This window comes from Burkholderia sp. BC1 (genome assembly GCF_052683555.1).
Genome location: NZ_JBQYLP010000200.1, coordinates 1 through 43,529 on the forward strand (window position 1 = coordinate 1; position 43,529 = coordinate 43,529).

41 protein-coding genes and 1 tRNA gene are annotated in these 43,529 nt (G+C 66.7%); 23 read left to right on the forward strand and 19 right to left on the reverse strand.

The annotated features are described in order from the left end of the window. Positions 1–22: 22 nt before the first annotated feature. A complete protein-coding gene (locus ACSHSS_RS30665) occupies positions 23–1,852 on the forward strand; it encodes a glycoside hydrolase family 15 protein (protein WP_006398712.1) in 1,830 nt (609 codons plus the stop codon). Between the two features lie 209 nt (positions 1,853–2,061). Beyond that, the gene (locus ACSHSS_RS30670) at positions 2,062–3,558 is read left to right on the forward strand and encodes a polyhydroxyalkanoate depolymerase (protein ID WP_054317954.1); all 1,497 of its coding nucleotides are present in this window, start codon (positions 2,062–2,064) and stop codon (positions 3,556–3,558) included. Positions 3,559–3,643: 85 nt separating this feature from the next. On the opposite strand, the gene ACSHSS_RS30675 is transcribed toward ACSHSS_RS30670, so the two are convergent. After that, the gene (locus ACSHSS_RS30675) at positions 3,644–4,276 is read right to left on the reverse strand and encodes a TetR family transcriptional regulator (protein WP_006398710.1); all 633 of its coding nucleotides are present in this window, start codon (positions 4,274–4,276) and stop codon (positions 3,644–3,646) included. Positions 4,277–4,430: 154 nt separating this feature from the next. Here ACSHSS_RS30675 and rsxB point away from each other — a divergent pair, with 154 nt between their 5' ends. Then, a complete protein-coding gene (rsxB, locus tag ACSHSS_RS30680) occupies positions 4,431–5,393 on the forward strand; it encodes an electron transport complex subunit RsxB (RefSeq protein ID WP_445546017.1) in 963 nt (320 codons plus the stop codon). Next, entirely contained in the window at positions 5,390–6,034 is a 645-nt protein-coding gene (gene nth / locus ACSHSS_RS30685; protein WP_445546018.1) for an endonuclease III, read from the forward strand. Before rsxB ends, nth begins: the two co-directional genes overlap by 4 nt. A 51-nt stretch (positions 6,035–6,085) precedes the next feature. Here the strand turns inward: nth and ACSHSS_RS30690 are convergent, their stop codons facing one another. After that, on the reverse strand, positions 6,086–7,015 hold the full coding sequence (locus tag ACSHSS_RS30690; RefSeq protein WP_105840515.1) for a DMT family transporter: 930 nt from the start codon (positions 7,013–7,015) through the stop codon (positions 6,086–6,088). Positions 7,016–7,325: 310 nt separating this feature from the next. Here ACSHSS_RS30690 and ACSHSS_RS30695 point away from each other — a divergent pair, with 310 nt between their 5' ends. Continuing rightward, a complete protein-coding gene (locus ACSHSS_RS30695) occupies positions 7,326–7,760 on the forward strand; it encodes a DUF1841 family protein (RefSeq protein ID WP_006398706.1) in 435 nt (144 codons plus the stop codon). A 184-nt stretch (positions 7,761–7,944) separates the two neighbouring features. On the opposite strand, the gene ACSHSS_RS30700 is transcribed toward ACSHSS_RS30695, so the two are convergent. Together ACSHSS_RS30700 and ACSHSS_RS30705 are read right to left on the reverse strand one after the other, a co-directional pair. Beyond that, entirely contained in the window at positions 7,945–8,301 is a 357-nt protein-coding gene (locus ACSHSS_RS30700; protein ID WP_217263109.1) for a c-type cytochrome, read from the reverse strand. Positions 8,302–8,341: 40 nt separating this feature from the next. After that, positions 8,342–8,701, reverse strand: a complete 360-nt coding sequence (locus ACSHSS_RS30705; protein WP_006398704.1) for a c-type cytochrome — start codon at positions 8,699–8,701, stop codon at positions 8,342–8,344. Positions 8,702–8,947: 246 nt separating this feature from the next. Here ACSHSS_RS30705 and ACSHSS_RS30710 point away from each other — a divergent pair, with 246 nt between their 5' ends. The 5 genes from ACSHSS_RS30710 to ACSHSS_RS30730 all read left to right on the forward strand — a co-directional run bounded on the left by ACSHSS_RS30710 (position 8,948) and on the right by ACSHSS_RS30730 (position 14,052). Beyond that, entirely contained in the window at positions 8,948–9,790 is an 843-nt protein-coding gene (locus tag ACSHSS_RS30710; RefSeq protein WP_006398703.1) for an AAA family ATPase, read from the forward strand. A gap of 24 nt (positions 9,791–9,814) precedes the next feature. Next, complete coding sequence (locus ACSHSS_RS30715) at positions 9,815–10,990, forward strand: vWA domain-containing protein (RefSeq protein WP_006405627.1); 1,176 nt, start codon at positions 9,815–9,817, stop codon at positions 10,988–10,990. Between the two features lie 57 nt (positions 10,991–11,047). Further along, positions 11,048–12,256, forward strand: a complete 1,209-nt coding sequence (locus tag ACSHSS_RS30720; protein WP_445546019.1) for a benzoate/H(+) symporter BenE family transporter — start codon at positions 11,048–11,050, stop codon at positions 12,254–12,256. Between the two features lie 157 nt (positions 12,257–12,413). Next, positions 12,414–13,367 carry a transaldolase gene (tal, locus tag ACSHSS_RS30725; protein WP_006398700.1) on the forward strand — a complete coding sequence of 318 codons (954 nt, stop codon included), beginning with the start codon at positions 12,414–12,416 and terminating at the stop codon, positions 13,365–13,367. 235 nt (positions 13,368–13,602) lie between these two features. After that, positions 13,603–14,052: a VOC family protein gene (locus ACSHSS_RS30730; RefSeq protein ID WP_006413500.1), complete on the forward strand. Its 450-nt coding sequence runs from the start codon at positions 13,603–13,605 to the stop codon at positions 14,050–14,052. Positions 14,053–14,155: 103 nt separating this feature from the next. Here ACSHSS_RS30730 and mctP read toward each other — a convergent pair whose 3' ends face one another. From mctP to ACSHSS_RS30745, 3 genes are all read right to left on the reverse strand, one after another. Next, complete coding sequence (gene mctP / locus ACSHSS_RS30735; protein WP_006398698.1) at positions 14,156–15,706, reverse strand: monocarboxylate uptake permease MctP; 1,551 nt, start codon at positions 15,704–15,706, stop codon at positions 14,156–14,158. Continuing rightward, positions 15,703–15,936 carry a DUF3311 domain-containing protein gene (locus ACSHSS_RS30740; RefSeq protein WP_006398697.1) on the reverse strand — a complete coding sequence of 78 codons (234 nt, stop codon included), beginning with the start codon at positions 15,934–15,936 and terminating at the stop codon, positions 15,703–15,705. Before ACSHSS_RS30740 ends, mctP begins: the two co-directional genes overlap by 4 nt. Before the next feature lie 196 nt (positions 15,937–16,132). Next, entirely contained in the window at positions 16,133–17,050 is a 918-nt protein-coding gene (locus ACSHSS_RS30745) for a hypothetical protein (protein WP_059787259.1), read from the reverse strand. A 227-nt stretch (positions 17,051–17,277) separates the two neighbouring features. Between ACSHSS_RS30745 and ACSHSS_RS30750 the strand changes: the two genes are divergently transcribed. The 3 genes from ACSHSS_RS30750 to ACSHSS_RS30760 all read left to right on the forward strand — a co-directional run bounded on the left by ACSHSS_RS30750 (position 17,278) and on the right by ACSHSS_RS30760 (position 18,772). Further along, positions 17,278–17,532: a hypothetical protein gene (locus ACSHSS_RS30750; RefSeq protein ID WP_445546020.1), complete on the forward strand. Its 255-nt coding sequence runs from the start codon at positions 17,278–17,280 to the stop codon at positions 17,530–17,532. Between the two features lie 539 nt (positions 17,533–18,071). Further along, positions 18,072–18,449 carry a type II toxin-antitoxin system RelE/ParE family toxin gene (locus ACSHSS_RS30755; protein WP_445546021.1) on the forward strand — a complete coding sequence of 126 codons (378 nt, stop codon included), beginning with the start codon at positions 18,072–18,074 and terminating at the stop codon, positions 18,447–18,449. After that, complete coding sequence (locus ACSHSS_RS30760; protein WP_006405635.1) at positions 18,449–18,772, forward strand: helix-turn-helix domain-containing protein; 324 nt, start codon at positions 18,449–18,451, stop codon at positions 18,770–18,772. Before ACSHSS_RS30755 ends, ACSHSS_RS30760 begins: the two co-directional genes overlap by 1 nt. 22 nt (positions 18,773–18,794) lie before the next feature. Here the strand turns inward: ACSHSS_RS30760 and ACSHSS_RS30765 are convergent, their stop codons facing one another. The 4 genes from ACSHSS_RS30765 to ACSHSS_RS30780 all read right to left on the reverse strand — a co-directional run bounded on the left by ACSHSS_RS30765 (position 18,795) and on the right by ACSHSS_RS30780 (position 23,424). Next, entirely contained in the window at positions 18,795–19,286 is a 492-nt protein-coding gene (locus ACSHSS_RS30765; RefSeq protein WP_006398691.1) for a DNA-deoxyinosine glycosylase, read from the reverse strand. Continuing rightward, complete coding sequence (locus tag ACSHSS_RS30770) at positions 19,283–19,897, reverse strand: chorismate--pyruvate lyase family protein (protein ID WP_006398690.1); 615 nt, start codon at positions 19,895–19,897, stop codon at positions 19,283–19,285. Before ACSHSS_RS30770 ends, ACSHSS_RS30765 begins: the two co-directional genes overlap by 4 nt. A gap of 8 nt (positions 19,898–19,905) precedes the next feature. Continuing rightward, complete coding sequence (gene htpG, locus ACSHSS_RS30775; protein ID WP_059875776.1) at positions 19,906–21,804, reverse strand: molecular chaperone HtpG; 1,899 nt, start codon at positions 21,802–21,804, stop codon at positions 19,906–19,908. Positions 21,805–21,963: 159 nt separating this feature from the next. Next, positions 21,964–23,424, reverse strand: a complete 1,461-nt coding sequence (locus ACSHSS_RS30780) for an aminotransferase-like domain-containing protein (protein ID WP_105846296.1) — start codon at positions 23,422–23,424, stop codon at positions 21,964–21,966. 207 nt (positions 23,425–23,631) lie between these two features. Between ACSHSS_RS30780 and ACSHSS_RS30785 the strand changes: the two genes are divergently transcribed. The 7 genes from ACSHSS_RS30785 to ACSHSS_RS30815 all read left to right on the forward strand — a co-directional run bounded on the left by ACSHSS_RS30785 (position 23,632) and on the right by ACSHSS_RS30815 (position 31,977). Continuing rightward, positions 23,632–24,324: a VOC family protein gene (locus tag ACSHSS_RS30785; RefSeq protein WP_445546022.1), complete on the forward strand. Its 693-nt coding sequence runs from the start codon at positions 23,632–23,634 to the stop codon at positions 24,322–24,324. 52 nt (positions 24,325–24,376) lie between these two features. Beyond that, positions 24,377–25,285, forward strand: coding sequence for a DMT family transporter (locus ACSHSS_RS30790; RefSeq protein WP_445546023.1), 909 nt, complete (start codon positions 24,377–24,379; stop codon positions 25,283–25,285). Between the two features lie 152 nt (positions 25,286–25,437). Beyond that, positions 25,438–26,619, forward strand: a complete 1,182-nt coding sequence (locus ACSHSS_RS30795) for an aminotransferase-like domain-containing protein (protein ID WP_006398681.1) — start codon at positions 25,438–25,440, stop codon at positions 26,617–26,619. Between the two features lie 43 nt (positions 26,620–26,662). Next, positions 26,663–27,121 (forward strand): RidA family protein, encoded by a 459-nt coding sequence (locus tag ACSHSS_RS30800; protein WP_006398680.1) that lies wholly within the window; start codon positions 26,663–26,665, stop codon positions 27,119–27,121. A 7-nt stretch (positions 27,122–27,128) separates the two neighbouring features. Further along, positions 27,129–28,010: a PhzF family phenazine biosynthesis protein gene (locus ACSHSS_RS30805; RefSeq protein WP_048805882.1), complete on the forward strand. Its 882-nt coding sequence runs from the start codon at positions 27,129–27,131 to the stop codon at positions 28,008–28,010. 205 nt (positions 28,011–28,215) lie between these two features. Continuing rightward, positions 28,216–30,552, forward strand: a complete 2,337-nt coding sequence (locus ACSHSS_RS30810; protein WP_445546024.1) for a bifunctional diguanylate cyclase/phosphodiesterase — start codon at positions 28,216–28,218, stop codon at positions 30,550–30,552. Positions 30,553–30,774: 222 nt separating this feature from the next. After that, entirely contained in the window at positions 30,775–31,977 is a 1,203-nt protein-coding gene (locus ACSHSS_RS30815; RefSeq protein WP_006413507.1) for a chromate transporter, read from the forward strand. A gap of 48 nt (positions 31,978–32,025) precedes the next feature. On the opposite strand, the gene ACSHSS_RS30820 is transcribed toward ACSHSS_RS30815, so the two are convergent. Continuing rightward, positions 32,026–32,472: a multidrug/biocide efflux PACE transporter gene (locus ACSHSS_RS30820; protein WP_059787301.1), complete on the reverse strand. Its 447-nt coding sequence runs from the start codon at positions 32,470–32,472 to the stop codon at positions 32,026–32,028. Between the two features lie 114 nt (positions 32,473–32,586). Here ACSHSS_RS30820 and ACSHSS_RS30825 point away from each other — a divergent pair, with 114 nt between their 5' ends. After that, positions 32,587–33,471, forward strand: a complete 885-nt coding sequence (locus tag ACSHSS_RS30825) for a LysR family transcriptional regulator (protein WP_445546025.1) — start codon at positions 32,587–32,589, stop codon at positions 33,469–33,471. Between the two features lie 37 nt (positions 33,472–33,508). On the opposite strand, the gene ACSHSS_RS30830 is transcribed toward ACSHSS_RS30825, so the two are convergent. The 5 genes from ACSHSS_RS30830 to ACSHSS_RS30850 form a co-directional block, all read right to left on the reverse strand. After that, positions 33,509–33,967 carry a CopD family protein gene (locus ACSHSS_RS30830; RefSeq protein WP_006398674.1) on the reverse strand — a complete coding sequence of 153 codons (459 nt, stop codon included), beginning with the start codon at positions 33,965–33,967 and terminating at the stop codon, positions 33,509–33,511. Between the two features lie 244 nt (positions 33,968–34,211). Next, positions 34,212–36,533 (reverse strand): DNA topoisomerase IV subunit A, encoded by a 2,322-nt coding sequence (gene parC, locus ACSHSS_RS30835; RefSeq protein WP_445546026.1) that lies wholly within the window; start codon positions 36,531–36,533, stop codon positions 34,212–34,214. A gap of 67 nt (positions 36,534–36,600) precedes the next feature. Beyond that, positions 36,601–38,583: a DNA topoisomerase IV subunit B gene (parE, locus tag ACSHSS_RS30840; protein ID WP_006405650.1), complete on the reverse strand. Its 1,983-nt coding sequence runs from the start codon at positions 38,581–38,583 to the stop codon at positions 36,601–36,603. Positions 38,584–38,859: 276 nt separating this feature from the next. Further along, the gene (locus ACSHSS_RS30845) at positions 38,860–40,809 is read right to left on the reverse strand and encodes an ATP-binding cassette domain-containing protein (protein WP_445546027.1); all 1,950 of its coding nucleotides are present in this window, start codon (positions 40,807–40,809) and stop codon (positions 38,860–38,862) included. A 139-nt stretch (positions 40,810–40,948) separates the two neighbouring features. After that, positions 40,949–41,353 carry a DUF4399 domain-containing protein gene (locus ACSHSS_RS30850; RefSeq protein WP_445546028.1) on the reverse strand — a complete coding sequence of 135 codons (405 nt, stop codon included), beginning with the start codon at positions 41,351–41,353 and terminating at the stop codon, positions 40,949–40,951. Positions 41,354–41,552: 199 nt separating this feature from the next. Here ACSHSS_RS30850 and ACSHSS_RS30855 point away from each other — a divergent pair, with 199 nt between their 5' ends. Both ACSHSS_RS30855 and ACSHSS_RS30860 read left to right on the forward strand, forming a co-directional pair. Then, on the forward strand, positions 41,553–41,735 hold the full coding sequence (locus ACSHSS_RS30855; RefSeq protein ID WP_105841673.1) for a rubredoxin: 183 nt from the start codon (positions 41,553–41,555) through the stop codon (positions 41,733–41,735). 154 nt (positions 41,736–41,889) lie between these two features. Further along, positions 41,890–41,964: transfer RNA gene (locus tag ACSHSS_RS30860), tRNA-Arg, on the forward strand. A 289-nt stretch (positions 41,965–42,253) separates the two neighbouring features. Here the strand turns inward: ACSHSS_RS30860 and ACSHSS_RS30865 are convergent. Beyond that, entirely contained in the window at positions 42,254–42,412 is a 159-nt protein-coding gene (locus tag ACSHSS_RS30865; protein ID WP_153259945.1) for a hypothetical protein, read from the reverse strand. Between the two features lie 87 nt (positions 42,413–42,499). Beyond that, complete coding sequence (locus ACSHSS_RS30870; RefSeq protein ID WP_065422951.1) at positions 42,500–42,892, reverse strand: DUF6232 family protein; 393 nt, start codon at positions 42,890–42,892, stop codon at positions 42,500–42,502. Between the last annotated feature and the right edge of the window lie 637 nt (positions 42,893–43,529).

Consider the following 43,529-nt stretch of genomic DNA (forward strand, 5'->3'; position numbering starts at 1 on the left):
AGATGTGTATAAGAGACAGCCCATGCCCGCCCTGATCGAAGACTATGCCCTCGTCGGCGACGGCCACACGGCCGCGCTGATCGCAAAAGACGGCTCCGTCGACTGGCTGTGCTGGCCCCGGTTCGACTCGGGCGCCTGCTTCGCGGCGCTCGTCGGCACACCCGAGCACGGTCGCTGGCTGATCGCGCCGGCCGCCGACGTCGCGATTACGCATACGACACGCCGCTATCGCGGTGACACGCTGATTCTCGAAACCGATTACGAAAGTGCCGACGGCGCCGTGACCGTCGTCGATTTCATGCCGCCCGGCAACGGCTGGTCCGAGCTCGTGCGCATCGTCGTCGGCCGGCGCGGCACGATGAAGATGCGGATGGAACTCGTGCTGCGCTTCGACTACGGCTTCTCGATCCCGTGGGTCACGCAGCTCACGCGCGAAGACGGGATGAAGGCGATCGCCGGCCCCGACACGGTCGTGCTGCGCACGCCGGTGCCGCTCACCGGCAAGAACCTGCATACGCTCGCGGAATTCACGGTCAGCGCCGACGAGCGCGTGCCGTTCTCGCTCGGCTATGCGCCCTCGCATCTGCGGCTGCCGCCCGCGCGCGATCCGCTGTCGATGCTCGCGCGCACCGAGAACTACTGGCTCGAATGGTCGGGCCGCTGCCAGGTGCGCGGTCGCTATGCGGCCGCCGTGCGCCGTTCGCTGATCACGCTGAAGGCGCTCGCCTACGAGCCGACCGGCGGGATCGTCGCCGCGCCCACCACGTCGCTGCCCGAGAAGATCGGCGGCAACCGCAACTGGGACTACCGCTACTGCTGGCTGCGCGACGCGACGATCACGCTGCTCGCGCTGATGCGCGGCGGCTACTACGACGAAGCACGTGCGTGGCGCACCTGGCTCGGCCGCGTGATGGCCGGATCGCCCGAGCAGATTCAGATCATGTACGGGATCGCGGGCGAGCGCCGGTTGCCCGAGATGGAGCTCGACTGGCTGCCCGGCTATCAGGATTCGAAGCCGGTGCGCGTCGGCAACGGCGCCGCGAACCAGCTGCAGCTCGACGTGTTCGGCGAAGTGATGGCCGCGCTGCATCTCGCGCGCGTCGGCGGTCTGCAGGCCGACGACACGGTGTGGTCGGTGCAGTGCGCGCTGCTCGATCATCTCGAGAAGATCTGGCAGGAACCCGACGAAGGGATCTGGGAAACGCGCGGCGGCCGCCGCCATTTCACGTTCTCGAAGGTGATGGCATGGGTCGCGTTCGACCGCGCGATCAAGTCCGCGGAGATGTTCCGCCTGCCGGGCTCGCTCGAGCGCTGGCGCGCGCTGCGCGACCGCATCCATGCCGACGTCTGCGAGAAGGCGTGGCACGACGGCAAGCAGGCGTTCGCGCAAAGCTACGGCAGCGACGAACTCGACGCGAGCGTGCTGCTGATGCCGCTGCTCGGCTTCCTGCCGCCCGAGGATCCGCGCATCGTCGGCACGGTGGAGGCGATCGAGCGGGAATTGCTGCACGACGGGCTCGTGATGCGCTACCGCACGACCGAGTACGACGACGGCCTGCCGCCCGGCGAAGGCACGTTTCTCGCGTGCAGTTTCTGGCTCGTCGACAACTACGCGCTGCTCGGCCGGATCGACGACGCGCATCGGCTTTTCAGCCGCCTGCTCGCGCTGTCGAACGACCTCGGGCTGCTCGCGGAGGAATACGACCCGGTCGAGGGGCGGCTCGTCGGCAATTTCCCGCAGGCGTTCTCGCACGTCGCGCTGGTGCATACCGCGATGAACCTGATGCACCACGAAGAGGCGATGGCGCGTGCGGCCGGACAGCCGGCGCCGGCGGCCGCGACGGGCCGCTGACCGCGGCCGGTGCTATGGTAAGAGAACGTCAAATCGCAAAAATTTGATGAAAAATCCGGGAAATGTTGCATTGCACCACGGATCGTTGTCCGATATGATCGACACGACTGTCCGGCTCCACTGCAACATTGCCGGACGATGACCCACACGGCACGCCGCGACGCCCCACGCCGCCCTTGCGCACCGTCCCCCACGCGGGAGTAGTCTGCATGCTTTACCAACTGCACGAATTCCAGCGGGCGATGCTGAGCCCGCTCACGGCCTGGGCCCAGGCCGCGTCGAAGTCCTTCGCCAATCCGTCGAGCCCGTTTTCGCTGATCCCCGGCGCGCCGCGCATGGCGGCCGCGTACGAGCTGCTGTACCGGCTCGGCAAGGATTACGAGAAGCCGGAGTTCAACATTCATCAGATCGTCAAGGACGGCCACAACATTCCGATCGTCGAGCAGACGATCGTCGAAAAGCCGTTCTGCCGGCTGCTGCGCTTCAAGCGCTATTCGGACGATGCCGATGCGGTCACGCAGCTGAAGGACGAACCGGTCGTGCTGGTCTGCGCGCCGCTGTCGGGCCACCACTCGACGCTGCTGCGCGACACCGTGCGCACGCTGCTGCAGGATCACAAGGTCTACATCACCGACTGGATCGACGCGCGGATGGTGCCGGTCGAGGTCGGCCCGTTCCATCTGCACGACTACGTCGAGTACATCCAGGAATTCATCCGCCACATCGGCGCGCGCAATCTGCACGTCGTATCGGTCTGTCAGCCGACGGTGCCCGTGCTCGCGGCGATCTCGCTGATGGCGAGCCGCGGCGAGGACACACCGCTCACGATGACGATGATGGGCGGCCCGATCGACGCGCGCCGCAGCCCGACTTCGGTGAACTCGCTCGCGACGCAGCATTCGCTCGCATGGTTCGAGAACAACGTGATCCACACGGTGCCGGCGAACTATCCGGGCGAAGGCCGTCAGGTGTATCCGGGCTTCCTGCAGCACACGGGCTTCGTCGCGATGAATCCGGAGCGCCACGCGCAATCGCACTGGGACTTCTATCAGAGCCTGCTGCGCGGCGACGAGGAAGACGCCGAAGCGCACCGCCGCTTCTATGACGAATACAACGCGGTGCTCGACATGGCCGCCGAGTACTACCTCGAGACGATCCGCGTCGTGTTCCAGGAATTCCGCCTCGCGGAAGGCACGTGGGACGTCAACGGCGAACGCGTACGCCCGCAGGACATCAAGCGCACCGCACTGATGACGATCGAAGGCGAGCTCGACGACATCTCGGGCAGCGGCCAGACGCACGTCGCGCACGAGCTGTGCACGGGCATTCCGCAGGATCAGCGCCGCAGCCTGACCGCCGAAAAGTGCGGCCATTACGGGATCTTCTCCGGCCGCCGCTGGCGCACGATCATCTACCCGCAACTGCGCGACTTCATCCGCGAGCATGCGCCGGAGCCGAAGAACGGCAGCGCGAAGGATCGCCCGGACGCAACGGCCGGCACGTCCGACACGCCGGCCGCATCGGCGCCCGCGCTCGCGGCCGTCCCGGCCGGCCAGGCCCAGCGCGAAACCGCGAAGGCCCCGGCCACGCTCGCGAAACGCGCGCGCGCGAAATCGTCGGGCACGCTGTCGCCGAAGGCCGCACCGGCCGCCAAGCGCGCGAGCGGCGCACGCGCGAAGCCGGTTCGCGCACGCAAGGCCGCCTGAGGCGCGGCTCGTTCAAAGCAAAGCGCCGCCCTGCGCAAGCACGGCGGCGCTTTTTTTCGTCGGCAAGCCGATCGCGCGCGCTCGTTCAGCGCCGCAGCAGATACGCGAGCAGCACTTCCGTGTTCATCCGGACCATCTCCGCGCGCTCGTCGGCTTCGCTGAAATCGCGGCCGAGCGTCGCGGCCAGCGTGAAGCGGTTCGACACGATGTAGTAGCCGAGGCCCGACAGCGTCACGTAGAAGCGCAGCGGATCGACGTCGCCGCGAAACAGCCCGGCCTTCTGGCCGCGCATCAGCACGTTGCCGAGCATCGCGACGATCGGCGACATCATCTCGCGGATGCGCGTCGACTTGTGCAGGTAGCGCGCTTCGTGGAGGTTTTCGTTGTTGATGAGCCGTAGCAGCTCGGGATGGTCGCGGTAGTAGTCCCAAACGAAATGCGCGAGCCGCGTGACCGCTTCGACGGGCGGCACGCCATCGAGGTCGAGCACGCGTTCGGCTTCGGTCAGCGCGGAAAACGCATGTTCGAGCACGGCGGTGAAGAGCTGCTCCTTGCTGCCGAAGTAGTAATAGAGCATGCGCTCGTTGGTCTCGGCGCGCCGCGCGATCTGATCGACGCGCGCGCCGAACAGCCCTCCACTCGCGAACTCTTCGGCTGCCGCCATCAGGATGCGACGGCGCGTGCCTTCAGGATCTCTTTTGATTTTTGGCTGATTCATGTGGCGTTTTGCTGTGTGAGCCGCGTGATCCGGACCGGCACCCCACCGCATCGGCGCCGGCCGCCTTGGAACGGGCGTACCGCGTACAGTCGCCCTCCTGCTGCGCTCCTGCAAAAAAGCGGTTCGATTATGCGCACAGAAGGCGTCCAGCGCAATGCGGGAAATCGGCGATAATCGGGGTTTGGCAAACCTTTCCGGCCGCGTCCGACGCGGCCGAGAGCCATTCGGCGCGATTGCGCCCGTTGTCACCGTGACCGATTCCAAGACACTCGCGGATCGCATCGAAGATCTGCTTCCCCAGACGCAATGCACGAAGTGCGGCTATAACGGCTGCCGCCCGTACGCCGAGGCGATCGCCGCCGGCGACGCGAACTACAACCAGTGCCCGCCCGGCGGCGCCGAAGGCATCGCGCGCCTCGCGAACCTGCTCGGCAAGCCGGTGATTCCGCTGAATCCCGTCAACGGCACCGAGCACCCGCGTGCGGTCGCGTTCATCGACGAAAACCTGTGCATCGGCTGCACGCTCTGCATGCAGGCGTGCCCGGTCGATGCGATCGTCGGCGCGCCGAAGCAGATGCACACGATCGTCGCGTCGCTCTGCACCGGCTGCGACCTCTGCGTGCCGCCGTGCCCGGTCGACTGTATCGCGATGGTGCCCGTCACGGGCGAGCGCACCGCCTGGGACGCATGGACGCAAGAGCAGGCCGACGCCGCGCGCGAGCGGCACGATCGCCGGCTCGCACGCCAGCGCCGCGAGCGCGACGCGGCCGAGGCGCGCGCCGCCGCACGCCGCGCGGCGAGCGCCGCCGCGACGGAGCCGGCGGCAGCGCCGGCCGCCGCACCGCCTGCTGCCGACGATGCCGAAGCGAAAAAACGCGCGATCATCGCCGCCGCGCTCGAACGCGCGCGCAAGAAGAAGGAAGAACTCGCCGCGCAGGGTGCGGCTCCAAAGAACACCGAAGGCGTGAGCGCGGCCGTTCAGGCGCAGATCGACGCAGCCGAGGCGCGCCGCAAGCGGCTCGCCGAACAGCAGGCCGCGCGCGATGCGCAGGCCGACGACGCCGATCGAGACGACACCGGCGGCCCGTCCGCGCCGCCCGACGACCAAGCGCCATGAACGCCAGCAAACGACGCGCGATCTACGAAACGCTGCAAAGCCTCAACCCGCATCCGACCACCGAACTCGAATACTCGACGCCGTTCGAGCTGTTGATCGCGGTGATGCTGTCCGCGCAGGCGACCGACGTGTCGGTGAACAAGGCGATGCGCAAGATGTTTCCGGTCGCCAATACGCCGCAGCAGATCGTCGCGCTCGGCGAGGAAGGCGTTGCCGAGTACATCAAGACGATCGGGCTTTACCGGATCAAGGCGAAGAACGTCGTCGCCGCGTGCCGGATCCTGCTCGAGCGCTACGGCGGCGAAGTGCCGGCCGACCGCGAAGCGCTCGAAAGCCTGCCCGGCGTCGGCCGCAAGACGGCGAACGTCGTGCTCAACACGGCGTTCGGCCAGCCGACGATCGCGGTCGACACGCACATCTTCCGCGTCGCGAATCGCACGGGGCTTGCGCCCGGCAAGGACGTCAAAGCCGTCGAAGCCGCACTCGAGAAATTCACGCCGAAGGAATTCCTGCACGACGCGCATCACTGGCTGATCCTGCACGGCCGCTATGTCTGCAAGGCGCGCAAGCCCGAATGCTGGCACTGCGCGATCGAGCCGCTGTGCGAATACCGGCCGAAAACGCCGCCGCCGAACGACTGACGCGCACCGCAGCGTCGCAGCACCTGACCGCGTACAGGCGCTGCGCGACCGCTACGCGTTCGACGTCGCCGTCGTGTCGTCGGCGGCCGCGCCGCCGGCGCGCACGAGCGCGAGCACGGCCGCCAGAATCGCGACACCGCCCGCCCACTGCAGCGGCGACAGCGCCTCGCCGAACAGCAGCGCGGCAAGCGCGACCGTGACGACCGGCTCGAGCGTCGACAGCATCGACGTGCGCGCCGCGCCGAGCCGCTCGAGCCCTGCGAAGAACGCGAGCATCGCGGCCACCGTCGACACCAGCGCGATCGCGAGCATCGCGGCCCAGCCGCCGGCCGTCACGGGCCAGTGCGGCGGCGCATCGAAGGCGACGGTCCGCACCAGCGCGATCAGCACGAGCGCGGCTGTCGCCGATACGCAGATGATCGCGGTGGTCGCGAGCGGATCGACGCCGCGCGTCGCCTTCGTGCCGCCGACGATGTAGAGCGAATAGACGACCGCCGCGCCGAGCGCAAGCGCGATGCCGAACGGCTCGCCGTGGCCGCCGCCGACCATCAGCGCGGAGCCCGCGACGCACAGCACGAGCGCGACGCCCTTTGCGCGCGTGAGCCGCTCGCCGAGCCACCACGCGGCGAGCAGCGTCACGAAGGCCGGATACAGATACAGCAGCAGCGCGACGAGGCTCGCCTGCGCATGCCGCAGCGCCGTGAAATAGCAGAACGACTGGCCGACGTAGCCGAGCGCGCCCATCGCGACGAGCGGCACCAGCGCGCGGCCGCGCGGCCAGACGACGCCGCGCCGCCACGCGATCGCCGCGAGCACGGTGCCGCCGATCGCGAAACGCACGATCAGCAGGCCGAGCACGTCGACGCCGCCCGCATACGCATAGCGGCCGAAAATCGCCATCGCACCGAATGCGGCGGCGGACAACGCGACGTAGAGCGCACCTTGCAGCGCGGCGGACGAGGAACGAGCGGCGGCGATCATGGCGAAACGGGCGGTGGGTAGCGGCGCGAAAACGGGGACCGTAGGAGTGTAGCGACCCGCGGACCGCGAGCCTAGCTCAGGCTTACCCGTTACAAGCGACCCGCGCGGCTACGCGGGATTCGACACGCCGCGCCGCATGGGTGGAACGCCGGCCGTGCCGCCACGGGCCCACTCTCCCGCCCGCCGCCACGGGCCCGGCTCTCCCATCCGCCGTCGCGCACCGCCGCCGGGGCCGCGGCCTGCGGCGCGCGCCGACCCGGCGTACAATGCGCGACGCGGCACGATGCCGCGCATCACGACGCTCCCCACCATGTTCAATCCGAGCCGCGACGAAGTCCGTCGCTTTTTCACCGAAACCTGGCGCAAGCAACGCGCCGGCGAGATCCTGACGCCGCTGGAAGCGATGGCCGCCGACTGGATCGTCGAACACCCCGAATACCACGCGGAACTCGAGGACGCGGACGGCGCGGCCGCGCGCAACTACACGCCCGAGGAAGGTCGCACGAATCCGTTCCTGCACCTGTCGATGCATCTGGCGATCAGCGAGCAGCTGTCGATCGACCAGCCGCCCGGCATCCGCGCCGCGCACGACAAGCTCGCAGCGAAGCTCGATTCGACGCACGACGCGCAGCACGCGATCATGGAGTGCCTCGGCGAGACGATCTGGGAAGCGCAGCGCACGAACACGCCGCCCGACACGGACGCGTACCTGCAGCGCATCCTGCGCCGCGCATCGCGCGACTGAAACGCAACTGAAACGCGACTGAAACGCAACTGAGCGCGACGCCGCCGCAACGGCCGGCCGCGCGCCGCATCGGCGCCGTTCGTCGCATGCCGCCCGCCGCCCGCCGTGCTGCGCCGACCGCGGACAAAAAAATACCCCGCCTCGGCGGGGTATCCTGGCCTGCCGGGCACACGGCCCGTCGCGCTTACTTCTTGAACACGAGGTCGCCCTTCAGCGACTCGATGTAGGCAGCGATGTCCTTCATGTCGTTGACCGACAGGTTCTGCACCTGCGCCTGCATGATCGCGTTGTTGCGACCGAGCAGCGGGTTCGTCAGGCCCATCTGGTACTGGCGCATCGCCCACACGAGATAGTCGGCGTGCTGGCCGGCGAGGCGCGGATACTCGGCGTTGATCGGCTGGTTCAGCTTCGCGCCGTGGCAGGCCGCGCAGTTGTGCGATTCGACCAGGTCCTTGCCCTTCGAGAGGTCGGCCGCGTGTGCGGTGCCGATCGCGAGGCCGGCCGCGAATGCGATCGCCGCCGTCTTGAATGCGTTGTTCATGAATGCTCCTGTCCCGCTGCTGAGATCAGCGGCGCGCGCTTTACTTGTAGGGATTGTCCTTCGAGTCGACCTTCTGCGCGGCGTAGTAGGCCGCCAGATCGGCGATGTCCTGATCCGTCAGCGAACCGGCGATCGCGTTCATCGACGGGAAATGACGATCCTTCTTGCGGTAGGACTTCAGCGCGTTCTCGAGGTATTGCTGGTTCTGGCCGCCGAGGACGGGAACCCGGTAGACCTCCGGGTATGCCGCGCGGTAATCCTGGATGCCGTGGCAACCGATGCACATGGCGGCCTTGCTTGCCCCGTCCTTCGGGTTGCCGACCACACCGGCCGCCTGCGCGCTGCCCGCGAGCGCCACGAGCGCTGCGACAACGACGTGTTTGCCGACGAATTTGTTCATAGCTCTTGTAACCTAGCTTGAGGGGAAACTGGCGCCGAAGCGGCAACGGCCCGCGCCGTTTTGCTTCTCGGATCGCCACGCAGGCCAAAAAAAACGGCCAGATTGTACCGCGTCGGCGGGGAATGCGTCCATATCGGCGCCCCGGTGCGCCCCGCCGCAGCCCCGCAACGATACGCGGCCGCCGCCCAACCCGACAGCCCTTCTGACTTATACTGGGATTTTTCCCCGACAGAGAAGACCGCCGCCATGCGTTTCGAAGGGTCCTCGCACTACGTCGCCACCGACGATCTGAAACTCGCGGTCAACGCCGCGCTGACGCTGCAACGCCCGCTGCTGATCAAGGGCGAGCCGGGCACCGGCAAGACGATGCTCGCGGAGGAAGTCGCCGCCGCGCTCGACATGCCGCTGCTGCAGTGGCACATCAAGTCGACGACCAAGGCGCAGCAGGGTCTGTACGAATACGACGCGGTCTCGCGGCTGCGCGACTCGCAGCTCGGCGACGAGCGCGTGAAGGACATCGCGAACTATATCGTCAAGGGCGTGCTGTGGCAGGCATTCGAGGCCGAGCGCCCGAGCGTGCTGCTGATCGACGAGATCGACAAGGCCGACATCGAATTCCCGAACGATCTGCTGCGCGAGCTCGACCGGATGGAGTTCCACGTGTACGAAACGCGTGAAACGGTGCGCGCGAAGCATCGTCCGCTCGTGATCATCACGTCGAACAACGAGAAGGAGCTGCCCGACGCGTTCCTGCGCCGCTGCTTCTTCCACTACATCCAGTTTCCCGACGCGGCGACGATGCAGAAGATCGTCGCGGTCCATTTCCCGAACATCCGCGAGGAGCTGCTGCATGCGGCGCTCGAGAGCTTTTTCGAGCTGCGCGGCGTGTCGGGCCTGAAGAAGAAGCCGTCGACGTCCGAACTGCTCGACTGGCTGAAGCTGCTGCTCGCCGAGAACATCCCCGCCGACGCACTGCGCGGCGCCGACGCGAAGCAGATCGTGCCGCCGCTCGCAGGCGCGCTGCTGAAGAACGAGCAGGACTTGAGCCTGCTCGAGCGGCTCGTCTTCATGAACCGGCACAACCGGTAACCCTCCGTTCGCAAAGGCCCGGCCATGCTGCTCAATTTCTTCTACGCGCTGCGCGCAGCCAAGCTGCCCGTCTCGGTGAAGGAATACCTGACGCTGCTCGAGTCGCTGAAGGCCGGGCTCATCGCGCCGTCGATCGACGCGTTCTACTTCCTCGCGCGCATGACGCTCGTGAAGGACGAGCAGTATTTCGACAAGTTCGATCAGGCATTCGGCGCGTATTTCCACGGCGTGTCGGCGCTGCCGTCCGACGCGTTCGACATTCCGCTCGACTGGCTCGAGAAGCGCCTCGAGCGCGAGCTGTCGGCCGAGGAGAAGGCGCAGATCGAAGCGATGGGCGGGCTCGACAAGCTGATGGCGCGCCTGAAGGAGCTGCTCGACGAGCAGAAGGAACGGCACGAAGGCGGCAACAAGTGGATCGGCACCGGCGGCACGTCGCCGTTCGGGCACGGCGGCTACAACCCCGAGGGCGTGCGCATCGGCGGCCCGTCGAACGGCAATCGCACGGCGGTGAAGGTGTGGGAAGCGCGCGCCTACCGCGACTACGACGATTCGGTCGAAATCGGCACGCGCAACATCAAGGTCGCGCTGCGGCGGCTGCGCCGTTTCGCGCGCGAAGGCGCGGCCGAGGAGCTCGATCTGCCCGGCACGATCCGCAGCACGGCCGCGAACGCGGGCTGGCTCGATCTGCGGATGGTGCCGGAGCGCCACAACAACGTGAAGGTGCTGATGCTGCTCGACGTCGGCGGCTCGATGGACGATCACATCAAGCGCACCGAAGAGCTGTTTTCGGCCGCGAAGGCCGAGTTCAAGCATCTGGAATTCTTCTACTTCCACAACTGCGTGTACGACCACCTGTGGAAGAACAACCGCCGTCGTCATTCGGAGCGCACCGCCACGTGGGACGTGCTCCACAAGTTCACGCCCGACTACAAGCTGATCTTCGTCGGCGACGCGACGATGAGCCCGTACGAGGTGCTGCAGCCCGGCGGCTCGGTCGAATACAACAACCCGGAAGCCGGCGCCGTCTGGCTGCGCCGGCTCGCCGATCAGTTCCCCCATCATGCCTGGCTGAACCCGGAACCCGAGCGCCTATGGGAATACCGGCAATCGGTCGCGATCATTCGCGACCTGCTCGGCCACCGCATGTATCCGCTCACGCTCGCGGGGCTCGAAACCGCGATGCGCGCACTGAGCAAGTAACGAATCCCCAACCAGCAGATACGAGGCCGCCGTCGAACGGCCCGTTCCGGAGATAGCATGAACCCTTCGCCTACCGCGAGCGCGGGCCGCGCCGGCGGCCGCTTTTTGACCGATACGTCCGTCTCGGCACTCGTCGCCGGCTTCGTCGCGATGATGACCGGCTATACGAGTTCGCTCGTGCTGATGTTCCAGGCCGGCCGCGCCGCGCACCTCAGCGACGCGCAGATCTCGTCGTGGATCTGGGCGCTGTCGATCGGCATGGCGCTGACGACCATCGGCCTGTCGCTGCGCTTTCGCGCACCGATCGTCGTCGCATGGTTGACGCCCGGCGCGGCGCTGCTGATCGCATCGCTGCCCGGCGTCCCGTACGCCGAGGCGATCGGCGCATTCGTCGTGTGCGCGCTGCTGCTGACGGCGGTCGGCGTGAGCGGGCTGTTCGACACGCTGATGCGCCGCATTCCGTCCGGTATCGCGGCCGCGCTGCTCGCCGGCATCCTGTTCGAGATCGGCATCGAGATCTTCCGCGCGGCGCAATACCGCACCGCGCTCGTGCTCGCGATGTTCTTCACGTATCTGATCGTCAAGCGGCTCGCGCCGCGCTACGCGATCGTGACGACGCTGATCGTCGGCACGGCGGTGGCCGGCGCGCTCGGGCTGCTCGACTTCAGCCGGTTCCATATCGCGCTCGCGCAGCCGGTGTTCACGATGCCCGCGTTCTCGATCGCGTCGATCGTCAGCATCGGCATTCCGCTGTTCGTCGTCGCGATGGCGTCGCAGAACGTGCCGGGCATCGCGGTGCTGCGTGCGGACGGCTATCAGACGCCCTCGTCGCCGCTGATCGCGACGACCGGCCTCGCCTCGCTGCTGCTCGCGCCGTTCGGCTCGCACGGCGTGAATCTCGCGGCGATCACCGCGGCGATCTGCACCGGCCCCGAAGCGCACGAAGACCGCGCGAAACGCTACACGGCCGCCGTGTGGTGCGGCACGTTCTACCTGATCGCAGGCATCTTCGGCGCGACGATCGCCGCGCTGTTCGCGGCGCTGCCGAAGGCGCTCGTCGTGTCGGTCGCCGCGCTCGCGCTGTTCGGCTCGATCATGAGCGGGCTCGCCAACGCGATGCAGGACGCGAAGCAGCGCGAGGCCGCGCTCGTCACCTTCATGGTCACCGCGTCGGGCCTCACGCTGCTGTCGATCGGCTCGGCGTTCTGGGGGCTCGTCGCCGGGATCGTCACGCAGGTGATCCTCAACGCGCGCCGCGCATCGTGACGCGCGGCCGCGCATGCACGATGCGCGAAAAGGTGCTCGACACGAATCGGGCCTAAAATAGTGGATCGAAGGCGGCGCATGGCGCCGCCTCGCTTCGCCGCCGCGTTCGCGCGGCCCGTGAGAACCCGGCGCCTGTGCGCCCTCCTCCCGAATCGCCATGACTACCGCACTCGACCAGCTCAAGCAGTACACGACCGTCGTCGCCGACACGGGCGATTTCCAGCAGCTCGCGCAATACCAGCCGCAGGATGCGACCACGAATCCGTCGCTGATCCTGAAGGCCGTGCAGAAGGACGCGTACAAGCCGATCCTCGAGAAGACCGTCCGCGACCACCGCAACGAAAGCACCGATTTCATCATCGACCGGCTGCTGATCGCATTCGGCACCGAAATCCTGAAGCTCATTCCCGGCCGCGTGTCGACCGAAGTCGACGCGCGCCTGTCGTTCGACGCGAAGCGCTCGGTCGACAAGGCACACGAGCTGATCAAGCTGTACGAAGCAGCCGGCATCGAGCGCGACCGCATCCTGATCAAGCTCGCATCGACGTGGGAAGGCATCCGCGCGGCCGAGACGCTGCAGAAGGAAGGGATCAAGTGCAACATGACGCTGCTTTTCTCGCTCGTGCAGGCCGCCGCGTGCGCCGAAGCCGGCGCGCAGCTGATCTCGCCGTTCGTCGGCCGCATCTACGACTGGTACAAGAAGCAGGCCGGCGCCGACTGGGACGAAGCGAAGAACGGCGGCGCGAACGATCCGGGCGTGCAGTCGGTGCGTCGCATCTACACGTACTACAAGACGTTCGGCTACAAGACCGAAGTGATGGGCGCGAGCTTCCGCACGACGAGCCAGATCGTCGAACTCGCGGGCTGCGATCTGCTGACCATCAGTCCCGATTTGCTGCAGAAGCTGCACGACAGCAACGAAACGGTCACGCGCAAGCTGTCGCCCGATGCGCTGCACGACAAGCCGACCGAGCGCGTCGCGATCGACGAGGCATCGTTCCGCTTCCAGCTGAATGACGAAGCGATGGCGACGGAAAAGCTCGCGGAAGGCATCCGCGTGTTCGCCGCCGACGCCGTGAAGCTCGAGAAGCTGATCGAGGCGCTGCGCTGAGCGGCGCGCGCGGCGGCCTGCAGCGGGCCGGCCGCGCGATGCCGGCGCCAGCGCCGCGAACGGCCGCGAACGTCTTCGTTCGCGGCCGTTTTATTTTTCATTCCGCTGCCCGACGCGCGCACTACAATCCACGACACGGGTGCGCCGGCCGCTTCCCGACACGCCCTTTCCCGTCACAACATTGCATGACGCCGCCCCGGTGCAGGTCCGGCGACGCGTGCCCAAGGAGGCAACGATGCAAGTCCAACCGTACCTGACCTTCTACGGTCAGGCCGACGAGGCGCTTCGCTTCTACGAGAAGGCGCTCGGTGCAAAGACGCAGTTCAAGATCTACTTCCGCGACGCGCCGCCGAATCCCGAGCAGCCGATCTCGCCCGAGATGGCCGACAAGGTGATGCACGCGAATTTCACGATCGGCGAATCGTCGATCATGTGCTCGGACGGCAACTGCCACGCGGCCGACCGCCAGCACGCCGGCTATTCGCTGTCGCTGAATCCGGCGAGCGTCGACGAAGGCAAAAAGCTGTTCGATGCGCTCGCCGAAGGCGGCGAAGTGACGATGCCGTTCCAGAAGACGTTCTGGGCCCTCGGCTTCGGCATGGTGAAGGATCGCTTCGGCGTGCACTGGATGATCAACGTCGAGGATCTGTCGCAGCGCGAGAACATCCCCAACCGCGCGGAGTAGCGGCGAGACGCGCCGATACAACGTGAAACGCCCGCCGCTTCGCAGCGGCGGGCATTTTCATTGCGGCATGCTCGACGGGCGACGCGCAGCCGCGCCGCCGCGTTCAGCTTTCGACGACGTCGAGATAGTCTTCCGGCCGCGTGCGATCTTCCGCATGCGCCATCCCCATCACGCGCACGAGCACGCTGACCACGATCGACACGACGAGGTTGACGATCAGCGACCACACCGCCGCGTAGCCAGGAATCGCGAGGCCGAACAGGTGAATCGTGAAGATCGAGCCGGCCAGCTTCAGCGAGATCGCCATCCACGTGCCGCAGACGATCCCGGCCGCCCACCCGACCAGCAGCCCGCGATGATCGAGCACGCGCGTGTAGAGCCCGAGCACGATCGCCGGCAGCGTCTGGATGATCCAGATCCCGCCGAGCAGTTGCAGCTGGATCGCGTACGTGAGCGGCAGGCCGAGAATGAATGCCACCGCGCCGATCTTCACGATCAGCGACACGAGCTTCGCGACGTGCGTTTCCTGGTCGTGCGTCATGTTGCGGTTCACGAACTCGCGATGGATGTTGCGCGTGTACAGGTTCGCGGCCGCGATCGACATGATCGCCGCCGGCACCAGCGCGCCGATCCCGATCGCCGCGAATGCGACGCCGACGAACCACGACGGGAAGTAGTTCAGGAACAGCGCGGGCACCGCGAAGTTCGGGCCGAACGCCTTGAAGTACGGCGCGTACTGCGGCATGTCCTTCACGCCCGACGCGAGCGCCATGTAACCGAGCAGCGCGAGCAGGCCGAGTACGAACGAATAAGCCGGCAGCATCGCCATGTTGCGGCGGATCGTGTTGCCCGACGACGACGACAGGATCGCGGTGACCGAGTGCGGATAGAGGAACAGCGCGAGCGCCGAGCCGATCGCGAGTGTCGCGTAGGCGCTGTAGCCGTTCAGGCTCGTCGCGTCGGGCGCCTTCAGCAGCAGCTTCGCGGGCGGCACGCTCGCGAAGATATGCCCGAAGCCGCCGAGCTTCGCGGGGATCACGATGATCGCGGCGGCGATCGTGATGTAGATCAGCACGTCCTTCACGATCGCGATCATCGCGGGCGCGCGCAGCCCGGACGTGTACGTGTACGCGGCGAGGATCGCGAACGCGATGATCAGCGGCAGATCGCCGACGAAGCCCGTCGTGTCGAAACCGAGCGCGCCGATCACGACCTCGATGCCGACCAGTTGCAGCGCGATGTACGGCATCGTCGCGACGATGCCCGTCACCGCGATCGCGAGCGCGAGCATGCGGCTGCCGTAGCGGGCGTTGACGAAGTCGGCGGCCGTCACGTAGCCGTGCCGCTTCGCAATGCTCCACAGTTTGGGAAAGACGACGAACGCGAACGGATAGATGAGGATCGTGTACGGCAGCGCGAAGAAACCCATCGCGCCGGCACCGAACACGAGCGCGGGCACCGCGACGAACGTGTACGCCGTGTACAGGTCGCCGCCGAGCAGGAACCAGGTGACGATCGTGCCGAAGCGCCGGCCGCCGAGCCCCCACTCGTCGAGATGGGCGAGGTCGCCGCGTCGCCAGTTGGCGGCGAGGAAGCCCATGATCGTGACGCCAATGAAAAGGAGAACGAAGACGAAAGTCGCGCCGAGATTCATTGCACACCTCCCGGCGTTTTCCACGCGTTCTTGGTCTTGTAGTACACGAAGGCGGTGATCACCGCGCTAATGAACACCCAGAGCAGCTGGTACCAGTAGAAAAACGGAAAACCCAGCCATTGCGGTTCAATCTTGCTGTACGACGGCACCCAGACCATCGCGATCAGCGGCAGTACCAGCAGCCAGAGCCAGCGCTTGGCGGCCCGATTGGCGTCGGCATCGTGAGCCATGACGTCTCCTCATCTTCCCGGTTATCGATCTTGTGAGCGGGTACGGCGGCGAGAGGAGCGGCAAAACGGGTAAGCTGCGGCTCCCCTGGCTTCGCGCCAGTATAGGAGTCGCAAGCATCCGGTCAAGCAGGGGCGAACCCGAGGTGATCCGCCCCCTGGCGCGCGGTTGCACCGGCATGCGGGCCGCGCATGGGCGTCAGATCGCGAACGACGCGCCGCGTGCGCCGATCGTTTCTTTCAAACCTTTCACCCACTTGCGAGCGGGCAGTTTCAGCGTGTCCTCGATCAGCTTCGCGCGCGCGTCGAGCTGATCGAACGGCACGTCGAGCGCGGGGCCGGAAAACGCGATCGCGATCCGGTTGCCGTCGTGCACTTCCGGCAGCGCGATCACGCGGTGATCGAAAGCCGCGTTCAGGTGCTTCATGTTGCGCACGAAGCTCGGGTGATCGCCGAACAGGTTGATCGTCGCGATACCCGCATCGGTCAGGCAGCCGCGCACGGCGCGATAGAACGCGACGCTGTCGAGCACGGGGCCGCGTGCGGTCGCATCGTACAGGTCGATCTGGATCGCACCCGTCGTGCCGCGATTCGCCGGATCGTTGACGAAATCCCACGCGTCCGCTTCGTGCACGACAAGACGCGCGTCGTCCGGCGGCAGCGCGAACATCGTGCGCGCGGCGACGATCACGGCCGGGTTCAGTTCGACCGCCTCGACCTTCGCGCGCGGCAGGAAGCGGTGCGCGAACTTCGTAAGCGCGCCGGTGCCGAGCCCGAGCTGCACGATGCGTTCCGGCGTTTCGAGAAACAGCAGCCACGCCATCATCTGTTGCGCGTATTCGAGTTCGATCGCGAGCGGTTTCGAGATCCGCATTGCGCCCTGTACCCATTCGGTACCGAAATGCAGGTAGCGCACGCCGCGCTCCTCCGAGAAGGTCACCGGTGCGAAGCGCGGCTTGCGCGGCGCGTCGAGCACGGGCACGTCGTCGTGCTCGTCGAGGTCGGTACGGCGCTTCACGCGCGGCGGCTGCAGTTTCTCGGAGCCGTTGTAGGCGGACGGCTGGTTGCGCTTGAAAGCGCGCGCCTCGGCGGATGCGCGCTTGATCAGTCGGGTCATGGATGAATCTCGCTCGATGAAGCTGGTTTTGGCGGACGAGAGGATAGCATTGGCGCGGCAATCGCCGACGCTGAACGGATTGCGTCACGCCGATCGCCCGACTTGCGACCGAGGGCATCGTGGTCGACAATGCGTCGCACCAGCGATCCATCGACGGCAGCCATGCCGTGACGATTCTTGCGATACGTCACCAGCGAGCAAGCGACTATCACTGACCCGGAGCGCACATGACCTCGACCGACAGGAAGATCTGGTTCCCGGCGAAACGCTACGGATGGGGATGGGGGCTGCCCATCGCGTGGCAGGGATGGCTTGTCCTGTTGCTGTTTACGCTCGGCCTCGTCGCGAGTTCGCGCCGCTTCCCGCCGGCACAGGCGCCCTTCGCGTTCGCAGCATGCGTCGTGGGCTTGGTGCTCGCGCTCACGATCGTCTGTTACGCGAAAGGGGAAAGGCCGAAATGGCGATGGGGGAACGACAAGTGACGCGTCGTACGCCGGCGCGCGCAATTCGGGCTGTTCAAGCAACGCGGCGCGCAACCGTCGGAACGGATTCCGGTTTCGGTTGATCCGACACGCCGAGGCGCTCGTTCGGCAACGCCCTTCTCTCTCGCGCACTGCAATCCATTTCGACCTATCTGTTTGGGAACCCGAACGATGGTTCACGTCGCGGCGTTGACATGGCCCGGCAGATCTTTGCCGCGCCGGCATTCAACGTGGCTTGCATCTGCTTGAAAGCGCGGCCTGACCGAAACACAACGCGTCGCCCGACTCAACCGACTCAACCGGTTACGGGTCGTCGCAGGCCGCTCGTTTTCAGCGCGCTGCGTCTCATCGTCCCTGAAACCGTCGCGGCCGCTCACTCGAACCCATATCGATATCTGCCGAACGGCCGACTTGTCCCAGCTCTTGGCCGACGACAAAAATGCCCGTGCCGAATCGTTCGGCATACGGCGTGACCCACTGCATTCGGCCCGCGTGACCGAACTGTTTTTTCTGCGCGTCACGGTTGCAAATATACACAAATGGGTATAAATTCATCGATGGTTCCGTACACCAAACCGCTCTACTGGCTCGGCTCGGCACGCAAGGACTTGAAAGCGATGCCCGAAGCGGTACAGGACACGTTCGGCTATGCGCTGTATCTGGCCCAGACGGGAGGAAAGCACGATCAGGCCAAGCCGTTGAGGGGTTTCGGATCGGCCGGCGTGCTCGAGGTCGTGGAGTCGGAGGACAGCGGCACGTACCGGGCGGTCTATACGGTGAAACTCGGTGGCGCCGTCTATGTGCTGCACCGTTTCCAGAAGAAATCGTGCCGCGGTATCGCGACGCCGAAGCCGGACATCGAACTGGTTCGCGCGCGCCTGAGCGCCGCCGAAGCACACGCAAATGGAGGAAAGTGATGATCGAAATCGAACGCGGCAGCGGCAACGTCTACGCGGATCTGGGCACGCCCGACGCCGAAGAAATGCGCGTCAAGGCTCAACTCGCCGCCAAGATCGCGGAGATCATCAAGACCCGCAAATGGACGCAGCAGCACGCGGCACGACTGCTCGGCATGACGCAACCGAAGCTATCGAACATGCTGCGCGGGCAGTTTCGCGGCGTAAGCGAAGCGAAGATGCTCGACTGTCTCGCCAAGCTCGGGCGCGATGTACAGATCGTCGTAGGACCGGACCGTCATTCGGAAACCGAAGGACACATCGAGGTCGTGTTCGCTGCCTGACGGCACGGCAGGTTCGGGCGGCTCAATTCAACGGCCGCAGCTGCCGCCACGCGGCGAGTTTTTCCGCATACGAGATCGAAGCATAGGCGGGACTGCTCGACGGTAGGCGCAGCAGCCGATACCGGGCGCCCTCTTCGCCGAGCGCCGTCATGCCGATTTTGGCGGCCGTTCCGCCGTTAAAGGCGATGGTCGTCAGATTCGGCAGCGTCTCGATCAGCGCGATCAAATCGTTGCTCGCGTGATCGCGTATGCGGCTATCGAGGCTGCCGATACGGCTCGCCTGCGCCACGACGTCCCACAATCCGATGCGATGTTCGAGCAACGTATCGAGACGCGCCGGATAACTCATGCCGACGAGATCGCGCTCTATCACGTCGCCGACCAGCGACCAGAACTTGTTTTGCGGATGCCCGTAGTATTGGCGAAGCGCCAACGATCGCTCGCCAGGCAGGCTGCCGAGAATCAAAATCCGCGTGTTTGCATCGACCACCGGCGGAAAACAACGCTTGTTCATTTCGCGATCGACGCTCCCGTTGCGACATCGGGCCCACCCGTGCGCGGCCCATCGCCATGCGCATCGAGATGCCGCCACAGCGCCGGCAGCATGCACTCGGTCACCATCAACGGTGCGCCGTGACGCTGAAACACCGACCGTCGCGCCACAAACGCATGCGGCGCCCGCGCGCCGCCGAGCGCATGGCTCGCGAGCGCATATAGCGGATGGCCGGCGATCACGCGCCGGCTCACCAGCGCCGAACGCTCGACCTGCGGATCGCTGTACAGCAGCTCGGCGAGCGGCCGCGTGCGCAGCCGCCGCATCGCCTGCCATACGCCCTTGCTCGCCGCGAGCGGCGCGATGCTGTGCGCGGCCACGTACGGCGTGCCGTCGACCGACAGGATCACCTCGCGCACCCACATCGGCGCACGCGGCGCGCTGGCGAGCGCCGCGTGTTCGTCGAACCACGGTCGATCGACGGCCTCGCGCGTGACGCGCACGCTCACGCGGCCGAGCCGCGCGAGGTGCGCGGTCAGCGAACCGCCGCGTGTGAGCCAGTCGCGCTGGTCCGGCGTGCAGCCGGGCCGCGGCGTGTCGCGCCAGCCCGCAAGCGCGCCGTCGAATCGCATCCGCGCACTCACGCGGCGCGCGACAGCAGCAGCGCGTTGGTCCGCTTCACGAAGCTCGCCGGATCGTCGAGCATCCCGCCTTCGGCAAGCAGCGCCTGATCGAACAGCAGATGGCACCAGTCGCCGAAATCGGCGCTGTCGGCCTTCAGCTGCTTGACGAGCGCATGCTCGGGGTTGATCTCGAGAATCGGCTGGAACGACGGCGCCTTCTGGCCGGCCGCCTTCAGCATCCGCTGCAGGTAGCCGCTCATGTCGTTGTCGTCCGCGACGAGGCACGACGGCGAATCGGTCAGACGGAACGTGACGCGCACGTCCTTCACCTTGTCGCCGAGCGCTTCCTTCATCTTCTCGACGACCGGCTTGATCGCTTCGCCCGCCTCTTCCTGCGCCTTCTTCTCCTCGTCGTTCAGCGCGCCGAGATCGAGATCGCCGCGCGCGACGCTCGCGAGCGGCTTGCCGTCGAACTCGTGCAGGAACGACAGCATCCATTCGTCGACGCGATCGGTCAGCAGCAGCACCTCGACGCCCTTCTTGCGGAACACCTCGAGATGCGGGCTGTTCTTCGCGGCCTGCCACGTGTCGGCCGTCACGTAGTAGATCTTCGTCTGCTCGGGCTTCATGCGCGCGACGTAGTCGGCGAGCGACACGTCCTGCGCATCGGTGTCGCCGTGCGTCGACGCGAAGCGCAGCAGCTTGGCGATGCGCTCGCGGTTCGCGTGATCCTCGCCGACGCCTTCCTTCAGCACCTGGCCGAACGCGCGCCAGAACGTCTTGTACTTCTCCTTGCCGGCATCGTCTTCCGCATTCGCGAGCTCTTCGAGCATCGACAGCGCGCGCTTGGTCACGCCTTCGCGGATCGCCTTGACGTCGCGGCTTTCCTGCAGGATTTCACGCGATACGTTCAGCGGCAGATCGGCCGAATCGACGACACCCTTCACGAAGCGCAGGTATTGCGGCAGCAGCTGCTCGGCGTCGTCCATGATGAACACGCGCTTCACGTACAGCTTCAGGCCGCCGCGATAATCGCGGTTCCACAGGTCGAACGGCGCCTGCGACGGCACGTACAGCAGCTGCGTGTATTCGCTGCGACCTTCGACGCGGTTGTGCGTCCACGTGAGCGGATCCTGATGATCGTGCGCGATGTGCTGATAGAACTGCTTGTACTGCTCGTCGGTGATGTCGCTCTTCGGCCGCGTCCACAGCGCGCTCGCCTGGTTGACGGTCTCGTCGTCGTCCTTGACGACCATCTCGCCCTTTTCCTGATCCCATTCTTCCTTCTTCATCAGGATCGGCAGCGCGATGTGGTCGGAATACTTCTGGATGATCGACTTCAGCCGGTACGACGACAGCAGTTCGTCCTCGCCTTCGCGCAGATGCAGCGTGATCGTCGTGCCGCGCTGCGCGCGCTCGATCGCGTCGATCGTGAAATCGCCTTCGCCCGCGCTTTCCCAGCGCACGCCTTCGCTCGCCGGCAGGCCCGCGCGGCGCGTCTCGACGGTGATCTTGTCCGCGACGATGAAGCCCGAGTAGAAGCCCACGCCGAACTGGCCGATCAGCGCCGCATCCTTCTGCTGGTCGCCCGACAGCTTCGAGAAGAATTCCTTCGTGCCCGAGCGCGCGATCGTGCCGAGGTTCGCGATCGCCTCGTCGCGGCTCATCCCGATCCCGTTATCGTCGATCGTGATCGTGCGCGCGGCCTTGTCGTAGCCGATGCGGATGCGCAGGTTCGGATCGTCCTCGTAGAGCGCGTTGTCCGCGAGCGCCTCGAAACGCAGCTTGTCGGCCGCGTCGGACGCGTTCGACACCAGTTCGCGCAGGAAGATTTCCTTGTTGCTGTAGAGCGAATGAATCATCAGGTGGAGGAGCTGCTTGACCTCTGCCTGAAAGCTCATCGTTTCGTGTGCCATGGATGCTGTTTCCTCTTACTTGAACTTGAGTGGTGTGGCGCAGGCGTCCGGCGCGCGATGCCGGCCGGCCCGTCTAGGGACAACCGCCTGGCGCAAGCGGTTTGCGCGCGCAGATGGGGACGGCCGCGCCGATTTCAAGAGCCGGCACGGCCGGCCGCGTCACGACGCGCGCCGCGTCGCCGATTCGATATAGCGCGCGAGAAACCCCGGCAGCGCGGGATCGCCGCAGTTCGCGACATTGAAGCGCGTCCACGTCGACGGCGACTGCTGCGGCGAGAACAGGCTGCCCGGCGTCAGCAGAAAGCCTTCCTCGTGCGCGGCGGCCGCGAGCGCGTCCGAGTCGACGCCCGTGTCGGCCCACAGGAACATGCCGGCCGCCGGCATCGCGAACAGTTTCAGGCCGGTGCGCTCGAGCATCCGCGCGGTCTTGTCGCGCACGCCGTCGAGCCGCGCGCGCAGCCGCTCGACGTGCCGCCGGTAGTGGCCTTCGGTCAGGATCTTGTACAGCACGCGCTCGTTCAGCTCGGGCGTCGTCATGCCGACCAGCATCTTCTGATCGGTGATCGCCTTCGCGATGTCGGGCGCGCACGCGACGTAGCCGACGCGCAGGTTCGCGGCAAGCGTCTTCGAATAGCTGCCGAGATAGATCACGCGCTTCAACTGATCGAGGCTCGCGAGCCGCGTGGCCGGATAGCTCGGCGGGCACAGGTCGCCGTACACGTCGTCCTCGACGACGAGGAAGTCGTACTGCTCCGCGAGTTTCAGGATCCGGAACGCCTGCGCGGCCGACAGCGACGTACCGGTCGGGTTCTGCAGCACCGAATTGATCACGAGCATCTTCGGGCGCCACATCTGCACGAGCGTCTCGAGCGCGTCGAGATCCGGACCGTCGGGCGTATAGGGCATCCCGACGAGCTGCGCGCCCTGCGACGCGAAGCGGCCGAACATCTGGAACCACGCGGGATCGCCGACGATCACCGCGTCGCCGGGCCGCACGTAGATCCGCGCGATCAGGTCGATCGCCTGCGTGATGCCCGAGACCATCACGACCTGCTCGGGCGTCGCGCCGATCTCGACTTCCGCGAGCCGCGTCTGCAGTTGCTGACGCAGCGGCAGGAAGCCCTGCGCGGTGCCGAAGCCGAGCATCTGCGCGCCCGACTGGCGGCCGAGCGCGCGCAGCGCACCGGTGATCAGCTCGCCGTCGAGCCAGCGTCCCGGCAGGTAGCCAAGACCGGGCCCCTTTTCCGGGCTGACCGTATGCAGCATGTTGCGCAGCAGCCAGACGACGTCGATCGTGTTGTGCACGGGCGTCGCTTCGGCGCCGCGCGTCGCGCCGTCGGCGACGGGCTGCGGGCCGACCGTGCGCTCGCGCACGTAGAAGCCTGAGCCGCGCCGCGAATCGAGATAGCCCTGCGCGACGAGGCGCTCGTACGCTTCGACGACGGTAAAGCGCGACACGCTCTTGTCGAGCGCGAGCTTGCGGATCGACGGCATGCGCATGCCGGGCCGGAACACCCGTTCGTCAATGCGGCGGCGCGCCCACTGGACGAGCTGGTCGACGAGCGTCAGCGTGGCGGTGTCGTGCGGGGCGGGAATCTGTGCGAGCGGAACGGAGGACATGAGCGGCGGCTCCAACTGTACCGAAGGGTATCGCGCCGATTGTACCGTTACTGTGCCGGTGCGCACGATTACAGTTGATCGACAACCGGCCGTTCGCGACCGGCCGCCGCGCACCCGCGCGCCGCTACCGAGCGGTGCGGCTGCACCGGCGGCCGTTCGTGCGCGGCCGGTCGGCCATGACAGTTCCGCTTTTCCCGACCGACGCCGATGCCTACCCGCTCCCTGACCCTCGACCATCTCGTGATTGCCGCGCGCACGCTCGACGAAGGCGTGCGCCATGTCGCCGACACGCTCGGCATCGCCCCGGCCGGCGGCGGCCGCCATCCGCTGATGCGCACCCATAATGCGCTGTTCGGCTTCTGGGGCGGCGCGTATCTCGAAGTCATCGCGATCGATCCGGACGCACGCGACGACGCTGCGGGCGGCGCGCCGCCGCGCGCGCGGCTGTTCGCGCTCGACGATCCGGCGATGCAGGCGCGCGTCGCGCAGGGTCCGTTCCTCGCGCATTGGGTCGCGCGCGTCGAGCGCCCGCGCCAGCTCGCGCTGTGGCAAAGCCAGTATCCGGACCGCATTCCGCCCGTCGTCGCGATGCAGCGCGGCGACCTGACGTGGGGCCTGACGGTGCCCGACGACGGCGCGTTCCCCGCGTGGCAGCAAGCGGGCGACGGCCTCGTGCCGTCGCTGATCCAGTGGGACGGCCCGCGCCATCCGGCCGATTCGCTGCCGCACGACGGCGTCGCGCTGACGGCGCTCAAGGGCCGCCATCCGCGCGCAGACCTGATCGCCGAGCAGCTCGACTGGCTCGGCGCCGCCCATCTGCTCGACCTCGAAGCGGCCGACGGCCCGCCCGCGCTGATCGCCGAATTCGACACGCCGCACGGCCCGCGCACGCTGCGCTGAACGCACGCCGCGCCGCGTGCCCGAACCCCTACGATACGGAGACACCCTCGACATGAATTCGCGCGAAACCCGGGGCATGCTGCTCGGCCTGATCGGCGTGATGATCTTCAGCCTGACGCTGCCGATGACGCGCATTGTCGTCGCCGAGCTCCATCCGCTGCTCAACGGGCTCGGCCGCGCGCTGGCGGCCGCGGTGCCGGCCGGCCTGCTGCTGTGGTGGCGCCGCGAGCCGCTGCCGACGCGCACGCAGCTGAAAAGCCTGGCCGTCGTGTCGGCCGGCGTGATCGTCGCGTATCCGGTGTTCTCCGCCTGGGCGATGAAGACCGTGCCCGCGTCGCACGGCGCGGTCGTCAACGGGCTGCAGCCGCTGTTCGTCGCGCTGTATGCGGCCTGGCTGTCGCACGAACGGCCGTCGAAGGCGTTCTGGGTCAGCGCGGTCACGGGCAGCGCGCTCGTGATCGCGCTCGCGCTGCGCGACGGCGGCGGCACCGTGCAGCCGGGCGATGCGCTGATGCTCGTCGCGGTCGGCATCGGCGCGCTCGGCTACGCGGAAGGCGCACGCCTCGCGCGCCAGATCGGCGGCTGGCAGGTGATCTGCTGGGCGCTCGTCGTGTCCGCGCCGTTCCTCGTGCTGCCGGTCGGCTGGCTCGCATGGCTGCAGCACGCCGCCCATCCGGGCCCGCTCGCGCTGCGCACCTGGCTCGCGTTCGGCTACGTGACCCTCTTTTCGCAATTCATCGGCTTTTTCGCGTGGTATGCGGGGCTGGCGATCGGCGGCACCGCGCGCGTCGGGCAGGTGCAACTGCTGCAGATCTTCTTCACGATCGCGTTTTCCGCGCTGCTGTTCGGCGAAACGGTCACGCCCTCCACGTGGCTGTTCGCCGCCGCCGTGATCGCGACCGTGATGCTCGGCCGGCGCTCGGCGGTCGCCACGGCGCCGCGTCCCGCTCGCGCCGGCTGATGAGGTACGCCATAATGTCCGCTTTGCCTGAACGGTTCTGCCCACCCGGCCGCGACGGCACGCACGCGCTCGCGCATGCCGACCCGGCTGCGTCGACGTGATCGGCCCGATCGACCTTTCTTGACTGACCACGATATCCGAACGAGGAGACTATGAATCCGAGCGACCTGCACCCGCCGCACTGGCAGCTTTCCGAACGCGCCCGCAAGCTGACGAGCTCGGCGATCCGCGAGATCCTGAAGGTCACGGAACGCCCCGAGGTCATCTCGTTCGCCGGCGGCCTGCCCGCCCCCGCGACGTTTCCGGCCGAGCGCATGCGCGCGGCCGCCGACCGCGTGCTGCGCGACGCGCCGGCCGCAGCGCTGCAGTACAGCGCGACCGAAGGCTATCTGCCGCTGCGCGAGTGGATCGCCGAGCGCTATCGCGTGCGCGTGTCGCAGGTGCTGGTCACGACCGGCTCGCAGCAGGCGCTCGACCTGCTCGGCAAGGCGCTCGTCGATCCGGGCAGCCCGATCCTCGTCGAAACGCCGACCTACCTCGGCGCGCTGCAGTCGTTCTCGCTGTACGAGCCGCGCTACGTGCAGTTGCCGACCGACGAACAGGGCCTGCTGCCCGACGGCCTCACACCCGCGCTCACGCAGGGTGCGCGCCTGCTGTACGCGCAGCCGAACTTCCAGAATCCGACGGGCCGCCGCCTGCCGGTCGAGCGCCGCCGCGCGCTGGCCGCATTCGCGCAGACGAGCCCGTTCCCGGTGCTCGAAGACGATCCGTACGGCGCACTGAACTATCAGGGCGAGCCGCTGCCGACGATGCTGTCGATGGCGCCCGACCACATCGTGCACCTCGGCACGTTCTCGAAGGTGCTCGCGCCGGGCCTGCGGATCGGCTACATCATTGCGCCCGAGGAACTGCACTTCAAGCTCGTGCAGGCAAAGCAGGCGACCGACCTGCACACGCCGACGCTCACGCAGCGCATCGCACACGAGGTGATCAAGGACGGCTTCCTCGACGAGCACATCCCGACGATCCGCCAGCTGTACGGCGCGCAGTGCGAAGCGATGCTCGGCGCGCTCGCGCGTCACATGCCGGAAGGCGTCACGTGGAACCGCCCGGAAGGCGGGATGTTCATCTGGGTGAACCTGCCGAAGCAGATCGACAGCATGGCGCTGCTCGCGACGGCGGTCGAGCATCACGTCGCCTTCGTGCCGGGCGCGCCGTTCTTCGCGAACGACGCGCAGCAGAATACGCTGCGCCTGTCGTTCGTGACGGTGCCGCCCGAGAAGATCGAGGAAGGCGTCGCGCGGCTCGGCAAGCTGATCCGCGAGCGCCTCTGATCCGCCCTTTTTCCTGTCAAGACTCACTACGAGGAACGAACGCATGGCTAACGTCTACGACAAACTGAAATCGCTGGGCATCGAACTGCCGAGCGCCGGCGCACCGGCTGCCGCCTACGTGATGAGCGCGCAAAGCGGCAACACGGTCTACCTCTCGGGCCACATCGCGAAGAAGGACGGCAAGGTGTGGGCCGGCAAGCTCGGCGCCGACCTGACGACCGAAGACGGCAAGGCGGCCGCGCGCGCGATCGCGATCGACCTGCTCGCGACGCTGCACGCGCACACCGGCGACCTGAACAAGGTCACGCGCATCGTGAAGCTGATGAGCCTCGTGAACTCGACGCTCGACTTCACCGAGCAGCACATCGTGACGAACGGCGCATCGGAACTGATCGCCGAAGTGTTCGGCGATGCGGGCAAGCATGCACGCTCGGCGTTCGGCGTCGCGCAGATTCCGCTCGGCGCGTGCGTCGAGATCGAACTGATCGCCGAAGTCGCGTAATACGCCGATGTCCGGCCGCCTCGTTCGCTTCGCGCAGGTCGACGTGTTTACGTCGGTGCCGTTCAAGGGCAATCCGCTCGCGGTCGTATTCGACGCCGATTCGCTCGACGACGACGCGATGCTCGCCATCGCCCGCTGGACGAACCTGTCGGAAACGACGTTCGTCTGCACGCCGACCGATCCGGACGCCGACTATCGCGTGCGGATCTTCACGCCGGCCGGCGAGCTGCCGTTCGCCGGCCACCCGACGCTCGGCACCGCGCACGCGTTCCTCGCGAGCGGCGCGCGGCCGCGCACGGCGGGCCGGCTCGTTCAGCAATGCGGCGTCGGCCGCGTCGTGCTGCGCGAACAGGGCGACGGCTGGGCATTCGCCGCGCCGCCGGCGCGCTTCACGCCGGTCGATCGTGCGGATTACGCGGCGCTCGCCGCCGCATTGCGCTCCGACGCGATCGATCCGGATGCCGAAGCGTGCGCGGTCGACAACGGCGCGCCCTGGCTCGTCGTGCGCCTGACGTCGGCCGACGCGTGCATCGGCCTCGCGCCCGATCCGGCCGCGCTCGAAGCGATCACGCATCGCTACGGCACGCACGGGCTCGCCGCCTATGCGCCGCATGCGGCCGGCGGCCCCGCGACGTTCGAAATCCGCTGCCTGATGACGGGCGGCGGCTTCGGCCTCGGCGAGGATCCGGTCACCGGCAGCGCGAACGCCGCGCTGGCCGGCCTGCTCACGCGCCAGCAACGGCGCCCGGGCGCGTCCTATACGGCCCGCCAGGGCACCGCGATCGGCCGCGACGGCCGCGTGTCGGTCCACTACGACGCCGACGGCACGACGTGGATCGGCGGCAGCACGGTCACCATCGTCGACGGCACGTTCCGTCTTCCCGCCTGACGGTTTCCCGTCCCGAGGGCGCCCGTCCGCGGCGCCCTTCCCCCCGCTATCGCAAAACCGCACCAGCCAGTAATATCGGGCCTAATCCGTTGCTTCGGACGTCTGCCCGGTATTCGCGCGCCGCGAACGGGCGGACGCCGCTGCGATCCCACCAGCCGGCCATCCCCCGACGATGGCGTACGCGAGAGCAGGACGCCGCCCTTCGATGAGCTTCGCCCGTTCATCCCACCCGCCGCCGCCGCGGCTGCGCACGCCGCGCAAGTCGAGGCGCCGGGCGCTATTCGCGATCCCGCTGCTCGGGATGCTCGCGCTGGCGCTGCTGTGGGCCGTGATCATCGCGCGGCTGTCGGTCGAGAAGGACAGCGCGTACAAGGAGGCCGCCGCGTCGGCGGCGATCCTGTCGTCCGCGCTCGAACAGCACACGGTCAAGGCGATCCACCAGGTCGACCAGATCACGCGCTTCGTCAAGTTCGAGTTCGAGAAGTCGCCCGCGCACTTCAATCTCGCGAGCGCGGTCGAGAAAGGCGTCGTGCCGAGCGACACGCTGATCCAGGTCTCGCTCGTCAACGCGAAGGGCATACTGTTCGCGAATACGGCCGAAACGCGCCCGCAAGCGATCAACCTGTCCGATCGCGAGCACTTCCAGGTGCATCTCACGCACAACGACGACCGCCTCTACATCAGCAAGCCCGTGCTCGGCCGCGTATCGGGCCACTGGACGCTGCAGATGACGCGGCGGCTGAACAATCCGGACGGCAGTTTCGCGGGCATCGTCGTCGTGTCGGAAGACCCGAGCTACTTCACGAACGACTTCTACAACAACGCGGCGATCGGCAAGGAAGGCGTGATCGCGGTCGTCTCCGACACGGGCGCCGTGCTCGCGCGCCGCACCGGTTCGGTCAGCAATGCGCCCGGCGCGTTCTCGGCATCGGGCGTCTACCCGATCGCCGAGCGCGTGACGGGGACGATCGCCGATCCGATCGACGGCGTCACGCGCATCGTGTCGTACCGTCACCTCGACGGCTATCCGCTCGCGGTGATGGTCGGGCTGTCGCAGGCCGAGGAGTTCGCGGACTACTACCACACGCGCAACGTCTATCTGCTGATGACGAGCTTCATCACGCTCGCGATGCTCGCGTTCTTCGGTGTCGCAACGGGCCTGATCGGCAAGCTGCTCGGCCGCGAGCGCGAGATGACGCAGCTCGCCGAATACGACCTGCTGACCGGCCTCGCGAACCGCTACGCGACGCTGCGCGGGCTGCGCAACGACGTGTCGATGCCGTCGAGCCTGTCGCGGCTCGGGTTGCTGTTCATCGATCTCGACAACTTCAAGACCGTCAACGACACGCTCGGCCACAACGCCGGCGACATCGTGCTGCAGATGACGGCATCGCGCCTGTCGGATGCCGTCGGCGACGAAGGCACGCTCGCGCGCATCGGCGGCGACGAGTTCGTCGTCGTGATGAAGGGCGACGACGTCGAACGGCGCGCGGTACGGCTTGCCGAGGCGATCATCCGGATGTTCGCCGAGCCGTTCGACGTGCGCGGCAGTTCGTTCGTGCTGCACGCGAGCATCGGCATCGCGCTGCATACGGTCGCGAACGAAAGCGAGATCGACCTGCTGAAGAAGGCCGACCTCGCGATGTACAGCGCGAAGGACGCCGGCAAGAACTGCTATCAGTTCTATGCGCCGCATCTGTCGCATCGCGCCGATCATCTGATGCGCTGGGAGCAGCAGCTGCGCGTCGCGCTCGCCGAAGGGCAGCTGTTCCTCGCGTACCAGCCGAAGATCGATCTCGCGCACCGCACGATCACGGGCTTCGAGGCGCTCGCACGCTGGGATCACCCCGAGCACGGGATCATCTCCGCGAACGAGTTCATTTCGATTGCCGAATCGACCGGGCTCATCGTGCCGATCGGCGATTTCGTGATCCGCACCGCGTGCCGGCAGATTGCGCGCTGGCGCGAGGAAGGCCACGACACGCTGACGCTCGCCGTCAACATCTCGCCCGTGCAGTTCTGGCGCGGCGACCTGATCGAGACGATCTCGGGCGCGCTGCGCGAAACCGGCATCGACGCGAACCGCCTCGAGATCGAGATCACCGAGACCGCGATGATGGAATATCCGGAGCTCGTATCCGAGAAGATCGTCGCGCTGAAGAAGCTCGGCATCCGGATCGCGCTCGACGACTTCGGCACCGGCTATTCGTCGCTGTCGTACCTGCACCGCTTCTCGGTCGACACGCTGAAGGTCGACCGCTCGTTCGTGCAGGCGATTCCGCACGATCGCAGCGTGTGCGTGATGGTCGCGTCGATCGTGCATCTCGCGCGTTCGCTCGGGTTGACCGTCGTCGTCGAAGGCACCGAGACCGACGAGCAGATCGCGTGGCTGTCGGCGCTCGGCGAGATCGAGGCGCAGGGCTTCCTGTTCTCGCGGCCGGTGCCGGCCGACGCGATCCCCGCGCTGATCGCGCGCTTCGGCGTGCGCGGCGACCATCCGAACGTCGTACCGCACCGCGCGGCCGGCGGCACGAGTGCCTGAACGCACAAGCCGGCGCGCCCTTCCCTCCCGTGCGCCGGCACGCCGACCGATGCGGCCGCATCGATTGGTTCAATTTCCGCGCCAATTGCGCCATTCGTTTACTAGCGTTTTCGCGCATGGAACTGTCACGATCCGCGGCGGACAATCGGAAGGCCTTTCGTGCCGGCGGGCCGCCGGCACCTGACACGCGCGAGAGATCCGGCCTGCCGGCCGACTACAACTATGACGACCACCGTCGAAATCGAAACGCCCGAGCGCATCGACCGCGCATCGCTGTTGACCCTGTTCAAGGTCGTGCTTGGCATTTCCGCGGTGTCGTGGGGCGGGCTCTCGATGATGGCGCAGCTCGAACGCCACTACGTGCATCGCGTGCAGCGCATCGACGCGCAGACGTTCGCCGATCTCGTGTCGCTCGCCTGGCTCGTGCCGGGGCCCGTCGGCTGCAACGTCGCGGTGCAGGTCGGCCAGACGCTGCATGGCCGCGCCGGCGCATGGATCGCCGGCATCGCGAGCGTGCTGCCGTTCTTCGCGCTGATGACGCTGTTCGCGATGTTCTACCGCACGCCGCTCGTCCGCTCGCTCGCCGCGCCGATGCTGCTCAATCACTTCGGGATGGTGCTCGCCGCGCTGATCGGCGTCACGTGGGTCAAGCAGCTGCGCACGCTCGCGCGCACGCGGCGCGAGCAGGCGATCGCCGCGCTGTCGACGATTCTGCTTGCATTTGCGCATAGTCCGGCCGCTTTCGTCGGGATTCTTTTCGCGGCATTTGCCGCCGGCTGGTTGAGCGGCCCGCAGCAGCACGACGCGGTCGGCTTCGCGTTGTCGCGACGCGACCGCAACCTGCTCGTGCTGCTCGCGATCCTCGTCGCGCTGTTCGCGCTGCCGCTGCCCGGTCATTACCAGGCGACGCTGCTCTGGCCGCGCCTCGCGGGCGCCGGGATGACGCTGTTCGGCGGCGGCTTTTCCGCGCTGCCGGTGCTGAAGACGCTGTTCGTCACGCCGGCGACCGGCATCTCGGAACACGACTTCACGCTCGCGTTCGCGCTGTCGCCGGTATCGCCCGGGCCGCTGCTGAACGTCGTGCCGTTTCTCGGCTATCTGACCGACGGCTGGGTCGGCGCACTGCTCGCGACCGCGGCGCTGTTCATTCCGTCCGGCTGCCTGGTCGTGTTCGCGCAACGCCATCTGCAGCGGCTGCGGCGCCATTCGCGCTTCGAGCACGGCATGCGGCTGCTGCGCGCGGCGACGACGGGCTTTCTCGTCGTCGCGGTCGTGAAGATCCTGCATCGCGAGCCGGCCAACCCGGCCTATTGGCTGACCGGCGCGTTCGCCGCGCTCTGCTTCGCGCGCTTCAAGGTGCCCGTGTATGCGGTGTACGGCGCGGTCGCGATGGCCTGCGGCGCCTGGCTGCTCGCCGCACATTGAACGACGGGCGCCGCCGCACGTCGGCGGCCGCGCCCGTCGCTTCACCGATCAGCCCGCCTGCACCGCGACGCGGCGCGCGATCCAGCGTGCGCGCAGCGCGTCGTACGCGAGATTGAAGCAGAACGTGTACGGCAGGAAGAACAGCACGATCCCGAGGTCCAGCAGCAACGCCTCGATCAGGCTCACGTTGAGCCACCACGCGGCGAGCGGCACCACCATCGCGACGAGGCCCGCCTCGAACCCGAGCGCATGCGCGATACGCACGCCGATCGTGCGCGACAGCCCCGCGCGGCGCTCGAAGCGATCGAACAGCGTGTTGAAGATCATGTTCCACGCCATCGCGATCAGCGACACCATCACGGTCAGCACGCCGACGTGCGCAACCGGCATGTCGAGCAGCCACGCACCGATCGGCGCGCACAGCGCGATCGCGACGAGCTCGAACGTCAGCGCGTGGACGAGCCGTTCCATCACCGTCTTGTTCGTCTGTTTCATGATTCGCTCCATCTGATCGTGTTTCGTCGATGGCGTGCATTTTGATCGGCAAATACGGATACATCCAGTTTGATATCATCGGTTTTACCGATATATCAACGACAGGACAGTCCGATGCGCCATCCGCCCGAAGCCCTCGTCGCGTTCGCCGAAGCAGCGCAACTCGGCTCGTTCACGGCCGCCGCGAAGAAGCTCGGCAAGCGGCAGTCGACGGTGTCCGAAGCGATCGCCAACCTCGAGATCGATCTCGGCGTGCAACTGTTCGACCGCTCGACGCGCTCGCCGACGCTGACCGACGCCGGCCGCGCGCTGCTGCCGCACGTGCAGCGCACGCTCGAGGCCGGCGCCGCGATCGACCGCGTCGCCGCGCGGCTCGCGCACGGCGAGGAAGCGCGGCTGACGCTCGTCGTGTCCGACACGTATCAGTCGAAGCGCTACGAAGACACGCTGACCGCGCTCGAACAGCGGTTTCCGGCGCTCGAGCTCGAATGCCAGATCGCCGAGCACGACGACGTGCTGGACCTGATCCAGCAAGGACGCGCGCAACTCGGGCTGATGGCCGCGCGCGCGAGCTACCCGCCCGACATCGGCGCGGCAACGGTGGCGGAGGAATCGGAAATCGGACTGTTCGTCGGCCGCACGCATCCGCTCGCCGACTACCGCGATGCCGAAGTGCCGCACGCGGCGCTACGCGACGCGCGCGAGCTGCGGCTCAATACGTACGTGATGCCCGAAGGCCGCAGCAGCGATCACCGGATCGTCGTCGGCACGCAGCGCTGGCTCGCGCCGAGCTATCTGATGCTGCTGGAAATGGCGGTGCTGGGATTCGGCTGGGCCGAACTGCCGCGCTGGATGGTCGAGCATTTCGCACGCGACCGGCTGTGCGAACTGCGTGCGCGCGGCTGGCCACGGCGCGTGCGCGTCGATGCGGTGTGGTCGCGCAGCCGGCCGCTCGGGCCGGCCGGCTCGTGGCTGCTCGACGCGATGCTCGCTGCATAGGGCAGCGCCGCCTGCAGCTCGCGCGTGCGCGATGCGTTCAGAAGCCGCGCGACAGCACGGCGGCGCCGATCGTCACGACGCCGAGCACGAGATTGACGATGACGAGCAGGCGCACGCCGTTGACCGCGCGCGCGCCGTCCGGCCAGTTCTGCGCCTGCACCGCGCGGCGGATGCGCGGAAACAACGCGAAGCGGATATGGCCGAAGATCAGCATCATCACGACGCCCAGGCCTGCCATCGCGTGCAGCGGCCAGGTCGCATGCGCGCCGCCGAACTGCATCAACAGGAAGCCGCCGGACAGCAGGATCACGATCACGGCGCCCGCGACCCAGTTGAAGAAGCGGCCGAACACGCCTTCGATCAGCGGCAGCCGAAGCTGCGGTGCGAGATCGGACAGCGCGGGCCGCAGGCAGAAGTGCGCAAATACCATCCCGCCCACCCACACGGCGACGGCCAGCAGATGAAGAAACAGCGCGACGGTAACGGCATGAGACATGGCGACGATCCTGTGACGGGTTGAATGTGGGAACGCGAGCCGGTGTGCGCCGTACGACGCAACGCACGCGGCATCAAGCGACGTTCGACCGGCGCGCCGCCGCGCGGTTCAGGCGCCGCGCGCGATTTCACACTATTTTGCATGTTACGCGCGACGATGCGCGGCGCGGCACCCGTGCACAGCAAAAAAGCCGCACGCCCGCCGAAGCGGAACGTGCGGCTTTCGATGCCGGGCGCGCGGCCTGTCAGCCGAGCAGCGGACGCAGCTCGGTCACGACCTTCAGCTTCGTGTCGGGTGCGCGCCCCTTGCGCGCGCGCTTGCCGATATGCGGCGCGAGGCCCGCATACGACAGCGTCTCGTCCTGCACCTTGCCGCCGCGACCCGTGCCGATCAGCACGACGCCGGCCGGATCGATCGCGAGCGCCTGCACGAGCGTTTCCTTGTCGTCGAGCGCCATCAGCGTCACGCCGCGGCCGCCGCCCGACAGCGTCTTCATCTCGTCGATGCCGAACACCAGCAACCGGCCGCCGCTCGACAGACACGCGACCTGCGTCGCGTTCGGCAGCACCGGCATCGGCGCGAGCGGCACCGCGCCCGGATCGATCGTCATGAACGACTTGCCGGCCTTCACGCGGCTCACCATGTCGCCGACCTTCGCGATGAAGCCGAAGCCGTTGCTCGAGGCGAGCAGCAGCGGCTGGTCGGCCGACGCCGCGTAGTAATGCATCAGATGCGAGCCCGATTCGAGCTCGATCAGCGACGTGACGGGCACGCCGTCGCCGCGGCCGCCCGGCAGCACCGACACGTCGACCGAGTACACGCGGCCGCTGCTGCCCCACGCGATCAGCCGATCCGGCGTGCGGCACTGGAACGCCGCGTACAGGCTGTCGCCGGCCTTGAACGAGAAGCCCGCCGGATCGAGCCCGTGGCCCTTCAGTGCGCGCACCCAGCCCTTCTGCGACACGATCACCGTCACTGGTTCGTCGACGACCTTCGCCTCAAACGTCGCGCGCTTCTCCTGCTGGATCAGCGTGCGACGATCGTCGCCGTACTGCTTCGCGTCGGCCTCGATCTCCTTGATCATCAACCGCTTCATCGCGCTCTCGTTCGCGAGCAGTTCTTCCAGCTTCGCCTTCTCGTCGCGCAGCGATTCGAGCTCCTTCTCGATCTTGATCTTCTCGAGCCGCGCGAGCTGACGCAGCCGGATTTCGAGGATGTCCTCGGCCTGACGGTCCGTGAGTCCGAACGCGCTCATCAGCGCGGCCTTCGGCTCGTCCGACTCGCGGATGATGCGGATCACCTCGTCGAGATTCAGGAAGACGATCATCCGCCCTTCGAGGATGTGGATGCGATCGTCGACCTTGCCGAGACGATGGCGGCAGCGACGCGTCATCGTCATCTGGCGGAACTTCACCCATTCGTCGAGGATCGTCAGCAGCCCCTTCTGGCCCGGCCGGCCGTCGGCGCCGATCATCACGAGGTTCAGCGTCGCGTTCGATTCGAGGCTCGTATGCGCGAGCAGCGAGTTCGCGAATTCCGTCTGGTCGATCGTGCGCGACTTCGGCTCGAACACGAGCCGCACCGCCGCTTCCTTGCCCGATTCGTCGCGCACCGCGTCGAGCAGATCGAGCATTGCCTTCTTCGTGTTCAGCTGCTCGGGCGTCAGCGTCTTCTTGCCGAGCTTGAGCTTCGGGTTCGTCAGCTCCTCGATTTCCTCGAGCACCTTCTGGCACGACGTGTTCGGCGGCAGCTCGGTGACGACGAGCTGCCACTGGCCGCGCGCGAGATCCTCGATCTTCCAGCGCGCGCGCACCTTCAGGCTGCCGCGGCCCGTCTCGTAGGCCGACGCGATTTCGGCGTCGCTCGAAATGATCTGCCCGCCGCCTGGGAAATCGGGGCCCGGAATCAGCGTCATCAGCTCTTCGTGCGTGAGCTTCGGGTTGCGGATCAGCGCGACCGCGGCTGCCGCGACCTCGCGCAGGTTGTGCGACGGAATTTCCGTCGCGAGACCGACCGCGATGCCCGATGCGCCGTTCAGCAGCACGAACGGCATGCGGCTCGGCAGCGTCTTCGGTTCCTCGAACGAGCCGTCGTAGTTCGGCATGAAGTCGACCGTGCCCTGGTCGATCTCGTCGAGCAGCAGCTTCGAGATCGGCGTGAGCCGCGCTTCGGTATAGCGCATCGCCGCCGCGCCGTCGCCGTCGCGCGAGCCGAAGTTGCCCTGACCGTCGATCAGCGGGTAGCGCAGCGAGAAGTCCTGTGCGAGACGGACAAGCGCGTCGTACGCCGACTGATCGCCGTGCGGGTGATACTTGCCGAGCACGTCGCCGACCACGCGCGCCGATTTCACCGGCTTCGCGTCCGGGCCGAGGCCCATTTCGTTCATCGCATAGAGAATGCGGCGCTGCACCGGCTTCTGGCCGTCGCAGACGTCCGGCAGCGCGCGGCTCTTCACGACGCTGACCGCATAGCTGAGATACGCCTGCTCCGCGTAATTGCCGAGCGTCAGCGCATCGGCCTCGGGCGCGTCGGACCCGGCAAAGAGATCGGAGGTGTTGTCGTCCATCTGAATTCCGTATTCGTAAGTGGCGTGAGGGCGCGCCGCGCGTCATGCGCAGCCGCGCTCGGGGCGCTTAGATATCCGCTTCGACGTCGTTGCCCTTTTCCTCGAGCCAGCCGCGCCGTGCGGCCGCCTCGCCCTTGCCCATCAGCATCGTCATCCGCGCGACGGTCGTCTCGTAGTCGAGCTCGCCGAGCTTCACCGGCATCAGGCGGCGCGTGTCGGGGTTCATCGTCGTGTCCCACAGCTGCTCCGCGCTCATTTCGCCGAGACCCTTGAAGCGGCTGATGCTCCATTGCGTTTCGCGCACGCCGTCCTTGCGCAGCTTGTCGAGGATCGCTTCCAGTTCGCCTTCGTCGAGCGCGTAGAGCTTCTGCGCGGGCTTCTTGCCGCGCGCCGGCGCGTCGACGCGGAACAGCGGCGGCCGCGCGACGTACACGTGGCCGCGCTCGATCAGCTGCGGGAAATGCTTGAAGAACAGCGTCAGCAGCAGCACCTGGATGTGCGAGCCGTCGACGTCCGCGTCCGACAGGATGCAGATCTTGCCGTAGCGCAGGTTCGACAGATCGACGCTGTCGTCCGGGCCGTGCGGATCGACGCCGATCGCGACCGAAATGTCGTGCACCTCGTTGTTCGCGAACAGACGGTCGCGCTCGGTTTCCCACGTGTTCAGCACCTTGCCGCGCAGCGGCAGGATCGCCTGGTATTCCTTGTCGCGGCCCATCTTCGCGGAGCCGCCCGCCGAGTCGCCTTCGACGAGGAACAGCTCGTTGCGCGCGATGTCCTCGGTCTCGCAGTCGGTCAGCTTGCCCGGCAGCACCGCGACGCCCGAGCTCTTGCGCTTCTCGACCTTCTGGCCCGCGCGCGTGCGCGCCTGCGCCTGTTTGATCACGAGCTCCGCGAGCTTCTTGCCGTGCTCGACGTGCTGGTTCAGCCACAGCTCGAGCGCCGGACGCGAGAACGACGACACGAGCTTCACCGCGTCGCGGCTGTTCAGCCGTTCCTTGATCTGCCCTTGGAACTGCGGATCGAGGACCTTCGCGGACAGCACGAACGACACGCGCGCGAACACGTCTTCGGCGAGCAGCTTCACGCCCTTCGGCTGCAGGTTGTGCAGTTCGACGAAGCTCTTCACCGCCTGATAGAGACCGTCGCGCAGGCCGGATTCATGCGTGCCGCCGGCCGGCGTCGGAATCAGGTTGACGTACGACTCGCGCACGAGCGAGCCTTCCTCGCTCCAGGCGACGACCCACGATGCACCCTCGCCTTCGGCGAACGTGTCGTCGCCCGAACGTGAATCGGCGAAGCGTTCGCCCTCGAACAGCGGAATCAGCAGTTCGCTGCCGTTCATCTCGTCGAGCAGATAGCCGCGCAGGCCGTCCTCGTATTTCCAGCTCTGGCGCTCGCCGCTCTTCTCGTTGACGAGCACGACCTCGACGCCCGGCAGCAGCACGGCCTTCGAGCGCAACAGGCGCTGCAGTTCGCCGAGCGGCAGGTTCGCCGAGTCGAAGTATTTCGGATTCGGCCATACGCGCACGCGCGTGCCCGACTTCTTCTCGCCGCGGCCGGCCGGCTGCGTGGACAGCGGCTTGACGACGTCGCCGTCGGCGAAACCGAGCTCCGCGATCTTGCCGTCGCGCCAGACGGTCACGTCGAGCCGCGTCGCGAGCGCGTTCGTCACCGACACGCCGACGCCATGCAAGCCGCCCGAGAACGTGTATGCGCCGCCCGCCGCCTTGTCGAACTTGCCGCCCGCATGCAGGCGCGTGAACACGATTTCGACGACCGGCACGCCTTCGTCGGGATGCAGGCCGAACGGAATGCCGCGGCCGTCGTCCTCGACGGACACCGACTGATCCGCGTGCAGCGTGACCGTGATCTGCTTGCCGTAGCCGCCGAGCGCCTCGTCGGACGCGTTGTCGATGACTTCCTGGATGATGTGCAGCGGATTCTCGGTGCGGGTATACATGCCGGGCCGCTGCTTGACCGGCTCGAGACCCTTGAGCACCTTGATCGATGCTTCGCTATAGGCCGCGCTGGGCTTCTTCGTTGACATAGGCGCTGAATATCGTCATGCGTCCGGGCGTTGTCCACACCTCGTGTGGATAACGTCGTGGACAAAACGTTGAGTTCCGTAAAAAAGCGAATCGAAACAACGGTGTGCTTGGACTGCTCCGAAAGCGGGCGCGCCGCATGCGCGGCGCGGCCCGGGACGCGCGGTATTTTACTGGTTCCGCGTCGCGCGCCGTTGCGCGCCGTCGAGATATGGCGCGCGCGGCGCCGGCACGCCGGCCGCTCGCGCGAGCCGCACGCTGCCGACGCGCGCCGCGCGTCATACCGGCTTGCGTTTCGCTTCGAGCGTTTCCCAGCGTTCGAGCGCCGCGAGCAGTTCGTCGTCGATCGCCGCGAACCGCTCGGTGAGGCGCGCGCCTTCCTGCGGATCCTTCGCGAAGATCGAACCGTCCTCGAGCTGCGCGCCGATCGTCTTCTGCTCGGCCTCGAGTGCGGCAATCTTCTCCGGCAGCGCATCGAGTTCGCGCTGCTCGTTGAACGACAGCTTCACCGTGCGCTGTGCGTTGCGGCCCGCCGCGCTTTTCGCCGGCTCTTCCTTGACCGGCGCCGCTTCCTTGACCGCGCGCTTCGCGGCTTCCTGCTGCGCGAGCTGCTCGGCGCGCTCGCTCTGGATCTGCCAGTCGGTGAAGCCGCCGACGTACTCGCGCCACTTGCCGTCCCCTTCGGACGCGATCACCGACGTCACCACGTTGTCGAGAAACGCGCGATCGTGGCTGACGAGCAGCACGGTGCCGTCGTAATCCGTCAGCAGTTCTTCGAGCAGTTCGAGCGTCGGGATGTCGAGGTCGTTGGTCGGTTCGTCGAGCACCAGCACGTTGGCCGGACGCGCGAACAGGCGTGCGAGCAGCAGGCGGTTGCGCTCGCCGCCCGACAGCGACTTGACCGGCGAACGCGCGCGCTCCGGCGCGAACAGGAAGTCGCCGAGATAGCTCATCACGTGCTTGCGCACGCCGCCGATCTCGACCCACTCGCTGCCGGGGCTGATCGTGTCCGCGAGGCTCTTCTCCTGATCGAGCTGCGCGCGCATCTGGTCGAAATAGGCGACCTGCAGGTTCGTGCCCGTGCGCACCGTGCCTTCGTCGGGCTTCAGTTCGCCGAGGATCAGCTTGAGCAGCGTGGTTTTCCCCGCGCCGTTCGGGCCGACGAAGCCGATCTTGTCGCCGCGCATCACCGTCGCCGTGAAGCGGTCGACGATCGTGCGGCCGCCGTAGCGCTTCGTCACGTCGGTCAGCTCCGCGACGATCTTGCCGGACTTCTCGCCCTGCGCGACGTCGAGCTTCACGTTGCCCTGCGCGTTGCGGCGCTCCGCACGGTCGCGGCGCATCTGCTCGAGCCGCGCGATGCGGCCGACGCTGCGCGTGCGACGCGCCTCGACGCCCTTGCGGATCCACACTTCTTCCTGCGCGAGCAGCTTGTCGAATTTCTCGTTCTCGACGCGCTCGACTTCGAGCTGCTGCGCCTTGCGCGTCTGATACGCGGAGAAATTGCCCGGATACGACAGCAAGCGGCCGCGATCGAGTTCGACGATGCGCGTTGCGACGCGATCGAGGAACGCGCGATCGTGCGTGATGAACAGCAGGCCCGCGCGCTGCGCGACCAGCAGGTCTTCGAGCCAGCGGATACCGTCGAAGTCGAGGTGGTTCGTCGGCTCGTCGAGCAGCAGCACGTCCGGCTGCAGCACCAGCGCACGCGCGAGCGCGACGCGCTTCTGCATGCCGCCCGACAGCGCGTCGACGCGCGCGTCGCCGTCCTGCAGCCCGATCTGCGCAAGCGTCATCGACACGCGCGTGCGCCAGTTCCACGCGTCGTGCGCATCGAGCGACGACTGCAGCGCGTTCATCCGCGCGAGCAGCGCATCGTGCTCGGCGCCTTCCGGCGTCTCGGCGAGACGGTGCGCGATCGCGTCGTATTCGTCGAGCAGTTCGCGCGTGTGCGTGAGCCCCGATGCGACCGCGTCGAACACCGTCGCGCCGGGCTCGAACTCGGGCTCCTGCGGCACGTAGACCGTCACGAGTTCCTGCTGCCGCGTGACGAGGCCGTCGTCGGGCTTCGCGAGGCCCGCGACGATCTTCAGCAGCGACGACTTGCCCGCGCCGTTGCGGCCGATCAGACCGACGCGCTCGCCGGCTTCCAGCGAGAAATCCGCGTGATCGAGCAACGCGACGTGACCGAACGCGAGTTGCGCGCCGGTAATGGAATAAAGCGACATGGGGAAACGGCGAAGAGAAATCGGAAGCGCCCATTGTACCGGTGGCGCGCGTCGCCAACCGTATGGCCGAATGGACGAGTGCCGCGGCGGAGCGCGCCGCGGCGAAGCGACGCGCATCGCGCGCGCCGCGCAATGGCGGTTACTTCACGTTGACGGTGATCGTCGAGCTCAATTCGGGACCGTAGGAGCGGTGTGCGCCGTCGCCGAGCTGGAGCGTGAGCGTGTGCTGGCCGGGCGGCAGCGTGACGTCGGTTTCGGTCTGCGCCTTGCCGAAATGCAGCGAATGTTCGGTCGCGGGGATCACGTCGCCCTTCGGCAGCGGCTTGCCGTCGATCAGCAGATGATGATGGCCGGTGTCCGGCGTCATGTCGCCGGCCGGCTTCAACGTCATCCCTTCGAGGCCGAACTTGACGTGCACGGGGTTCGACACTGTCGCGCCGTCCTTCGGCTCGACGAAGAACACGCGCGCTTCGGCGCGCGCGAGCGTCGACACGGCAAGTGCCGCGACGCATACCGCACCCGCGATCCAGTTTTTGTTGAGCATCGTTGACTCCTTTCAGATTGACAGGCTCACGAAGCATACACTGCGCGGCGGTCGCTGGCGACGAGGCGCGCTGTTCGCGATGCGTACGTTTAAAACGACGTTGGCGCAGAGATCGGCGAAATTCCGGTACCATTGCGCGTTTCGTCCGGCGGCCGCGCCGCGGACGGCATCACACGGACTTTCATCTTTCGAGCGCGTCATGAGCGAAGTAACCGAATACCAGAGCTGGGTCTGCCTGATTTGCGGGTGGGTCTACAACGAAGCGGAAGGGCTGCCGGACGAGGGCATCGCGCCCGGCACGCGTTTCGCGGACATTCCCGCCAACTGGCGCTGCCCGCTGTGCGACGTGGGCAAGGAAGATTTCGTCGTCGTCGACTTCTGATTCTGATCTTGTGATCTTTTGATCGCGACAGCTGCTTGACCCGCGCATCGGCGCGCATTCCGTCCGCCGATGCGTCGCGCGTTTGCTATACTCTGCGCGCTGTCCACACCGCCGTCCGGCTCGCGCGCTCGCGCGATGTCTGCCGGACATGGCTCTCCCCGTAGTTCAATGGATAGAACAAGCGCCTCCTAAGCGCTAGATACAGGTTCGATTCCTGTCGGGGGGACCAGTCATGCTCCCAATACTTCCGAAGTTTGCCCAGAAAGTCGCGCACAGCGCGCACGGCCTTGTGTTGCTTGGGCTTGGGCTTTCGCTGGCGCCGCCGCCCAAGGTTGCGCACTAGAACCAATCGCCTTGTGGTATCCGCGGCGATATACCTCGAAGTGCGCGGAGTCGATGCCCCAGCGCAAATTGATCCTCCGGCCGCCCTTCAAGCAGTATGCCCACGCTGCGGCCACCAAGTTGGCGACCCCGTTCCTCTACGGAGCGGCCCGTACCGGGGCGCTGTCCCCCAGAGACTATTGGCGATGCTCGTAATGATCTCCGGTTCGAGCGTTCTTGTATTTCCCTCCCTTGTGAGAGGAACCATGGCCACCAGCATAATGGCCACCGCGGGCGACAGCGACGGCGGGTGCCGCCATGGCGACACAAAGCAGAATTGCAATGATCTTCGTCATGATCTGGTCTCTCGTGTGGTTGCTGATCGCAAATTCGTCACGGGCCGAAGCGGCCATCTCGGACTAACCCGAGATCCCGCCCCCTCTTCAGCCGCGAAACACTATGGCTTGGTTGAGCGCGCTAACAATCTGCTGAACAAGATCACGATCCGGTGACTGAAACGCACGCACCTCGCCCGACGCGGTATGCAGCAATACGTCGTACTGTCCTTTGGCGGTCCAAGCGAGGAGTCCACCCAAAGCAATTGCGATCAGGCCGAATACCCAGGCGTGAGCGAACAGGATCAGGACGCCGATGATGGCCACAATCACGCCAAGCGCTCTGGACGGGGCTTTTTCGAGGTGCTTGATGGATGTGACGTTGCTCATGGCGTACGTTTGGCCCGGCACAATGAAGCGTGTATTCGTGACGGTCACGTTTCCATGCTGGAAAAACACGGTTTCGCCCGTGGTCCCGGGCTGGGTAACAGGTGTGCTCAAGATTTCCCCGAATTGTTGATCGTATATTTGCATAATCGTCCCCGCCGTACCGCGAATTTTGGCCGCGGGTCGAGGCTGTCGTGGCGCCTATCAATACATAAATGGCGCTGCCGGTAAGATACCGTACTGGCGGAAGTTGGCAAGTAGGCGCGTGCGATAGCGAGCGCCGCTCAAGACCGAAGCCGTACCTGTAGAAATCACCACCACGATTTTTTTTGCCGGTATTTTGTGGGGATATAGATTACTTAAACGAAGTCCCAAAGTGCCATTAATGCTGGCGCATGAATTCTGTCTGCGGACCAGTCAAGTACCAAGCCCCTTCGAGCTCTTCCTGCTTCAGGCCGTCGGGCGGCGCTGTGCCATCTATCGTTATCTAACGTTGCTCGGGGTGCCCGTAGGTGCGGGTGCTTTTTGTCAATATCAGGCAATACCGGCAACGATAGGCCGCTACTGCGCGGTGCGAACCCGTCTTCGGCCGGGATGTGGTAGAGCTCCGGGATTGGCCCCGGCCGAAAGTGGTGACTCCCAGCCTTCCAGGTACGCCCAATGCTCGCCCGCATCCACCGCGGCGCCGCCTCACCACGACGAGGCAGAAATTACGCGCCACATGACCGCACCCTGTCTCTTATACACATCT

Coding starts and splice junctions, on each gene's coding strand:
- ACSHSS_RS30665 (WP_006398712.1), top strand. CDS start 23: ATGCCCGCCCTGATCGAAGACTATGCCCTCGTCGGCGACGGCCACACG.
- ACSHSS_RS30670 (WP_054317954.1), top strand. CDS start 2,062: ATGCTTTACCAACTGCACGAATTCCAGCGGGCGATGCTGAGCCCGCTC.
- ACSHSS_RS30675 (WP_006398710.1), bottom strand. CDS start 4,276: ATGAATCAGCCAAAAATCAAAAGAGATCCTGAAGGCACGCGCCGTCGC.
- rsxB (WP_445546017.1), top strand. CDS start 4,431: ATGCGGGAAATCGGCGATAATCGGGGTTTGGCAAACCTTTCCGGCCGC.
- nth (WP_445546018.1), top strand. CDS start 5,390: ATGAACGCCAGCAAACGACGCGCGATCTACGAAACGCTGCAAAGCCTC.
- ACSHSS_RS30690 (WP_105840515.1), bottom strand. CDS start 7,015: ATGATCGCCGCCGCTCGTTCCTCGTCCGCCGCGCTGCAAGGTGCGCTC.
- ACSHSS_RS30695 (WP_006398706.1), top strand. CDS start 7,326: ATGTTCAATCCGAGCCGCGACGAAGTCCGTCGCTTTTTCACCGAAACC.
- ACSHSS_RS30700 (WP_217263109.1), bottom strand. CDS start 8,301: ATGAACAACGCATTCAAGACGGCGGCGATCGCATTCGCGGCCGGCCTC.
- ACSHSS_RS30705 (WP_006398704.1), bottom strand. CDS start 8,701: ATGAACAAATTCGTCGGCAAACACGTCGTTGTCGCAGCGCTCGTGGCG.
- ACSHSS_RS30710 (WP_006398703.1), top strand. CDS start 8,948: ATGCGTTTCGAAGGGTCCTCGCACTACGTCGCCACCGACGATCTGAAA.
- ACSHSS_RS30715 (WP_006405627.1), top strand. CDS start 9,815: ATGCTGCTCAATTTCTTCTACGCGCTGCGCGCAGCCAAGCTGCCCGTC.
- ACSHSS_RS30720 (WP_445546019.1), top strand. CDS start 11,048: ATGAACCCTTCGCCTACCGCGAGCGCGGGCCGCGCCGGCGGCCGCTTT.
- tal (WP_006398700.1), top strand. CDS start 12,414: ATGACTACCGCACTCGACCAGCTCAAGCAGTACACGACCGTCGTCGCC.
- ACSHSS_RS30730 (WP_006413500.1), top strand. CDS start 13,603: ATGCAAGTCCAACCGTACCTGACCTTCTACGGTCAGGCCGACGAGGCG.
- mctP (WP_006398698.1), bottom strand. CDS start 15,706: ATGAATCTCGGCGCGACTTTCGTCTTCGTTCTCCTTTTCATTGGCGTC.
- ACSHSS_RS30740 (WP_006398697.1), bottom strand. CDS start 15,936: ATGGCTCACGATGCCGACGCCAATCGGGCCGCCAAGCGCTGGCTCTGG.
- ACSHSS_RS30745 (WP_059787259.1), bottom strand. CDS start 17,050: ATGACCCGACTGATCAAGCGCGCATCCGCCGAGGCGCGCGCTTTCAAG.
- ACSHSS_RS30750 (WP_445546020.1), top strand. CDS start 17,278: ATGACCTCGACCGACAGGAAGATCTGGTTCCCGGCGAAACGCTACGGA.
- ACSHSS_RS30755 (WP_445546021.1), top strand. CDS start 18,072: ATGGGTATAAATTCATCGATGGTTCCGTACACCAAACCGCTCTACTGG.
- ACSHSS_RS30760 (WP_006405635.1), top strand. CDS start 18,449: ATGATCGAAATCGAACGCGGCAGCGGCAACGTCTACGCGGATCTGGGC.
- ACSHSS_RS30765 (WP_006398691.1), bottom strand. CDS start 19,286: ATGAACAAGCGTTGTTTTCCGCCGGTGGTCGATGCAAACACGCGGATT.
- ACSHSS_RS30770 (WP_006398690.1), bottom strand. CDS start 19,897: ATGCGATTCGACGGCGCGCTTGCGGGCTGGCGCGACACGCCGCGGCCC.
- htpG (WP_059875776.1), bottom strand. CDS start 21,804: ATGGCACACGAAACGATGAGCTTTCAGGCAGAGGTCAAGCAGCTCCTC.
- ACSHSS_RS30780 (WP_105846296.1), bottom strand. CDS start 23,424: ATGTCCTCCGTTCCGCTCGCACAGATTCCCGCCCCGCACGACACCGCC.
- ACSHSS_RS30785 (WP_445546022.1), top strand. CDS start 23,632: ATGCCTACCCGCTCCCTGACCCTCGACCATCTCGTGATTGCCGCGCGC.
- ACSHSS_RS30790 (WP_445546023.1), top strand. CDS start 24,377: ATGAATTCGCGCGAAACCCGGGGCATGCTGCTCGGCCTGATCGGCGTG.
- ACSHSS_RS30795 (WP_006398681.1), top strand. CDS start 25,438: ATGAATCCGAGCGACCTGCACCCGCCGCACTGGCAGCTTTCCGAACGC.
- ACSHSS_RS30800 (WP_006398680.1), top strand. CDS start 26,663: ATGGCTAACGTCTACGACAAACTGAAATCGCTGGGCATCGAACTGCCG.
- ACSHSS_RS30805 (WP_048805882.1), top strand. CDS start 27,129: ATGTCCGGCCGCCTCGTTCGCTTCGCGCAGGTCGACGTGTTTACGTCG.
- ACSHSS_RS30810 (WP_445546024.1), top strand. CDS start 28,216: ATGAGCTTCGCCCGTTCATCCCACCCGCCGCCGCCGCGGCTGCGCACG.
- ACSHSS_RS30815 (WP_006413507.1), top strand. CDS start 30,775: ATGACGACCACCGTCGAAATCGAAACGCCCGAGCGCATCGACCGCGCA.
- ACSHSS_RS30820 (WP_059787301.1), bottom strand. CDS start 32,472: ATGAAACAGACGAACAAGACGGTGATGGAACGGCTCGTCCACGCGCTG.
- ACSHSS_RS30825 (WP_445546025.1), top strand. CDS start 32,587: ATGCGCCATCCGCCCGAAGCCCTCGTCGCGTTCGCCGAAGCAGCGCAA.
- ACSHSS_RS30830 (WP_006398674.1), bottom strand. CDS start 33,967: ATGTCTCATGCCGTTACCGTCGCGCTGTTTCTTCATCTGCTGGCCGTC.
- parC (WP_445546026.1), bottom strand. CDS start 36,533: ATGGACGACAACACCTCCGATCTCTTTGCCGGGTCCGACGCGCCCGAG.
- parE (WP_006405650.1), bottom strand. CDS start 38,583: ATGTCAACGAAGAAGCCCAGCGCGGCCTATAGCGAAGCATCGATCAAG.
- ACSHSS_RS30845 (WP_445546027.1), bottom strand. CDS start 40,809: ATGTCGCTTTATTCCATTACCGGCGCGCAACTCGCGTTCGGTCACGTC.
- ACSHSS_RS30850 (WP_445546028.1), bottom strand. CDS start 41,353: ATGCTCAACAAAAACTGGATCGCGGGTGCGGTATGCGTCGCGGCACTT.
- ACSHSS_RS30855 (WP_105841673.1), top strand. CDS start 41,553: ATGAGCGAAGTAACCGAATACCAGAGCTGGGTCTGCCTGATTTGCGGG.
- ACSHSS_RS30865 (WP_153259945.1), bottom strand. CDS start 42,412: ATGACGAAGATCATTGCAATTCTGCTTTGTGTCGCCATGGCGGCACCC.